The 57671-nt window shown below is 56.5% G+C and carries 45 protein-coding genes and 8 pseudogenes (1 of these 53 running past the window's edge); 22 read left to right on the forward strand and 31 right to left on the reverse strand.

Features of this window, described 5'->3' with window-relative positions; genetic code table 11:
* Positions 1-22: 22 nt before the first annotated feature.
* On the forward strand, positions 23-616 hold the full coding sequence (locus JNO11_RS17765) for a YhgN family NAAT transporter (protein ID WP_003853054.1): 594 nt from the start codon (positions 23-25) through the stop codon (positions 614-616).
* Positions 617-666: 50 nt separating this feature from the next.
* On the opposite strand, the gene gntU is transcribed toward JNO11_RS17765, so the two are convergent.
* The 4 genes and pseudogenes from gntU to JNO11_RS17785 all read right to left on the reverse strand — a co-directional run bounded on the left by gntU (position 667) and on the right by JNO11_RS17785 (position 4481).
* Positions 667-2007, reverse strand: coding sequence for a gluconate transporter (gntU, locus tag JNO11_RS17770; RefSeq protein WP_010253270.1), 1341 nt, complete (start codon positions 2005-2007; stop codon positions 667-669).
* Between the two features lie 2 nt (positions 2008-2009).
* A complete protein-coding gene (gntK, locus tag JNO11_RS17775) occupies positions 2010-2546 on the reverse strand; it encodes a gluconokinase (protein ID WP_010253272.1) in 537 nt (178 codons plus the stop codon).
* 140 nt (positions 2547-2686) lie between these two features.
* Positions 2687-3683, reverse strand: a pseudogene (gntR, locus tag JNO11_RS17780) (gluconate operon transcriptional repressor GntR).
* Between the two features lie 102 nt (positions 3684-3785).
* Entirely contained in the window at positions 3786-4481 is a 696-nt protein-coding gene (locus JNO11_RS17785) for a pirin family protein (RefSeq protein ID WP_263054808.1), read from the reverse strand.
* Between the two features lie 349 nt (positions 4482-4830).
* On the opposite strand from JNO11_RS17785, the gene JNO11_RS17790 reads away from it, so the two are divergent.
* Positions 4831-5325 carry a GNAT family N-acetyltransferase gene (locus JNO11_RS17790; RefSeq protein WP_325177544.1) on the forward strand — a complete coding sequence of 165 codons (495 nt, stop codon included), beginning with the start codon at positions 4831-4833 and terminating at the stop codon, positions 5323-5325.
* Positions 5326-5576: 251 nt separating this feature from the next.
* Here JNO11_RS17790 and ggt read toward each other — a convergent pair whose 3' ends face one another.
* Positions 5577-7328, reverse strand: coding sequence for a gamma-glutamyltransferase (gene ggt, locus JNO11_RS17795; RefSeq protein WP_061704360.1), 1752 nt, complete (start codon positions 7326-7328; stop codon positions 5577-5579).
* A gap of 206 nt (positions 7329-7534) precedes the next feature.
* Here ggt and JNO11_RS17800 point away from each other — a divergent pair, with 206 nt between their 5' ends.
* Positions 7535-7822, forward strand: coding sequence for a DUF2756 domain-containing protein (locus tag JNO11_RS17800; RefSeq protein ID WP_022624015.1), 288 nt, complete (start codon positions 7535-7537; stop codon positions 7820-7822).
* Here the strand turns inward: JNO11_RS17800 and ugpQ are convergent.
* The 10 genes and pseudogenes from ugpQ to JNO11_RS17850 form a co-directional block, all read right to left on the reverse strand.
* Complete coding sequence (gene ugpQ, locus JNO11_RS17805; protein ID WP_325177545.1) at positions 7819-8562, reverse strand: glycerophosphodiester phosphodiesterase; 744 nt, start codon at positions 8560-8562, stop codon at positions 7819-7821. The two genes, JNO11_RS17800 and ugpQ, sit on opposite strands and share 4 nt — an antisense overlap.
* Positions 8559-9633 (reverse strand): annotated as a pseudogene (locus JNO11_RS17810) (sn-glycerol-3-phosphate import ATP-binding protein UgpC). The gene ugpQ and the pseudogene JNO11_RS17810 overlap by 4 nt, the downstream one beginning before the upstream one ends.
* Before the next feature lies 1 nt (position 9634).
* The gene (gene ugpE / locus JNO11_RS17815) at positions 9635-10480 is read right to left on the reverse strand and encodes a sn-glycerol-3-phosphate ABC transporter permease UgpE (protein ID WP_010671530.1); all 846 of its coding nucleotides are present in this window, start codon (positions 10478-10480) and stop codon (positions 9635-9637) included.
* Positions 10477-11364, reverse strand: coding sequence for a sn-glycerol-3-phosphate ABC transporter permease UgpA (gene ugpA, locus JNO11_RS17820; protein ID WP_010253295.1), 888 nt, complete (start codon positions 11362-11364; stop codon positions 10477-10479). Before ugpA ends, ugpE begins: the two co-directional genes overlap by 4 nt.
* Positions 11365-11418: 54 nt before the next feature.
* A complete protein-coding gene (gene ugpB, locus JNO11_RS17825) occupies positions 11419-12735 on the reverse strand; it encodes a sn-glycerol-3-phosphate ABC transporter substrate-binding protein UgpB (RefSeq protein WP_325177546.1) in 1317 nt (438 codons plus the stop codon).
* Between the two features lie 622 nt (positions 12736-13357).
* Positions 13358-14073: pseudogene (gene livF, locus JNO11_RS17830) on the reverse strand (high-affinity branched-chain amino acid ABC transporter ATP-binding protein LivF).
* Between the two features lies 1 nt (position 14074).
* Positions 14075-14842 (reverse strand): high-affinity branched-chain amino acid ABC transporter ATP-binding protein LivG, encoded by a 768-nt coding sequence (gene livG, locus JNO11_RS17835; protein ID WP_010253302.1) that lies wholly within the window; start codon positions 14840-14842, stop codon positions 14075-14077.
* On the reverse strand, positions 14839-16110 hold the full coding sequence (locus JNO11_RS17840) for a high-affinity branched-chain amino acid ABC transporter permease LivM (RefSeq protein ID WP_325177547.1): 1272 nt from the start codon (positions 16108-16110) through the stop codon (positions 14839-14841). Before JNO11_RS17840 ends, livG begins: the two co-directional genes overlap by 4 nt.
* Positions 16107-17033, reverse strand: coding sequence for a high-affinity branched-chain amino acid ABC transporter permease LivH (gene livH / locus JNO11_RS17845; protein ID WP_009087789.1), 927 nt, complete (start codon positions 17031-17033; stop codon positions 16107-16109). Before livH ends, JNO11_RS17840 begins: the two co-directional genes overlap by 4 nt.
* A 134-nt stretch (positions 17034-17167) precedes the next feature.
* Positions 17168-18280: a branched-chain amino acid ABC transporter substrate-binding protein gene (locus tag JNO11_RS17850; protein WP_010253311.1), complete on the reverse strand. Its 1113-nt coding sequence runs from the start codon at positions 18278-18280 to the stop codon at positions 17168-17170.
* Positions 18281-18675: 395 nt separating this feature from the next.
* Here JNO11_RS17850 and panM point away from each other — a divergent pair, with 395 nt between their 5' ends.
* A complete protein-coding gene (panM, locus tag JNO11_RS17855) occupies positions 18676-19071 on the forward strand; it encodes an aspartate 1-decarboxylase autocleavage activator PanM (protein WP_010253313.1) in 396 nt (131 codons plus the stop codon).
* 60 nt (positions 19072-19131) lie between these two features.
* On the opposite strand, the gene rpoH is transcribed toward panM, so the two are convergent.
* The 4 genes and pseudogenes from rpoH to ftsY form a co-directional block, all read right to left on the reverse strand.
* On the reverse strand, positions 19132-19989 hold the full coding sequence (gene rpoH / locus JNO11_RS17860) for an RNA polymerase sigma factor RpoH (protein ID WP_010253314.1): 858 nt from the start codon (positions 19987-19989) through the stop codon (positions 19132-19134).
* A 240-nt stretch (positions 19990-20229) separates the two neighbouring features.
* Positions 20230-21213, reverse strand: a complete 984-nt coding sequence (gene ftsX / locus JNO11_RS17865) for a permease-like cell division protein FtsX (protein WP_010253316.1) — start codon at positions 21211-21213, stop codon at positions 20230-20232.
* A pseudogene (gene ftsE, locus JNO11_RS17870) lies at positions 21203-21872 on the reverse strand (cell division ATP-binding protein FtsE). The gene ftsX and the pseudogene ftsE overlap by 11 nt, the downstream one beginning before the upstream one ends.
* 5 nt (positions 21873-21877) lie before the next feature.
* Positions 21878-23569 (reverse strand): signal recognition particle-docking protein FtsY, encoded by a 1692-nt coding sequence (gene ftsY, locus JNO11_RS17875; protein ID WP_325177548.1) that lies wholly within the window; start codon positions 23567-23569, stop codon positions 21878-21880.
* 233 nt (positions 23570-23802) lie between these two features.
* Here ftsY and rsmD point away from each other — a divergent pair, with 233 nt between their 5' ends.
* Both rsmD and JNO11_RS17885 read left to right on the forward strand, forming a co-directional pair.
* Complete coding sequence (rsmD, locus tag JNO11_RS17880; RefSeq protein ID WP_010671526.1) at positions 23803-24402, forward strand: 16S rRNA (guanine(966)-N(2))-methyltransferase; 600 nt, start codon at positions 23803-23805, stop codon at positions 24400-24402.
* Positions 24392-24664, forward strand: a complete 273-nt coding sequence (locus JNO11_RS17885; protein ID WP_003852192.1) for a DUF1145 family protein — start codon at positions 24392-24394, stop codon at positions 24662-24664. Before rsmD ends, JNO11_RS17885 begins: the two co-directional genes overlap by 11 nt.
* A gap of 26 nt (positions 24665-24690) precedes the next feature.
* Here the strand turns inward: JNO11_RS17885 and JNO11_RS17890 are convergent, their stop codons facing one another.
* Complete coding sequence (locus tag JNO11_RS17890; protein ID WP_022624010.1) at positions 24691-25047, reverse strand: DUF2500 domain-containing protein; 357 nt, start codon at positions 25045-25047, stop codon at positions 24691-24693.
* Positions 25048-25192: 145 nt separating this feature from the next.
* On the opposite strand from JNO11_RS17890, the gene JNO11_RS17895 reads away from it, so the two are divergent.
* Together JNO11_RS17895 and JNO11_RS17900 are read left to right on the forward strand one after the other, a co-directional pair.
* Complete coding sequence (locus JNO11_RS17895) at positions 25193-25822, forward strand: lysoplasmalogenase (protein ID WP_325177549.1); 630 nt, start codon at positions 25193-25195, stop codon at positions 25820-25822.
* A 93-nt stretch (positions 25823-25915) separates the two neighbouring features.
* A pseudogene (locus JNO11_RS17900) lies at positions 25916-28209 on the forward strand (zinc/cadmium/mercury/lead-transporting ATPase).
* Positions 28210-28263: 54 nt separating this feature from the next.
* Here JNO11_RS17900 and tusA read toward each other — a convergent pair.
* A complete protein-coding gene (gene tusA, locus JNO11_RS17905) occupies positions 28264-28515 on the reverse strand; it encodes a sulfurtransferase TusA (protein ID WP_010253330.1) in 252 nt (83 codons plus the stop codon).
* Positions 28516-28719: 204 nt separating this feature from the next.
* On the opposite strand from tusA, the gene JNO11_RS17910 reads away from it, so the two are divergent.
* Both JNO11_RS17910 and JNO11_RS17915 read left to right on the forward strand, forming a co-directional pair.
* Entirely contained in the window at positions 28720-29385 is a 666-nt protein-coding gene (locus JNO11_RS17910; protein WP_325177550.1) for a 7-cyano-7-deazaguanine/7-aminomethyl-7-deazaguanine transporter, read from the forward strand.
* Between the two features lie 116 nt (positions 29386-29501).
* Positions 29502-30056, forward strand: a complete 555-nt coding sequence (locus tag JNO11_RS17915) for a DcrB family lipoprotein (RefSeq protein WP_010253333.1) — start codon at positions 29502-29504, stop codon at positions 30054-30056.
* A gap of 59 nt (positions 30057-30115) precedes the next feature.
* Here the strand turns inward: JNO11_RS17915 and iolE are convergent, their stop codons facing one another.
* From iolE to iolD, 3 genes are all read right to left on the reverse strand, one after another.
* A complete protein-coding gene (gene iolE, locus JNO11_RS17920) occupies positions 30116-31012 on the reverse strand; it encodes a myo-inosose-2 dehydratase (RefSeq protein ID WP_010253335.1) in 897 nt (298 codons plus the stop codon).
* Positions 31013-31059: 47 nt separating this feature from the next.
* On the reverse strand, positions 31060-32070 hold the full coding sequence (locus JNO11_RS17925) for a Gfo/Idh/MocA family oxidoreductase (RefSeq protein ID WP_033780961.1): 1011 nt from the start codon (positions 32068-32070) through the stop codon (positions 31060-31062).
* Between the two features lie 62 nt (positions 32071-32132).
* Complete coding sequence (gene iolD / locus JNO11_RS17930) at positions 32133-34073, reverse strand: 3D-(3,5/4)-trihydroxycyclohexane-1,2-dione acylhydrolase (decyclizing) (RefSeq protein ID WP_325177551.1); 1941 nt, start codon at positions 34071-34073, stop codon at positions 32133-32135.
* Positions 34074-34619: 546 nt separating this feature from the next.
* On the opposite strand from iolD, the pseudogene iolC reads away from it, so the two are divergent.
* Both iolC and JNO11_RS17940 read left to right on the forward strand, forming a co-directional pair.
* A pseudogene (gene iolC / locus JNO11_RS17935) lies at positions 34620-36534 on the forward strand (5-dehydro-2-deoxygluconokinase).
* A 440-nt stretch (positions 36535-36974) separates the two neighbouring features.
* The gene (locus tag JNO11_RS17940; protein WP_010253340.1) at positions 36975-37817 is read left to right on the forward strand and encodes a MurR/RpiR family transcriptional regulator; all 843 of its coding nucleotides are present in this window, start codon (positions 36975-36977) and stop codon (positions 37815-37817) included.
* 101 nt (positions 37818-37918) lie between these two features.
* Here the strand turns inward: JNO11_RS17940 and iolB are convergent, their stop codons facing one another.
* Complete coding sequence (gene iolB / locus JNO11_RS17945; RefSeq protein ID WP_122457548.1) at positions 37919-38737, reverse strand: 5-deoxy-glucuronate isomerase; 819 nt, start codon at positions 38735-38737, stop codon at positions 37919-37921.
* Between the two features lie 119 nt (positions 38738-38856).
* Complete coding sequence (locus JNO11_RS17950) at positions 38857-40362, reverse strand: CoA-acylating methylmalonate-semialdehyde dehydrogenase (RefSeq protein ID WP_010671520.1); 1506 nt, start codon at positions 40360-40362, stop codon at positions 38857-38859.
* 422 nt (positions 40363-40784) lie between these two features.
* Between JNO11_RS17950 and JNO11_RS17955 the strand changes: the two genes are divergently transcribed.
* Positions 40785-41600 (forward strand): TIM barrel protein, encoded by an 816-nt coding sequence (locus tag JNO11_RS17955; protein WP_033773072.1) that lies wholly within the window; start codon positions 40785-40787, stop codon positions 41598-41600.
* A gap of 84 nt (positions 41601-41684) precedes the next feature.
* On the opposite strand, the gene JNO11_RS17960 is transcribed toward JNO11_RS17955, so the two are convergent.
* The gene (locus JNO11_RS17960) at positions 41685-42908 is read right to left on the reverse strand and encodes an MFS transporter (RefSeq protein WP_325177552.1); all 1224 of its coding nucleotides are present in this window, start codon (positions 42906-42908) and stop codon (positions 41685-41687) included.
* Between the two features lie 300 nt (positions 42909-43208).
* On the opposite strand from JNO11_RS17960, the gene JNO11_RS17965 reads away from it, so the two are divergent.
* On the forward strand, positions 43209-44264 hold the full coding sequence (locus tag JNO11_RS17965; protein ID WP_010253354.1) for an AI-2E family transporter: 1056 nt from the start codon (positions 43209-43211) through the stop codon (positions 44262-44264).
* Here JNO11_RS17965 and JNO11_RS17970 read toward each other — a convergent pair.
* Positions 44253-44936, reverse strand: a complete 684-nt coding sequence (locus tag JNO11_RS17970) for a FadR/GntR family transcriptional regulator (protein ID WP_010253357.1) — start codon at positions 44934-44936, stop codon at positions 44253-44255. The genes JNO11_RS17965 and JNO11_RS17970 overlap by 12 nt on opposite strands.
* 149 nt (positions 44937-45085) lie before the next feature.
* On the opposite strand from JNO11_RS17970, the gene uxuA reads away from it, so the two are divergent.
* The 5 genes from uxuA to JNO11_RS17995 all read left to right on the forward strand — a co-directional run bounded on the left by uxuA (position 45086) and on the right by JNO11_RS17995 (position 52271).
* A complete protein-coding gene (gene uxuA / locus JNO11_RS17975) occupies positions 45086-46270 on the forward strand; it encodes a mannonate dehydratase (RefSeq protein WP_010253360.1) in 1185 nt (394 codons plus the stop codon).
* A gap of 287 nt (positions 46271-46557) precedes the next feature.
* Positions 46558-48165 (forward strand): EAL domain-containing protein, encoded by a 1608-nt coding sequence (locus JNO11_RS17980; protein WP_159227129.1) that lies wholly within the window; start codon positions 46558-46560, stop codon positions 48163-48165.
* 423 nt (positions 48166-48588) lie between these two features.
* Positions 48589-50094, forward strand: coding sequence for a glycine betaine/L-proline transporter ProP (gene proP / locus JNO11_RS17985; RefSeq protein ID WP_010253365.1), 1506 nt, complete (start codon positions 48589-48591; stop codon positions 50092-50094).
* A 127-nt stretch (positions 50095-50221) separates the two neighbouring features.
* Positions 50222-51199 carry a porphobilinogen synthase gene (gene hemB, locus JNO11_RS17990; RefSeq protein ID WP_010671515.1) on the forward strand — a complete coding sequence of 326 codons (978 nt, stop codon included), beginning with the start codon at positions 50222-50224 and terminating at the stop codon, positions 51197-51199.
* Between the two features lie 103 nt (positions 51200-51302).
* Positions 51303-52271: a sensor domain-containing diguanylate cyclase gene (locus JNO11_RS17995; RefSeq protein ID WP_061704369.1), complete on the forward strand. Its 969-nt coding sequence runs from the start codon at positions 51303-51305 to the stop codon at positions 52269-52271.
* Positions 52272-52297: 26 nt separating this feature from the next.
* Here the strand turns inward: JNO11_RS17995 and JNO11_RS18000 are convergent, their stop codons facing one another.
* A complete protein-coding gene (locus tag JNO11_RS18000) occupies positions 52298-53320 on the reverse strand; it encodes an alpha/beta hydrolase (RefSeq protein WP_010253371.1) in 1023 nt (340 codons plus the stop codon).
* Positions 53321-53668: 348 nt separating this feature from the next.
* Between JNO11_RS18000 and JNO11_RS18005 the strand changes: the two genes are divergently transcribed.
* Positions 53669-54169 carry a helix-turn-helix domain-containing protein gene (locus JNO11_RS18005; protein ID WP_033759080.1) on the forward strand — a complete coding sequence of 167 codons (501 nt, stop codon included), beginning with the start codon at positions 53669-53671 and terminating at the stop codon, positions 54167-54169.
* Here JNO11_RS18005 and JNO11_RS18010 read toward each other — a convergent pair.
* Positions 54170-54830, reverse strand: a pseudogene (locus JNO11_RS18010) (epoxyqueuosine reductase QueH).
* Between the two features lie 332 nt (positions 54831-55162).
* Between JNO11_RS18010 and JNO11_RS18015 the strand changes: the two are divergent.
* Positions 55163-56492: pseudogene (locus tag JNO11_RS18015) on the forward strand (sugar porter family MFS transporter).
* Between the two features lie 15 nt (positions 56493-56507).
* On the opposite strand, the gene JNO11_RS18020 reads toward JNO11_RS18015, so the two are convergent.
* Positions 56508-57185 (reverse strand): SDR family oxidoreductase, encoded by a 678-nt coding sequence (locus JNO11_RS18020; RefSeq protein ID WP_033780951.1) that lies wholly within the window; start codon positions 57183-57185, stop codon positions 56508-56510.
* Positions 57186-57413: 228 nt separating this feature from the next.
* On the opposite strand from JNO11_RS18020, the gene JNO11_RS18025 reads away from it, so the two are divergent.
* Positions 57414-57671 carry the start of a LacI family DNA-binding transcriptional regulator gene (locus tag JNO11_RS18025; protein WP_033773085.1) on the forward strand. 762 nt of this gene lie beyond the right edge of the window, so 258 of the gene's 1020 nt are visible here — the first part of the coding sequence; the start codon lies at positions 57414-57416; its stop codon lies off the right edge, out of view.

A 57671-nucleotide genomic window follows, 5' to 3' on the forward strand; every position in this document is an offset into this window, starting at 1 on the left:
TGAACAACATGGCGTAAAACCGATGACTGAAATGATTTCAGCGACAATATTATTGTTGTTAATTATGGATCCGCTGGGCAATCTGCCGATTTTTATGTCGGTTTTAAAGCATCTGGAGCCGAAACGGCGGCGAGTGGTGCTGATCCGTGAAATGTTGATTGCCCTGATCATCATGCTGCTGTTCCTGTTTACCGGTGAACGCATCCTGGCATTTTTGAATCTGCGTACTGAAACGGTGTCGATTTCCGGCGGGATAATCCTGTTTCTTATCGCCATTAAGATGATTTTCCCGTCGGCGGAAAGCAGCAGTTCTGGTTTACCGGCGGGTGAAGAGCCCTTCCTGGTGCCGCTGGCGATCCCACTGGTAGCCGGGCCATCGCTGCTGGCGACGCTGATGCTGCTGTCGCATCAATATCCGCATCAGATGTCGCACCTGGTCGGCGCGCTGCTGATCGCCTGGGGCGTGACGGTGGGTATTCTTCTGATGTCAGGTCTGTTCCTGCGTCTGCTGGGTGATAAAGGGGTCAATGCGCTGGAGCGGCTGATGGGATTGATTCTGATTATGCTGGCAACTCAGATGTTCCTGGACGGCATTCGGGCTTATCTGAAGCTGTAGGAGAGTATCTGCGCTTCCCATTAAGACAGGGAAGCGCAGAACCGACGTAATTAAGAGAGTAGTGTGAAGGCGATCATCCCCACCACCGCACCAACGGTACCGAGAATGGTTTCCATCAGCGTCCAGGTTTTCAGCGTTTCCGCTTCGCTGGCCCCGGTGAAGCGACCAAACAGCCAGAACCCGGCATCGTTCACATGGCTGATAATGATTGAGCCACCGCCGATGCAGATCGACAGCGCCGCCAGCTGAGCGCCGCTGTAGTGCAGCGGTTCAATCACCGGCATGATCAATCCGACCGTGGTCAGACAGGCGACTGTTGCCGATCCCTGAATCACCCGCACCGCACCTGACAGGATAAAGCAGGCCAGCGCAATCGGCAGTCCTGCGCCGGTCAGCGCATTGCCCAGCACCGGACCCACGCCGGAGTCCACCAGCACCTGCTTAAACACGCCGCCCGCGCCAATCACCAGCAGGATAATCCCGGCCGGTTGCAGCGCACTGCCGCACACCTGCATTACCCGCTCTTTATCCATACCCTGACGGTAAGCCAGGCCATAAATCGCCACCAGCAGCGCCAGCAGGATTGCGGTGAAAGGATGGCCGATAAATTCCAGCCACTCATACAGGGTGGTGCCTTCGGTCGTGAAGCGTGCGCCGATGGTTTTCAGGCCAACCAGCACCAGCGGAAACAGAATCAGTGAGAGGCTGAAGCCAAACGACGGCAGCTTGCTCTCATCGACATCCGGTTGATGATCTTCCGGCGGCGCGCTGAACGAGACGTGGTTGCCAATGAAGTTGCCAAACAGGGGCCCGGCAATCAGCATGCCCGGGATCGCCGCACAGAGACCCAGCAGGATCATCCAGCCAAAATCTGCGTGCATCTGCGAAGCCAGCAGCATCGGCGCCGGTCCGGGCAGCAGGAACGCCGCCGCTGCGGCCACACCGGCAAACAGCGGGATCACCAGCTTCACCAGATTGCCGCCGGTACGCCGTGCCACCGCAAAAGCGATGCTAATCAACAGCACGACTGCCACCTCAAAAAAGAGCGGCAGCGCGCAGATCAGACCGGCAATGCCCATCGCGTAATGGGCGCGGCTCTGACCAAAGGTTTTCAGCATCCGGATGGCGATCTGATCAACTGCGCCGGTTTCATGCAGGATTTTGCCGAACATCGCGCCCAGCGCGACCACAATCGCGAGGAAGCCAAGCGTGCCGCCCATCCCCTTCTGCATGGTTTCAGCGATCTGATTCAGTGGCATGCCGGAGAACAGCCCGGCACCGATGGACACTAACATCAATGCGACGAAGGCGTGCATACGGGCCTTCATCACCAGGAAAAGCAGCAGCAGGACGGAGCCTGCTGCGGTCAAAACGAGTGTTGCGGTATTCATCTCTAACCCTGGCTGATAGCGTCCTGGATAGTCGCAACCGTAGCCGCCACCACATCGTCCAGTGAATGCGCGATATCCACCACCAGTACATCCGGCTCATCGCTACCCGGCTCTTCCAGCGTCGCAAACTGCGTCACCAGCATCTGCGGCTTGAAGAAGTGGCCTTTACGCGCTTTCAGGCGGGCTTCGATGGTGTCGAAATCGCCCTTCAGGTAGACGAAACGCAGGTTGTCATTTCCCTGACGCAGGATGTCGCGATAACTTTTCTTCAGGGCTGAACAGACAATCACGGAAATTGCCTGGGTGCGCTGCATGGCAAACGCGGCGTCGTTCAGTGCCTGTAACCACGGCTGGCGATCGTTGTCATCCAGCGGATGACCATCGGCCATCTTCAGGATGTTGGCGCGTGGGTGGAGAAAATCACCGTCAAGAAAGGCTGTATTCAGCTGGTGAGAGACCTGATTGGCGACGGCAGACTTTCCGCTGCCTGAAACGCCCATCAGGATAAAAACGTGATGCGACGGGGATTGCGTTGTCATTTTTCTGCTCCGGCAGGTGAGAATTTGCCAATGTTACCGATAACAATATCGTTTCTCATTCTCCTGGCCGCTTAACAGCCTGGCAACCTTTTTACCAGGAAATGCATGAAAGTGTGAGCTGACTCATAAAAACGCCACAATCAGATGCTGCCACCTTCACTGATCTCAAAACCGACATCCAGCGGCTGGCAGGTGCTGGTTTCTCCGGCAATGCGCGCCAGCAGCAGCGCCGCGGCTTCGCGCCCCATGCGGTCGCGTGGCGTCAGCACTGTTGCAAGTTGTGGCGTGACAACCTGACTGATGTCATGGCCGTGGAAACCGGCTATCGCCATCTGAGAGGGCACCTGCAATCCCTGGCGCTGGCACTCAAACATCGCGCCGACCGCCAGATCGTCATTGGTACAGAACAGGCTATCTGTTTCGGGGTAAAGGCGCTGCGCCTCACGCAGCAGATCACAACCAGCGCTGAATGAAGAGGCATCTTCCATCATCACACTGCGTGGCGTCAGCCCCGCTTCGCGCATCGCGATTTCGTAACCGCGCTGCTTCTGCAGCGTACGTTCATCCAGGCGTGCGCCGAGGTAGACGGTATGACGATGACCTTTGCTGAGGATCGCCTGCGTCATCTGCCGGGCCGCTTCAACGTTATCAAAGCCTACCGCCATATCCAGGCAGGGCGTGACGCTGTCCATCACCTCAATCACCGGGATACCGGCCACTTCCAGCATGCGCAGCGTGCCTGGTGTATGGGTGCGTTCGGTGAGGATAACCCCATCAATGTTCCAGCCCAGCAGCGAGCGCAGTTGCAGCTCCTCTTTTTTGCGGGTTGTAACCAAAGTGGGCGACCAGCGTCTGATAGTTGGCTTCGTCGGTGACGGCTTCGATGCCGCGCAATACGTCAGCAAAAACCTGGTTTGTGAGTGACGGCAGCAGTACGCCAATGGCGCGGCTGGTGGCGTTAGAAAGCATATCGGGGGCGCGATTGGGGATATAACCCAGCTCATCCAGTGCCACCGCAATCTTATCCCGCAGGGCAACGGAGACCTGCTCTGGATTACGCAGGTAACGGCTGACGGTCATTTTAGTAATGCCGACGCGATCGGCAACGTCCTGTAATACCGGTCTTTTCTTCTTCATCGTAGCGCCTGGGATCGCCCTTAAAGCTAAAGTACGATGAGTCTATCACTTTTCTGTCACAAAATTGCCAACCGGGCGCGACGATGCGCGCCCGTTATCTGCTTAGACCGGTGGCAGCTCAAACAGCAGGACTTCTGCAGCCGAGCTGGCTTCAATGGTCAGCGCGCTTTCGTCCCAGATAGCCAGAGCATCGCTGGTGGTGATCGCGTTGCCGTTAACGGTAACATCACCTTTCACCACCTGAATCCAGATACGACGTCCCGCATCAATCGCGACATTGTCCTGTTCGCCGGCAGCCATTACCCAGCGCGATAAGGTCATGTCCTGAAAGACTTTCAGCGATCCTTCACGGGCATCCGGGCTTAACACCAGCTGACGTCCCTGCACATCCGGGAAGCGGCGCTGATCGTAGCGTGGTTCGATACCGGTACGCTCAGGAATGATCCAGATCTGATAAAGGTGCAGCGGCTCGCTTTCGCTGGCGTTGTACTCAGAGTGACGTACGCCGGTGCCGGCGCTCATAATCTGAAACTCCCCTGCCGGGATCTGCTCTTTGTTGCCCATGCTGTCCTGATGCTCAACCGTACCGGAGAGCACGTAGGTCAGGATTTCCATATCTTTGTGAGGATGGGTACCAAACCCCTGGCCGCCATCAATCACATCTTCATTGATGACCCGCAGCGCGGAGAAACCCATAAAGTTCGCATCGTGATAGCTGGCGAAAGAGAAAGTGTGCCAGCTATCCAGCCAGCCATGGTTTGCGTGACCGCGTTCTTCAGCTTTGCGTACATAAATCATGTTCAAATCTCCTCAATGTTTTTTATAGTCTGTCCCTGAGGCGGTCTGATTGATAGCTGAAAAACTTCACGCCTCTGTTCAAAATAGTTGAATGAGCATTGAGCAGTGACTGAAAAGCACTGAAGAAGGGCAGGCAAAAAAAAAGCCAGCGGATAAGCTGGCTAAATAATACTGGAAGCAATGTGAGCAATGTCGTGCTTTCTCAGGCTGTCGGGCGACCTCCCGAGAACGCATGACAATAATAATCATTATCATTCGCGTCTGTAAAGTCATTTTCACTTTTTTTACCCTGATTAACGCGGTGAATACCTTGATGTTTAAAGGGTTTTAATGGGCTAAAGGAGAAACCATGAATGAAATAGTTGTCCGCCACGTCACGCCTGAAGATGCTGCTGCGCTGCACAGGATTTACGGTCAGCCAGATACCCAGGCCAGCACACTTCATTTGCCCCACTCATCACTCCAGATGTGGCATACCCGTCTCGCGACGCCTCAGCCCCATGCGCATCTGCTGGCGGCCTGTATCGATGATGTCGTCGTCGGTCAGTGTGCGCTGCATGTGGAAGAGCGCGCCAGACGCCGTCATGTCGCCTCACTGGGTATGGGCGTGGATGAACGCTATCGTCAGCGTGGCGTCGGAACCGCACTCATGCGTGAAATGGTCGCGTTGTGCGAAAACTGGCTACAGGTGAGCCGAATGGAACTGACAGTATTCGTCGATAATGGCCCGGCTATCGCCCTTTATCAGCGTTTCGGTTTTGAGATTGAGGGAACGGCTAAAGGCTTCGCAATGCGGCACGGTGAACTGATCGACGCGCATTATATGGCGCGGGTTAAAGCCTGACGTGTGGAAGCAGAAAGAGCACCGAAGGCGCCCTTTCTGCTGATAAACACTGACAAGGTTCGCTGTCAGCTAGCGCCTGCGCAGGAAACAGGGTCAGATCGGAAAGACGCAAAAGCCGTCATCCATGACATGCTCGGCCCGCGCCGTCCTGGCGCGGGACGCTTTCCTATTCTGACCCAGTTCCCTGCGCGTTAAGCTTATTTATTGCTGTCAGATTCACCCGGGTTTGAGTTTGTCAGCAGTTTTAAATCTCAATAACCCGCACTCAAATCATCGATGCTGCGCGGATCGGAAGCGCCATAGAGCATGCCATCCGGCCCGATCATGATGCTCTGCGTACTGCCCATCGACGGAAGTACCTTCACATGCTGGCCTTTGGTTTCCAGCAGACGCAGCGTATCGGGGCTGAAGCCCTTCTCCACCCGCAGCTGATCCGGCAGCCACTGATGATGGAAGCGCGGCGCATTAGTGGCTTCCGCCACGTTCATCCCGAAATCGATGCTGTTAACCACCATCTGCAACACCGTGGTGATAATGCGGCTGCCGCCAGGACTGCCGGTCACCAGCCATGTTTTGCCCTCTTTGGCGACGATGGTCGGCGACATCGATGACAACGGACGTTTCGCCGGTTGCACCGCATTCGCTTCCCCGCCGACCAGTCCATAGACATTGGGCGTGCCGGGCTTGGCTGAGAAGTCATCCATCTCGTTATTCATCAGGATGCCGCTGTTGCCCGCCACAATTCCGCTGCCGAAATAGGTGTTAAGCGTATAAGTCACCGCGACCGCATTCCCCTGCTTATCCACCACCGAGAAATGGGTAGTCTGATTGCTTTCATAAGGTTCGAGCTTGCCCGGTTTGATCTCGCTGGAGGGCCGCGCCTTCGCCACATCGATCTGCTGCGCCAGGGTTTTGGCATAGGCTTTACTGGTCAGCGCCTGCCACGGCACCTTCACGAAATCGGGATCGCCGAGATATTCCGAACGGTCCGCGTAGGCATATTTCTCCGCTTCTGCCATCACCTGCATGGCATCAGCACTGCCAAAGCCCATCTTCGCCAGATCGAAATTCTCCAGGATATTCAGAATCTGCACGATGTGGATGCCACCGGATGACGGCGGCGGCATTGAGAAGACTTCATAGCCACGGTATGTCCCACTAATTGGCTTACGCTCGACCGCACGATAGGCCGCCAGGTCAGCTTTGTTGATCAGCCCGCCATGCTGCGCCATCTCTCCGGCGATCTCATCCGCGATTTCACCTTTGTAAAAGGCATCCGGCCCCTGACGGGCAATCAGTTGCAGGCTGTGAGCCAGGTTTTTCTGCACCAGCCTATCGCCCTTCTGCCACGGCGTACCGTCCGGTTTGTAGAAGATCGCTTTGCTGTTGGGATGGGTGATCAGCACTTCTTTGCCGTAGGTTTTCAGATCGTCCGCCAGCGCGTCGTTGACCGGAATACCGTCACGCGCCAGTTTGATCGCCGGTGCCAGCAGCGTGCTCAGCGGCAGAGTGCCATATTTCTGCGCAGCCAGCGCCAGTCCGGCCACGGTGCCCGGCGTGCCGGAGGCGAGATGTGATGTCAGCGACAGCTTGCTGTCAGCGTTGCCCTGCTTATCCAGGAACATGTCACGCGACGCGTGTCCCGGTGCCATTTCACGGAAATCGATAGCCGTGGCGCGGCCAGAGGCAGTGCGCAGCAGCATAAAACCACCGCCGCCGAGATTGCCCGCCTGCGGATGGGTCACGGCCAGCGCAAAGCCTACCGCCACCGCGGCATCCACCGCATTACCGCCCTGACGCAGGATCTCGACGCCAACCTGCGTCGCCATCGCATCCACTGACGCTACCATGCCGTGCTGCGCTTTTACCGGGTGAAAAGTGTCACTGTCCACACCGTAGGAGACCGGAGGAGCCTGCGTTGGCGCGGCGTTAGCGCCTGCCACTACGGTGAAACTCATCACCAGCGACCAGCTAAGCTGACGCACTGTTTGCTGCATTTTCATCCTGCCACCATCCCATATTGTTATTTACATTTTTTTATCATTTCTGCAAGTGCCTACAAATACAGCAAAATAACCGGGGTTAAGTCAAATCAGGAATAGATCGGAAAGTAAGGTCTGTGATATCAGGTAAACTTATGGCTACGACCCTGATATCGGTGTACGCCGTTGTGCACCCAAAACCCTGTCGCTTTAAGGAAGGAGGAGTGATGAAAAAGTGGATGATTATTCTGGCCGCTCTGCTGCCTTTCGCCAGTCAGGCGAACACGCTGAACAGCACTAACGATCCGAATAAACCTGGCTATAACCCCAGCCAGCAGCGGATGCAGTCGCAGATGCAGACCCAGCAGCAACAGCAACAGCTGAAGCTGCGCCAGGATCAGCAGCGTCAGACGCAGGACACGCAGCGTAAAATGCAGGAGCAGCGGAACAGCGCCCAGCAGCGGGTGATTACCACGCAGCCGGGCCAGCAGAATCAGAATCTAAACCAGAACTAATGAAAATCGGGGCCGATGATGTCGATGGCATCAGTACAGATGGCATCGACGCCCCATTTCAGCAATTCCCGCGCCCGATCCGGGCTGTTCACGGTATAAACCAGAATCTTCAGGCCTGCGGCTTTCAGTTCGGTGACCCGCTCAGCGGTCAGCACCTTATGATTAAGATGAATTGAGACGCACGCCAGCGCAGCAGTTTTCTCCTGCCACTGCGGGTTCCAGCTGTGCGACAGCAGGCCACGCGGCAACTGCGGCTCTGCCTTCATCGCGGCTTCCAGCGCCTCAAAAGAGAACGAAGAGAGCAACGGTGCGACCTGATCCTGCCACAGTATCGCGGCAGCCTGCGCCACGGCGCGTCCGGTTTCAGCGTCGCTGCCGGTGGTCGGTTTGATTTCGATGTTCGCCATCATCTGATGCTGACGGCAGCGTGCCGCCACCTGATCCAGCCGCGCCAGCTTTTCACCGGTAAATGCGTTGCCAAACCAGCTGCCCGCATCAAGCTGCGACAGCTTCTCCCAAGGCAGCTGACCCGCCACGCCCCAGCCGTTGCTGGTGCGATCGAGCGTGTCGTCATGCAGCAGGAAGATCTGCGCATCGGCCGATAATTTGGCATCAAATTCAATCATCTGATGACCATATTTCGCGCCGGTGTCGATCGCCACCAGCGTATTTTCCGGTGCCAGTTTACCGCCGCCGCGATGGGCGACGATGTGGGGATAGGGCCAGTGTTGTGTGCTCATTCCAGACGCTTTCCATGGGTTGAATCGAAGAAGTGTAACGCATCTGACGGCAGATGCAGCCACAGCGTACTGCCTGGCTGCGGACGTTCACTGTGGGCTAAGCGTACCACCAGTTGCGTGTCACCGATGCGGCCATGTGCCAGATTATCAGCCCCCCAGCATCTCCAGCGTATCGACCCGCAGCGGCACGCCGCCCTGCTCGCGGCTACTGAGCCGGATGTGCTCTGGCCGGATGCCCAGCACCACCGGTCGGTTAGCCCATTTCGCTTTTGTGTCGCTGAGCGGCAGGGCGTGCGAGGCGTCGAGGTCAAAGCGTGATCCATCGCTGCTGAACTGCCCTTTCAGCAGATTCATGGCGGGCGCGCCAATAAACGAGGCAACGAACTGGCTGGCGGGACGCTCATACACCTCGACCGGCGTGCCAAGCTGCTCGACCACCCCTTTGTTCATCACCATCACCCGCTGCGCCAGCGTCATCGCCTCCACCTGATCGTGGGTGACATAGAGGCTGGTGGTCTGTAAGCGGCGATGCAGCTGTTGCAGTTCCAGCCGCATCTGCACCCGCAGACGGGCATCAAGGTTGGAGAGCGGCTCATCAAACAGAAAAACTGCCGGTTCACGCACGATCGCGCGGCCCATCGCCACGCGCTGGCGCTGTCCGCCGGAGAGTTCGCGAGGCCGACGCATCAGCAGATGATCCAGCTCCAGACTGCGCGCCGCGTCGAGCACCCGCTGGCGGACCTGCTCTTTGCCCATGCCACGGATTTTCAGGCCATAGGCCATGTTCTCTTCCACTGACATATGGGGATAGAGCGCGTAGTTCTGGAACACCATTGCAATCCCGCGATCTTTTGGCTCTTCCTGAGTAACGCGCCGGTCGTCGATATAGATATCGCCGGAGCTGACGCGCTCCAGTCCGGCCACCATGCGCAGCAGGGTCGATTTACCGCAGCCGGATGGCCCGACCATCACCATAAATTCGCCGTCATTGATGGTGACATTCAGCGGCTGGATGATCTGATTTTTGCCATCGTAGGATTTAGTTACTGCCTGAAGGGTTACGCCTGCCATCTTATTTCTCACTCTCAACCAGACCGCGCACAAAGGCACGCTGCATGACTAACACCACCACCAGCGGTGGGATCAGGGTTAATAACATTGCCGCCATCACTTCATTCCACTGGGTCGGCGATCCGCTGGAGGAGATCATGCTTTTAATCCCCGCCACCGCCGTGCCGAGGCTGGCGTCATTGATGATCAGCAGCGGCCAGAGGTACTGGTTCCAGCCGTAAATAAAGGTGATCACAAACAGCGCCGCCAGATTGGTTTTCGACAGCGGCAGAACAATGTCGATAAAGAAGCGCATCGCGCTGGCACCGTCGATGCGTGCCGCCTCCACCAGCTCATCCGGCAGCGACATAAAGAACTGGCGGAACAGGAAGGTGGCGGTCGCCGAAGCCATCAGCGGCAGAGTTAATCCGCTGTAGCTGTCGAGCAGGTTGAGATCGGCAATCACCTGCACCGTCGGGAAGATACGCACCTCAACCGGCAGCATCAGGGTGATGAAGATCAGCCAGAAAAAGAGCGTGCGCAGCGGAAAACGAAACCAGACCAGCGCAAACGCCGACAGCATCGACACCGTGATTTTGCCGAAAGTGATGCCCAGCGCCATGATCATGCTGTTGAGCAGCATCAGGCCAAACGCCGGCCCGTTGCCGTTGACGCCATGCGTCCAGATGCGCGAGATGTTCTCCCACAGGTGCGTGCCGGGCACCAGCGTCATCGGCACCTGATAGACCGCTTCGTTATCCAGCGTCGCCGCCACAAAGGCAACATAGAGCGGAAACAGGATGGTGAGCACGCCCAGCACCAGCACGATGTGGCTGAAGAGATCCAGCCCGCGTCGATTCTCAATCATTGGTATTGCACCTTACGTTCAACAAAGCGGAACTGGAGCACCGTCAGCCCGATGACCAGCAGCATCAGCACCACCGACTGCGCAGCGGACGAGGAGAGATCCAGACCGGTAAAGCCTTCGCGATAGATTTTGTAGATTAGCGTGGTGGTCGCCTGCACCGGCCCGCCGCCGGTGGCGGCATCGATCACCGGGAAGGTATCGAAGAAGGCGTAGATCAGATTCACCACCAGCAGGAAGAAGCTGACCGGCGTAATCAGCGGCAGCGAGAGGTTGAAGAAGCGACGCACCGGTCCGGCACCGTCAATGGCGGCGGCTTCCACCAGCGATTTGGGGATCGATTGCAGCGCAGCGAAGAAGAACAGGAAGTTGTAGCTCATCTGCTGCCAGATTGATGCCAGCACAATCAGGAACATCGCCTGACCGCTGTTTTGCGCGTAGTTCCAGTTGTAGCCGATGTGGTTCAGCAGATAGCTGAACAGGCCAAGGCCCGGATTAAACAGGAACATCCACAGTACCGCGGCCACGACAGGCGCAACGGCGTAGGGCAGCAGCAACAGCGTCTGATAGAGACGGCGCAGCCGCACCACATAATCCACCAGCGCCGCCAGCAGCAGCGAAAAGACCATGCCGAACACCGTGACCATGCCGCTGAATTTTATGGTGGTCCAGAACGAATCCAGATAGTAAGGATCGGCAAACAGGCGTCTGAAGTTTTCCAGCCCGACAAAGCTGCTGGAGATGCCAAAGGGATCGAGGCTTTGCAGCGAGTACCACAGCGCTTCACCGGCAGGCCAGAGAAAGAAGATGGCGGTAATCAGCAGTTGCGGCAGCACCAGAAGATAGGGCAACAGACTGGTGCGAAAGACCGGACGAGATGAAGACATGGTGCACCTGGCGTCAGAGAGAGGGGCCAGCCTGAGCTGGCCCGCAAGGAGAGATTACTTCACCTGCTGCTGGAAGCGGCGCAGCAACTCGTTACCGCGTTTCACTGCGTTATCCATCGCGTTCTGCGGCGACTGCTTGCCGGTCCAGACGCTTTCCAGCTCTTCGTCGACCACGGTACGAATCTGCGGCATGTTGCCCAGACGCATGCCTTTGGTGAACGGCAGTGGCGGCTTGTTCATCATCTGACGGGTAGCGATATCCGCACCCGGATTCTTATCGTAGAAGCCCTGCTGTTTAGTCAGCTCGTAGGCGGCGGTGGTAATCGGCAGATAGCCGGTTTTCTGGTGCCATTCCGCGGCGATTTCCGGTTTAGCGAGGAACTGCATAAACTCAGCCACGCCTTTGTAGGTTGTCGCATCTTTGCCTTTCATCACCCACAGGCTGGCACCACCGATCAGGGCGTTCTGCGGCGCATTCGGCACGGTCTCGTCATACGGCATCATGCCAACACCGAAGTTGAATTTGGCGTAATGACGGATATCAGCCAGCGAACCCGATGAGGCGGTGGTGATGCCGCAGTCGCCGTTGTAGAACTTGGCGGTGGACTCATCTTTGCGGCCAAAATAGGTGAAGTCCCCTTTCTTGTTCATCGCTTCCAGCAGCTCGATATGACGAACCAGTACCGGCTTGTTGAACTCCAGCACGGCGTCGAGTCCGTCAAACCCGTTGTTTTTGGTCGCTACCGGCAGAGCGTGCCAGGCGCTGAAGTTTTCAATCTGGATCCAGCCCTGCCAGCCGCTGGCGTAGCCACAGCTCATGCCCGATTTGCGCAGTGCGGCGGCATCCGTCGCCAGCTCCTGCCAGGTTTTTGGTGGCTGATCCGGGTTCAGACCCGCTTTTTTAAAGGCGTCTTTGTTGTAGTAGAGCACTGGCGTCGAGCTGTTGAACGGCTGAGAGATCAGCTGACCTTTGCTGTCGCTGTAGTAGCCCGCCACCGTTGGCACGAACTGCTTTTCATCAAAGGGGATACCGGCGTCTTTGAAGACCTGATGCACCGGCACAATCGCCTGCGAGGCCATCATGGTCGCCGTACCGACTTCATAAACCTGCAGCACCGCAGGGGCTTTGCCGCTGCGCACTGCCGCAATCCCTGCTGCCAGGCTCTGCTCGTAGTTACCTTTGTAGGTCGGAACAATTTTGTAATCGGGATGCGTCTGGTTAAAACGCTGTGCCAGCGAATCCACTTCTTTGCCTAGCTCGCCTTCCATAGAGTGCCAGAAAGGGATCTCAGTGGCGGCCATGGCATGGCTGCTGAGCGTCAGACCGAGCAGCACGCTCATCAGGCTACGACGAAAGGTAACGACGGACATAGAATTTTCCTGTGCAGGTAAATACGCGTGAAATCACGGATTTCTGTTTCGCGAAGTAACATGACACGGGGAAATGAAGGATTAATAACAGAAAGATGACAGCCGGGTGACAGACTGAATAGCGGAAAAGGCAGAGCGACTAACTGCAGCTGAGCTTGTTGACAAAGTCTGGCTTGGTTGCTGTAAGACTGAGCCCTGCACAGAGAACACGGTCAGATCGGAAAGACGCAAAATCCGTCATCCATGACATGCTCGGCCCGCGCCGTCCATGGCGCGGGACGCTTTCCTCCTCTGCCCGTGTTCCCTGTGCGTTGAGTTTGTTCGTTGCAGCCAAATTCACCCTGATTTGGGTTTTCAGCAATCTGAGCGGCTATACACCATTACAAAGTCGAGTTTATTTACATAAATTGTAACGGATACTGGCAATGACAGCACTTGTCCCTGCTTTTTAAGGGCAAACTCAAAGCCCGTTGGCGGCAACACCCACACAGATGCTCAAGGCCGTCGGCGGCGCAGGCAGTTCGGCACCGGCCAGCGCACAGTAACCGGAGCGTATATACATACGTGAGGATTACGAGCACTGCCCGGTGTCGAAATGGCAAGTAAGCCAGGCCGTGCCCCATCAGGCACCTAAGTAAGCACTGCGGACGGCTTCGTTGGAAAGGAGTGCTGCACCTGTGTCTTCGAGCACCACATGCCCGTTCTCCAGCACATAGCCCCTATCCGCCAGCTTCAGCGCCTGATTCGCATTCTGCTCCACCAGGAAAATCGTCATCCCCCTCGCTGCGCAGCTGCTCAATGGTGTCGAAGATCTGCTGAATAATGATCGGTGCCAGTCCCAGCGACGGTTCGTCCAGCAACAGCAGGCGCGGCTGGCTCATCAGCGCACGGCCAATCGCCAGCATCTGCTGTTCGCCGCCCGACATCGTCCCGGCGCGCTGGATTTTACGCTCCTCCAGCCGCGGGAAGAGTTCATAAACGCGCTTGATCCGCGTCAGGTAGTCCGGACGGCTGGCAAAAAAAGCCCCCCATCGCCAGGTTCTCTTCTACCGTCATGCGCGAAAAGACCCGTCGGCCTTCCGGCACGATGGCGATCGCTTCACGCATAATGCGTGAGGTTTGCCAGTCGGTAATGGTTTTACCATCAAAGGTAATGGTGCCCTGCGTCGCGCGCGGTTCGCCGCACAGCGTGCCCAACAGCGTGGTTTTCCCGGCACCGTTAGCGCCAATCAGGGTGACGATTTCGCCCTGATTGATATAGAGGCTGACGTTGTGCAGCGCCTGAATTTTGCCGTAGTGGGCGCTGACGTTCTCAATGGTTAACATCGCATTTGCCATCTCAGGCCTCTCCTAAATAGGCACGAATGACATCCGGGTTATTACGAATCTCTTCCGGCGTTCCGTTAGCCAGCGGCGTTCCCTGATTGACCACATAAATACGGTCAGAAATCCCCATCACCAGCTTCATATCATGTTCAATCAGCAGCACCGACACCTTGTGTTCACCACGCAGCTCCGCAATCAGCGCGTCCAGCTCGTGCGTCTCTTTGGGATTAAGGCCCGCCGCCGGTTCATCCAGCATCAGGATTTCCGGGCGTGTCACCATACAGCGCGCAATCTCCAGCCGACGCTGCTGACCATAGGCCAGATTGCCCGCCTGACGGTTAGCCAGATCCAGCAGCCCCACCCGCTCCAGCCAGGTCGCCGCACGATCCAGCGCCTCGCTCTCACTGCGGCGAAACGCCGGGGTTTTCAGCAGACCGGAAAATACGCCGCTTTTCAGATGCTGATGCTGCGCCACCAGCAGGTTCTCAATGACCGTCATCTCACGGAACAGACGCACGTGCTGGAACGTCCGCACGATGCCCATCCGCGCAATCTTCTGGCCCGGCAACCCTTCAAGATGCTGCTCACGCAATGTGATCGTCCCGCCGGTTGGCTTGTAAAAGCCGGTCAGGCAGTTGAACACGGTGGTTTTACCGGCACCGTTGGGGCCAATCAGCGAAACGATCTCCTGCGGACGCAGCTCCAGCGCCACATTGTTCACGGCTAACAGACCGCCGAAGCGCATCATCAGGCCTTCAACGGCTAATAAAGGCTGAATCATGCCTGCTCTCCTTGTTTACCGGTTCTGAGCTTCAGATGCGGACGCTTCATCGGCAACAGGCCCTGCGGACGCCAGATCATCATCAGCACCATCAGGCCACCCAGCACCAGCATGCTGTACTCATTGAGATCGCGCATCAGCTCGCGTGACACCACCAGCAGAATGGCGGCCAGAATCACCGCAAACTGCGACCCCATCCCGCCCAGCACCACAATCGCCAGCACAAAGGCGGATTCGACAAAGGTAAAGGATTCCGGGCTGACAAAGCCCTGACGCGCCGCGAACAGGCTGCCGGCAAAACCGGCAAACGCGGCACTGATGGTAAAGGCGGTCAGCTTGATGCGGGTCGGGCTGAGGCCCAGTGAACGGCAGGCAATCTCATCCTCACGCAGGGCTTCCCAGGCTCGGCCCAGCGGCATCCGCAGCAGCCGGTTGATCACAAACAACGTCAGCACCACCAGCAGCAGCGCCACCAGGTAGAGGAAGATAATGCGGTCGCTGGGATCGTACTTCAGCCCAAAGAAGTTATGGAAGGTATCCCAGCCGCCTTCCCGCGGCGTACGACCAAACTCCAGACCAAACAGCGTCGGTTTCGGGATCTGGCTGATGCCGTTCGGCCCGCCGGTCAGGGCGGTATTGTTCAGCAGCAGAATACGCACGATCTCACCGAAGCCCAGCGTCACTATCGCCAGATAGTCGCCGCGCAGTCGCAGCACCGGGAAGCCCAGCAGCAGACCAAACAGCGCGGCAACTATGCCGGAGAGCGGCAGGCACTGCCAGAAGCCGAGACCGTAATAGTGGTTCAGCAGCGCAAAGGTGTAGGCACCGATGGCGTAAAAGCCGCCATAACCCAGCACCAGCAGGCCAGAGAGGCCGACCACCACGTTTAAGCCCAGACCGAGCATCACGTAGATCAGCGTCATGGTGGCGATATCGACGGTGCCGCGTGACACCAGGAATGGCCAGGCAACGGCGGCGATAATCAGCACCGCCATCACCAGTTTCTGCTTCGGCGTCGAGCCATCCAGACCCGGTAACACCAGCGCCGGACCCGAGATTTTCTTCAGGCCGCTTTGCCATACCGGACGCAGCAGCGGAAACAGAAACACCACCGCACAGCCTGTGGCGATCCAGTTCCAGCGCACGCTACCGGCGTTCTGCACCACCAGATTAGTGCCGTCCAGATTCAGGCGCAGCCCCATAAAGAAGGTGGCGAGCACCAGCAGCATCACCGAGGAGATCAGGGCATTGATAAAGGAAGTCTTCATACTTTTTCGACCTCCGGGCGGCCCAGAATCCCGGTCGGCATCACCAGCAGCACCACAATCAGCAGGGCAAACGAGACCACATCTTTATATTCCGTACTGAGATAGGCCGAGGTCAGCGCCTCGGCGATGCCCAGCACCAGGCCGCCAATCATCGCGCCCGGAATACTGCCAATCCCGCCCAGCACGGCGGCGGTGAACGCCTTCATGCCTGCCATAAAGCCGATGAAGGGGTTGATTGAACCGTAGAACTGTCCCAGCAATACGCCCGCCACCGCGGCCATCGCGGCACCGATAACAAAGGTCAGCGAGATCACGCGGTCCGTGTTTATCCCCAGCAGGCTGGCCATTTTCAGGTCTTCTGCGCAGGCGCGGCAGGCGCGGCCCATGCGTGAATAGCGGATAAAGGTGGTCAGCGCCAGCATCGCCAGGAACGTCACCACCCAGATCACTATCTGCATGGTGGAGATGGTAGCGGCAAAGCCGTTGCTCTCGCCTACCGTCCACTGTCCGGTAATCAGACTCGGCAGCGCCAGGTCACGTGAACCCTGCGTCAGGCTGACGTAGTTTTGCAGGAATATCGACATCCCGATGGCGGAGATCAGCGCAATCAGGCGCTTGGACGAGCGCACAGGCCGGTAGGCGACGCGCTCGATGCTCCAGCCGTAGGCGCTGGAGATAATTACCGCCATCACAAAGCCGGCCGCAATCATCAGCCAGGTGGTGTCGATGCCCATCATCATCAGGGCGGCAATCACGATAAAGGAGACATAGCTACCGATCATGTAGACCTCGCCGTGGGCGAAGTTGATCATGCCGATAATGCCGTAAACCATGGTGTAACCGATGGCGATCAGCGCGTAGGTGCTGCCCAGGGTCACACCGTTAAACATCTGCTGAATAAAATAGAGAAACTGCTCGGACATACCTTGACCCTTACTTAACCGATCATGGGCGATCGGGGTACAAAAAACGCCTGGCAGACCCGCACCAGGCGTTCGTGTCGCTGGTCAGGGGAAACCGGTTAACCGGCCTCCCGCTCACCACAAAACAGCCTGGTTTACTTCACTGCGGTCGAGGTGCCATCGGCATGCCATTTAAAGACGCCGAATTCAAAGCCCTTAAGGTCACCCTTCTCATCCCAGTTCAGGTTGCCCATGACGGTTGGCACCGCGGCACCTTCCTTGAGGTTTTTCACGATAGCGTCCGGCTCAGCGCTCTTGCTGCGCTCCATGCCGGTTGCCAGCGACTGCAGTGCGGCATAGGTGGTCCAGACGAACGGTCCGGTCGGATCCAGTTTCTTCGCTTTCAGCGCTTCAACGATCGGTTTGTTGGTTTCAACCTGGTCGTAGCGTTTTGGCAGGGTCACCAGCATGCCTTCAGAAGCGGCACCGGCGATGTTCGACAGCGAGGCGTTACCCACGCCTTCCGGTCCCATAAACTGGGTTTTCAGGCCCGCAGCACGTGCCTGACGCACGATCTGACCCATTTCCGGGTAGTAACCGCCGAAATAGACGAAATCGACGTTCTCTTTCTTGAAGCGCGCGACCAGCGTAGAGAAATCTTTATCGCCAGCGGTGATACCTTCAAACATCACGATATTAGCGCCCTGCTTTTTCAGGCTCTCCTGTACGGAGCGCGCCAGGCCTTCGCCATACTGCTGTTTGTCATGCACCACGGCGATGCGCTGCGGTTTAAGCTCGCTCATCACATATTTCGCGGCGGTCGGACCCTGATCGGAGTCGAGACCGGTGGTGCGCATAATCAGTTTATAGCCGCGGGAAGTCAGGTCAGGGGCGGTCGCCGCCGGGGTAATCATCAGCACGCCTTCATCTTCATAGATGTCAGAAGCGGGCTGGGTGGATGAAGAGCAGAGATGGCCGATCACGTAGCGGATGCCGTCGTTAATCACCTTGTTCGCTACCGCAACTGCCTGTTTCGGGTCACAGGCGTCGTCATATTTCACCGCAACCAGTTTGTTGCCGTTAACACCGCCTTTGGCGTTGATATCTTCAATTGCCTGAGTCGCACCGGCGAACTGCATGTCGCCGTACTGCGCCACCGGGCCAGACATTGCGCCAACAATCGCCACTTTGATATCTTCAGCCAGCGCCGCATGGCTCATCGCCAGTGCTACACATCCCGCCAGTAATGCGCGACCTTTCATTTTCATCCTGACTACCCCATTTGTTTTGTCGTGTATGTTGTGAGTGTTTGTGCTGTCAGATAAAGTCGAAAACTGATTAAGCATGAATGAGTTAGCGTACTTTTCTGACATTTTTTATTAATAAGGCTTTATTTTTCAGGTTATTAAACAGGAAGTTTCTTCTGTAAATCAACTGACATATTCAGAATTGACTGAGTGAAACAGCATAATACACTGGAGGCAACGGCCGGTTTTTCACCGCTTTGCCAGCGCGTTATGCTGGATTGATCGCACGCTCTCCCTGTTTACAACTATCATCCTGGCATCCCGACCATCTTTTGACCTGTTTTATTGATGAAAATGTGGTAGCACTCTGGTTGTACATTTTCGCTGCACTTTCCCCTGTTACAGAGGTTTTTGTTATGAAGCTCACTATCCAGCGTTTAACCACGCTGACCGCGCAGGACCGCATCGATCTTGGCAAAGTCTGGCCGGATCTGGAGATTGAACAACTGGAGCAGCAGCTGGATGAGCGCCATCGTCTCTATGCTGCCCGTTTTAACGACCGGCTACTGGCGGGTTTGCAGCTGGAAATCGCCGGGATCCACGGCAAAGTTCACCGGCTGTCGGTGCGCGATGTCACGCGCCGACGCGGAGTGGGGCAATATTTACTGGAGGAGACGATCAGGCAGAATGGGTCGATAGCGGACTGGTGGATTGCCGATGATGGCAGTGACGATCAGCAGGTGCGGGCAGCCTTTATGCAGGCGTGTGGCTTCAGGGCGCAGAGTGACGGCTGGATAATGGCGGTAGAATAGTCAGGCGCAGAAAAACAAAAAAGGGCGACATAAAGTCGCCCCTTAAGATGTCGAAGTGCGTTACGCTTCGATCGCCATACGCAGTTTCTTCATGGCGTTCTTTTCCAGCTGCCGGACACGTTCGGCTGACACGCCGTACTGATCGGCCAGCTCCTGCAGCGTGGTTTTATTGTCTTCGTCCAGCCAGCGGGCGCGAATGATGTGCTGACTACGCTCATCCAGACCTTCCATCGCATAGCTCAGCTTGTCAGCCGCGTGCGCATCCCAGTTATCCTCTTCAATGCCGTCAGCAAAGTCAGAGGTTTTATCCTGAAGATAAAGCACGGGTGCCATAGAGCGGCCTTCGCTGCTCTCGTCGTCGGCAGACATATCAAAGGTCATATCCTGCGCGGCCATACGCGATTCCATTTCACGCACATCTTTGCTGCTTACGCCCAGCTCACGCGCAACCATCTCGACTTCGTCCTGATTGAACCAGCCCAGACGCTGCTTGGTTTTACGCAGGTTAAAGAACAGCTTACGCTGTGCTTTGGTGGTCGCGACTTTCACGATACGCCAGTTACGCAGCACGTATTCGTGAATCTCCGCTTTAATCCAGTGCACGGCAAACGAAACCAGACGCACGCCCACTTCTGGGTTGAAGCGACGTACCGCTTTCATCAGGCCGATATTGCCTTCCTGGACCAGGTCAGCCTGTGGCAGACCGTAGCCGGAGTAATTACGAGCGATATGAACTACAAAGCGTAGGTGAGACAGGATCAGCGTCTTTGCCGCATCCAGATCGCCCTGGTAATGCAGCCGTTCAGCCAACGCTTTTTCCTCTTCTGCCGAGAGCATCGGCCAGGTATTCGCAGCCCGGACGTAAGACTCCAGGTTGCCAAGAGGAGCAATAGCTAAAGTTTGCATTTCTTTGGTCATTCAAACCCTCACAAATTCAGTGGAATTGCCGCACATTTCCCTGCGCAGACGATACATTACGTCAACGTCGCGCGAAATCCGAAAGCAATCTGTGCTACTTAGAGTGGTAAAGTTATCCACAAGTTCAATTATAGCGGTGAATATTTTACACACAGATGACAGGAAGGGAAGAGGGGAAATATCCTCTGCACCCACCATCGGTAGCAGAGGACCATTATAACAAAAAAATGTTGCAGGCGTTTACTGCGGCGTAAATCGACGTAAATGTTGTACCGTTGCCAGCCACGCAGCCACCCAGCCGATGATTGCCGCAATCAGTAACAGCAGCAGCGCCTCATCCCACGAGAAGCCTTCCAGCGAGAAGGTGGTACCAAATACGGTTGCCACACTGGCAACAACGGATTGCAGACGCAGCACCAGCACTTCCGACAGCAGCAGCGACAGCACCGCCCCGCTGAAGCCCAGCAGCGCCCCGCCATAGAGGAACGGACGCAGGATAAAGCCGTCAGTGGCACCAATCAGCTTCTGCACGTTAATGGTGTCGCGTCGGGCAAAGATGCTGAGCCGGACGCTGTTACCGATCACCAGGAACACTGCCACGATCATCAGCACACCAATCATTGAGGCGATCTGCCCCACCAGCCCGGTCAGCGCCGCCAGCCGCGCAAACCAGCTATCATCCATCCGCACTTCATCCACGCCCTGCACTTTAGTTACCCGATCGCGCAGGCTTTGCATGGTGTCTGAGTTCTGGAAATTGAGCTTAGGCGTGATGATGGCCACCGCAGGCAGCGGATTCTGCTCCAGCATATCCATTGCGCCGCCAAAGCCTGACCAGTTGCGGAACTCGTTCAGCGCCTCTTCCCGCGTCAGGTAGTTGACGTTATCCACGCCTTCGACCTGCTTGAGCTGCGCCACCACGTTTTCTGCCGCCGTGTCATCCAGCGTTTTTGAGAGATAAACGGTTAACTGCGGCGCCGGATACCACTGCGTTGCCGCCTGGCTGACGTTTTTCCACACCATGTAGCAGACGCTGGGCAGCGTCAGTGAAATGGCGATGACCATCACCGTCAGCAGGGTGGCCAGCGGCTGACGCCACATATCAGAAAGCGTGCCGCGCAGCGCATAGCGCCACTGCTCCTGCCAGCCGCCTTTCAGCGCTTTGCTCTTCGACTGCTGCTTCGCTTTCGGCGCAGCCGGACGTTTAATGCGTTTATTGACCATCGTGGCCTCCGTGCAGACGTCCCTGATTCAGCGTCATCATCCGGTAGTTGCGTCGGGCAATCAGACCGCTGTCATGCGTCGCCATCAGGACGGTGACGCCGACGCGGTTGAACTCTTCGAACAGGCGCAGAATATCTTCTGACAGCGCGTCGTCAAGGTTACCGGTCGGTTCATCGGCCAGCAGCACGGCTGGCTTGTTCACCACCGCACGGGCGATGCCCACACGCTGCTGTTCACCGCCAGAAAGCTGAATCGGATAACTTTTCGCTTTGTCGAGCAGACCCACTTTATCCAGTGCCGCCGAAACGCGACGACGAATGTCTTCGCCGCTGGCACCGGAGATAATCAGCGGGATCGCCACATTTTCATAAACCGAACGATCCATCAGCAGGTGGTGATCCTGGAAAATCATGCCGATCTGACGACGCAGGAAAGGCACCTCGCTGTTACGCAGGCGGGAAATGTCATGGCCGCTGAACCAGATTTTTCCGGCACTCGGGCGCTCAATGCCACAAATCAGCTTCAGCAAGGTACTTTTACCGGCACCGGAGTGGCCGGTCAGAAACGCCATTTCGCCGGGACGCAGACGGAAATCTACCCCCCTGCAGCGCCTGACGTCCGCCGAGATATGCCTTACTGACCTCTTCAAAGCGAATCATCCTAATTAGTCCTCTCGGGCAAACAGTGCCTCAATAAAATCTTCCGCCTTAAACGGCCGTAAATCTTCAATGCCTTCACCGACGCCAATGTAGCGAATCGGAATACCGAACTGATCGGCCACCGAGAAGATCACGCCGCCTTTAGCGGTGCCATCCAGCTTGGTGAGCGCAATCCCGGTCACGCCAACGGCTTCATTAAACAGTCGGGCCTGGCTGACCGCATTCTGTCCGGTGCTGGCATCCAGCGTCAGCATCACTTCGTGTGGCGCTGAATCATCCAGTTTTTTCATCACGCGGGTGATTTTTTTCAGCTCTTCCATCAGGTGCGATTTGTTCTGCAGACGACCCGCGGTATCGGCAATCAGCACGTCAACGCCACGGGATTTCGCCGCCTGAATAGCATCGAAGATCACCGAAGCGGAATCTGCACCGGTGTGCTGAGCAATCACCGGAATGTTATTGCGCTGGCCCCACACCTGCAGCTGCTCAACAGCCGCGGCGCGGAAGGTATCACCAGCCGCTAACATCACGGATTTGCCTTCAGCCTGATACTGGCGCGCCAGTTTACCGATGGTGGTGGTTTTACCTACACCATTGACGCCAACCATCAGGATCACAAACGGCGTTTTGCCTGAGACGTCCAGTGGCGCATCCACTTTCGCCAGAATCGAGGCCATCTCCGCTTTCAGCAGACCGTAGAGCGCTTCCGCATCACGCAGCTGCTTGCGGTTTGCCTGCTGGGTCAGATGCGTGATGATGCGGCGAGTGGTATCCACACCCACATCCGCAATCAGCAGCTGCTCTTCCAGCTCGTCAAACAGCTCATCATCAATCTTTTTGCCACGGAACAGGCTGATAAAACCGGAACCGAGGTTCTGACGGGTTTTCACCAGGCTGCGCTTCAGGCGGGCAAAGAAGCCCTCTTTGCTGGGACGCTCCTGCTCCTGCACGATGAGTGGCGCGGCGGCCAGCGGGAGATCGCTGACGGTATCGGATAATGTCTCTGCCGGTTCCGCGTCGGTGACTTCGGCTTCGCCCAGTGCCAGTGCGGTCAGCTCTTCTTCGGTGAGCGGTGCTTCCGTTTCGCTGTCCGATATTTCAACGATCGCAGCTTCGTCCGGCGTCAGCGCTTCATCGCTTAACGGCGCTTCGGCTTCGCTGTGCGGGGTTTCAACGATCCCGGCGTCATCCAGCGCCAGCGCGGTCAGCTCTTCTTCGCTTAATGGCGCGTTCGCTTCGCTGTCCGGGGTTTCAACGATCGGGGCGTCGCCCAGTGCCAGGGCGGTCAGCTCTTCTTCGCTTAACGGCGCATCGGCGGGTTCCGCATCAACGGCTGGTTTTACCACGTCGTCGGCGTCAATAACCGGCGTCGCGTCATGTTCAGGTGCGGTGATTTCCAGTAGCGCTTCAGGATCGGCCTCAATCGGCGCAGCTTCATCCAGCACCATGGGTGCTGACTCGTGCGGCGCTGCCGCGGTGACTTCCGCCTCACGCTGCTGCCCGGCCACCGTTTCGGTGATAACGACAGTCTCTTCCGCTTGCGCTTCAGCCTGGCTTAATGCCGGGGCGTCCTGTTCTGCCTGCTGCTCTGCGGGTTCTGCGACCTCTTGTGTCTGCTCCTCCGCTACAGGTTGTTTCTCTTCCTCTTTGCCAAATCCCAGCCAGGAAAAAAAGCCACGTTTTTTCTCTTTTGCCATTGTGTGACGACACTCCTCGATGGCTTTGTCCCGGTCGCGCGTGGTTTCCAGGGGTAAATCAATGAAAGTTGGTCAGCGCCAGACCGGCGTAAACCGCAGAATAATGCATGACTTCAGCAACTCAGTAGTCTAACACTTTCCAGCCAGCTCACCACAGCACCCTTTTTTTAACGTTTCTTCTCACCGATTCGCCCGTTAAACTACGCAACAAATTATGACGAGTTGTGAGCAAGATGAATAAAAACCCCCGCAGTACAGGCGGTGCCGGGCAGATTCGCATCATTGGCGGCCAGTGGCGCGGACGCAAGTTACCGGTGCCAGACAGCGCCGGACTGCGCCCGACCACCGATCGGGTACGTGAGACGCTGTTTAACTGGCTGGCCCCGGTGCTGCCAGAGGCGCGCTGCCTCGACTGCTTTGCCGGTAGCGGCGCATTAGGACTGGAAGCCCTGTCGCGTTACGCGGGATCGGCGACGCTGCTGGAGCTGGAACGGCCGGTGGCGCAGCAGCTGACAAAAAATCTGCAGACGTTGCGCGCCAGTAATGGCACCGTGATTCAGACCAATGCGTTAAACTGGCTGGCACAGCCAGGTGAACCGTTCGATGTGGTGTTTATCGATCCGCCGTTTCGTCAGGGATTGCTGGAACAGACGTTACAGCTGCTGGAGCAGAATCACTGGCTGGCCGATCAGGCGCTGATTTACGTCGAAAGTGAAGTGGAAAATGGCGCACCGCCGGTGCCGCCGGAGTGGGATCTTTATCGCGAGAAAATAGCCGGACAAGTGGCTTATCGTTTGTATCAACGTCAACAGGAGACGCAGGATGTTACTTAATTTGGGGCGTCTGTTGATGCTATGCGTGTGGGGATTTTTACTGGCTAACCTGGTTCATCCCTACCCGAAACCGCTGACTTATTTTATCAACGTTGCGCTGATTTTCATGATCCTGATGCATGGCCTGCAGCTGGTGTTACTGCGCACCACGCAGACCAAAGATGCGCCGCCGATTGACCGCGTCACCCAGGCCAAAGTGTTTCTGTTCGGTGTGTTCGAACTGGTCGCCTGGCAGAAGAAAAACTTCCCACGCAAGAAATAATTCCGGGCGGGCGCACTGCCCGCCGGTTACTGCCGGGGTGTGAAGCTGATAAAGCGCGTGCCCTGCATCTTCAGTTCACCTCTGGCGCCCTTGTCCAGCTGATGATATTCCGCCTCTTTAAGCTGCACTTTGATGTCGCTGGCACCGTTAAGCGGGTGAAACAGCACCTCGTAGCGCATCTCTTCCCCGGCGATCACTTCCCGCTGCCGTGAACGGCGATTGGGTGCAGGAAATTCACGTTTGGTTTTGACCTCAGCCTGCAGAGAACGCTCGGGTGAAGCGTCATTCACCGCCACTTCCCGGCGTTGCTTAATGAACTGACGGGTCGCCAGCACGGCGATAATCGCCAGAACGATGATAAAGATTAGCGGCGGTTTGCTCATAGCGATCTGGTGCCTGCAGGATGATTAATCAGGCGGCAAAGCATACAACCAGAGTTGCCTGATTGTCACATCTCAGAGGCTTAACCTAAACTGGAAGGGATATTTTGGGATCTTTCACCATTTTGAACAAAAAAAGGGAGAAACAATGCTCTGGTCTTTCCTCGCTGTACTTTTCTCCGGCTGGCTCTATGTCGACGCCACCTATCGCGGCCCGCAATGGCAACGCTGGTTATTTAAGCCGGTCACGCTGCTGCTGCTTGTCGGGCTGGCCTGGCAGGCACCGGTGCTGCAGACTACGGACTACCTGATTCTGGCCGGTCTGGTCGCGACGCTGGTCGGTGATGCGTTAACGCTGCTGCCGCGTCAGCAGATGCTCTATGCCATCGGGGCTTTCTTCCTGTCGCACCTGCTTTATACCCTCTGCTTCGCCGCCAGCATGACCATGACCTTCTTCTGGCCGATTCCGCTGACGCTGCTCATCATCGGTGCCGCCCTGATTGGCATCATCTGGAGCCGACTGGAAGATCTGCGCTGGCCTGTCTGCACCTTTATCGGCATGACGCTGGTGATGACCTGGATAGCGACCGAGCAGTACTTCTTCCGCCCGACCGATTACAGCTTCTCGATCATGGTGGGTGCCGGTCTGCTGCTGCTGGCAAACGCCGTCTGGTTTATCTCACACTATCGTCGCCGCTTTACCGCCGACAGCGCGATTGTCGCCGCCTGCTACTTCACCGGTCACTTTATGATCGTGCGCTCGTTGTGGGTCGTCTGAAAAAATAGCCTTGACTCTGGAGTTCACTCCAGAGTGTAGGATAAGGGATGGGCTGCGTTGCTCATCCCACTATCCTTACACTCTGGAGGTCATATGCATCAACATCACGCCTGTGGCTGCGGCAAACCCCGTGCCAGTCACGCCGCAGCAAAACCGCTGTGCCAGGTTCGCCAGGCCCGCCCCCCTCTCCCTTTCTATCCACGCCGCGACGCCTGTACCTGCGGAGACGGCAGGTTGTTGCTGTGACAGTCACTGCAGCCCTGGCAACGACGCCGACGCCGCTGAGGAAAGTGACCGGCGAGGTGTCGACAGTTATCCCTTTAGCTGGCAGGTCAGCGGCATGGATTGCCCGTCGTGTGCCCGCACCATTGAAACCGCTGTCCGTCAGGTAAGTGGCGTGACCGACGCCCGTGTCTTGTTCAGCAGCGAGAAACTGGTGGTCAACGCTGACCAGGACGTACAAAACGCCGTTGAACAGGCGGTGAAAAAAGCCGGCTTCCAGCTCGCAACCCCATCAGCCACGTCGGCCACATCCCCCCGCTACGCCGGGCTGGCAGCATAACCGGATGCTGATTTTGCTGGCACTGCTGGTGCTTGCCAGCAGCATTCTCAGCCAGTTCGCGCCCGCCTGGGGCGATCGGCTGTTTGTGCTGACCACGCTGGTCGGCCTGGTCCCGGTGGCGCGCGGCGCCTGGCAGCGTCTGCGCAGCGGATCGCCTTTTACTATTGAGACATTAATGACGCTGGCGTCAGCTGGCGCACTGATTATTGGCGCACACGCTGAAGCCGCGATGGTGCTGGTGCTGTTTCAACTGGGCGAACAGCTGGAAAGCTATGCCGCTTCCAGGGCGCGCAGCGGCGTTACCAGCCTGATGGCGTTGCGGCCTGAATCGGCGATCCGCCTTGAACAGGGCAAACGTACTGAGGTACCGCTCGCAGCGCTGCAACCCGGCGATGTGATTGAAGTCGCGGCGGGCAGCCGCTTGCCGGTCGATGGCAGCTTAATCAGCCCGCTTGCCAGTTTCGATGAGAGCGCGCTGACCGGTGAATCGCTGCCGGTAACGCGGGCCAGCGGCGAAAAAATTCTTGCCGGTGCCACCAGCGTTGACCGGCTGGTGATGCTGGAAGTGGTGTCGAAGCCGGGTGAAAGCGCGATCGACCGTATCCTGCAGCTGATTGAAGAAGCGGAAACGCATCGTGCGCCGGTCGAACGCTTTATCGACCAGTTCAGCCGTATTTACACGCCGCTGGTCATGCTGCTGTCGCTGCTGGTGATGGTGGTGCCGCCACTGCTCGGCGCAGGCGACTGGCAGCCTTGGATCTACAAAGGGCTGACACTGTTGTTGATTGGCTGCCCCTGTGCGCTGGTGATCTCCACGCCTGCCGCCATTACCTCCGGGCTGGCTGCGGCGGCGCGACAGGGCGCACTGATCAAAGGCGGTGCGGCGCTGGAGCGGCTGAGTTCGGTGCGCAGAATGGCGTTTGATAAAACCGGTACTCTGACGCTGGGCAAGCCACAGCTGACGCAGATCCTGCGCTTTGGTACGGCCAGCGAGTCAGAGATGCTGGCGCTGAGCGCCGCTGCGGAACAGGGTGCCACCCATCCGCTGGCCAGCGCTATCGTGGCGGCCGCGCAGGCGCGTGATCTGGTGATTCCTGACGCGCAGGATCAGCAGGTGCAGGCGGGACGCGGCATCAGCGCGAAAGTCGCTGGCCAGCAGATTCAGCTGCTGACGCCCGGCCATGCACCCGGTCTGACGCCGCAGCAAAATGCGCAGATAGCGCAACAGGAAGCTGAAGGTGAAACCCTGGTGGTGCTGATGCGCGATGGCGAAGCGCTCGGTGCGCTGGCTCTGCGCGATCAGCTGCGCGACGACGCCGTCGAGGCGTTAAAGGCGCTGAAAAAGCTGGGTATTGAGAGCCTGATGCTGACCGGCGACAATCCGCGCGCTGCGGCGACCATTGCCCGCCAGCTCGATATTGATTATCGCGCCAGTCTGCTGCCCGCCGATAAAGTCGCGGCGATCCGTGAACTGAGTCAGCAACAGCCGCTGGCGATGGTCGGGGATGGCATTAACGACGCGCCAGCAATGAAAGCGGCAACGCTGGGCATTGCGATGGGCAGCGGCACCGATGTGGCGCTGGAAGCGGCCGATGCTGCCCTGACGCGTAATCAGCTCAGCAATCTGGCTCCGATGATTGCGCTGGCACGCCGGACACGGCGTATCATCCGCCAGAATATCGGTATTGCGCTGGGGCTGAAGGCGATCTTCCTGGTCACAACCCTGCTGGGTCTGACCGGACTCTGGCTGGCGGTGCTGGCGGATTCGGGTGCGACCGCGCTGGTCACCGCCAACGCGCTGCGGTTACTGCGTCGCCGCGCCTGAGCAGGCGGCTTCTGATCTGAAGAGTGAGGTTAACGGCGGCCTGTACGGCTGTCGTCAACCCGCCATGCCTTTGCGGATCAGAAACTGATAGGGCAGCGTGTCGGTTTGCTGCGCCAGCAAGCCATGTTCCATAAAGCGGCAGAAGCCGGGAATATCGCGCGTGGTGGCCGGATCATCGGCGATGATCAGCAACGTCTCGCCATCCTGCAGGCTGCGTACGGTTTTGCGCACCATCATCACCGGCTCCGGGCAACGCAGGCCACGGGCATCCAGCTGATGGTCGGCAGAGGAAAAAGCATCGCTCATAATCAACTCGGTTCAGGTAAGGGGCGCTCATTCTAGCGCGTGCTGGCGGTGAAGCAAGGCGATAACGATTGCGCTAAAATTAACCATTGCATAAAAAGCACAACGCGGTAAGATGCCGCCGCTTTTTGCTCATAAAACTGCCAGGCGCTGCCCGAACGGCGTCCCGCAATGGGTTCCCTCACCCCAACATTAAAAAGGTTGAATATGCTCGCATTTTCTTCGCGTCAGCGCATGCATGCGCTTTTCTGGTTATCGCTGTTTCACCTGCTGGTGATCACTTCAAGTAACTATCTGGTTCAGTTGCCTATTTCAGTGTTTGGTTTCCACACCACCTGGGGTGCATTCAGCTTCCCGTTTATCTTCCTGGCGACCGATCTCACCGTGCGTATTTTTGGCGCACCGCTGGCCCGACGCATTATTCTGGCCGTGATGATCCCGGCACTGTTTATCTCTTACAGTGTCTCGGCGCTGTTCTATCAGGGTGAATGGCAGGGCTGGCAGGCACTGGAAGTGATGAATCTGTTTGTTGCCCGTATCGCCTGCGCCAGCTTTATGGCTTACGCGCTGGGTCAGATCCTCGACGTTCACGTGTTCAACCGTCTGCGTCGCCTGCCACAGTGGTGGATTGCGCCGGGCTGCGCCATGTTCCTGGGGAATATCAGCGATACGCTGGCCTTCTTCTTTATCGCCTTCTATAAAAGCCCCGATGCGTTTATGGCGCAGCACTGGGTTGAGATTGCCCTGGTGGATTACAGCTTCAAAGTGCTGATCTGCATGATTTTCTTCCTGCCCGCCTACGGCGTGCTGCTCAACGCGGCGCTGAAACGTCTGGCTGAACGCCAGACCGCCCGCCAGGTCAATTTCGGCTAAGCGCCCATACGGTTTCCACTACTATCCGCTAAGATCTTCTGACAATCATCAGGTTGCGTTTGCAACCTGATTCCTGTTGTATTAATGCCTGACTGGAAACTTAAAAAGGGATTCTGATGCGCAACCTGGTGAAATATGTAGGAATGGGTTTACTGGTACTCGGCTTAGCAGCCTGTGACCAGAAGAAAGATGAAGCGGCGAATGACAACGGCGTCAGCGCCAGTCAGTCGGCGCAAACCGTCACGCTGATGGATGGCAAACTGAGCTTCTCGCTGCCACCAGGCATGTCCGATAAAAGCGGTAAACTGGGTTCGCAGACCACTAACATGCACGTTTATGCGGATGAAACCGGTGCCCGCGCCATTATTGTGATTGCCGGTGACCCGACCAATGATGGTCTGGATGTGCTGTCGCAGCGTATGGAACAGCAGCAGCGTAATCGCGATCCGCAGTTGCAGGTGGTGTCGAACAAATCTGTGACGCTGAAAGATCAGCCCGCGCAGCAGCTGGATACGGTGATCTCTGCCAACAACCAGACCTCATGGTCTTCAGTGGTTCTGGCGAAAGTGGATGGCAAACTGGTGACGCTGCAGATTACACTGCCAGGTGATAATCAGCAGCAGGCGCAGAGCGATGCTGACAACATCGTGAAAAGCATTACGCTGAAGTAAAACAAAAGGCTGGCTTCCCTGCACGGCGGGGAAGCCAGCCTTCGGTCAGAAGGGCTTTTTTATAAACCTGCATTCTCGCGAATATATTTCCGCGCTTTCACCGCATATTCAAACGGATTGGCCAGTGCCGGATCCTGCTCCGCTTCAACCACCATCCAGCCTTTATAGCCGTAATCATCCAGGATTTTGAACACCGGTCTGAAGTCGATCACGCCATCGCCCGGTACGGTAAAGGTGCCCTTTTTCACTCCTTCCAGGAACGAGAGATGGTTCTCACGCACCTCGGCGACCACCTCATCACGCACATCCTTAAGATGAACGTGGAAGATGCGCGGCAGATATTTCTCCAGTACCGCCAGCATCTTCTGCTGGGAGCCTTCGGAGTAGTAGACGTGGCCGGTGTCATAGAGCAAACCGACCTGCTCGTCGGTCATCTCCATAAATCGGTCAATCTCTTCAGTGGTCTGAATACCGGTGCCCATGTGGTGATGCAGCGTCACGCGCATCCCCTTCTCCGCCGCGATGCGGGCCAGTTCGTTGTAGCCTTCCGCGGTTAACTGCCACTCTTCATCGCTGAAAATGGCTTTCTCTTCAAACACCGCAAGCCCGGTGCCCTGAATACTTTTACTCTGTTCAGAACAGCCAATCACCCGCGCGCCCATCGCATGCAGGAAGTTCATATGCTCGATGAACTGTTCGATAGTTTTCTGTTTGTCGCCGTTGGCGAAAAAGGTGCTGAACCAGGCGTTGCAGATCTCGATGCCGCGAATGTCGAGCATCGGTTTCAGGATCGCCGGATCGCGGGGATATTTGCTGCCCACTTCACTGCCGGTAAAGCCAGCCAGCGCCATCTCACTGACGGTCTGCTGGAAGGTATTCTCACTGCCGAGATCCGGCATGTCATCGTTGGTCCAGCCGATCGGGGCGATCGCCAGTTTTACATTCTCTTTGTTCATTATCTTATTCCCAGGCGGAGAGCGGCCATGCCGCATAGACAGCTAAATCAGTTATAGAAAGCAGGACGCGGCGGCATCTCTACCGGCTCAATCGCACCACTGTTCTGCGCTTTAATGCAGGCATCGGCGGCGACTGAGGCGGCAAAGCCATCCCAGGCAGAAGGACCGGTCAACTGGCCCGCTTTGATGTCGTTGATAAACGCCTGCAGCTCAACGTCATACGCTTCGATAAAGCGATCTTTCCAGTCCACCAGAATGGTATTCGACAGGCGGGCCTCTTTGCGCAGCTGCACCGAAGAGGGCTCTGGCAGGCGCGCAATCCCCTCTTCACCCACCACTTCACACTGGATGTCATAGCCGTAAGCGCAGTTAACGAAGATCTCGACGTCAATGCGAACCCCTTTCTGGGTTTCAAACAGCACGATCTGCGGATCTTTCAGCTGACTGTGTGACTTCGAGGTGACGCGCGGGAAGACCACCTGCACCGTTTTATAGTCATCGTTTGTCAGCCAGCGCAGCACATCCAGCTCGTGGATCAGGGTGTTGGTGATCGCCATCGGCGTGGTGTAGTTCTCCGGCACGGTCGGGTTGCGGTGCGCGCAGTGCAGCATCAGCGGCTCACCGATATCGCCATCGGTGATCACTTTTTTCAGTGCACGGTAGCCCGCATCGTAAGGACGCATAAAGCCGACCTGCACCAGGCGTTTACCTGCCTGAATCTCTGCATCCACGACCCGGCGGCAGCCCTCGGCGCTCATCGCCAGCGGCTTCTCACAGAACACCGGTTTACCGGCGGCAATCGCCGCTAAGGTGAACTCTTCATGGGTCGGATCCCATGAGGTGACCAGCACCGCATCAACATTCGGAGACTGAATCACGTCGTGTCCATTTTCGAATACCTCCGCCTCAATATTCAGGCGTTGCAGTGCGGCACGCGCGCCTTCGACATTAATGTCAGAGACGGCAACCACCTGTGCACCCTGCAGCACATGGCTGCAGCGACGAATATGTTCCTGACCAATTGCACCTGTACCGATGACGCCAAGTTTCAAAGTCATAATTACACCTGTGTAGGGTTCGTACGGAGAAGAGCAAAACGGGCCGTGGCACGGCCCTGAAATTAATATTTTCGCGCCTGATCCAGATGGCTGTTGAGCTTATCCGCCACCGCCTGAGAACGTTCGGTCTTCGAGGCCTGCGCCACGCCGACGTGCCACCAGCTGAAATATTTGTGGATCATGGTTTTTGGCAGCACTTTGATGTCGATAAGGGTGGAAACCGTCTGCATGCGGGCATCTTCCAGCGCCGCCTTGAGCTGCTCCAGCGTGGTCACACGATAGGTTTTGCAGCCATAACCGGCGGCAATAGCGGCGAAATCGACCGGGATAAAGCCGCCGTCCAGCTTGCCGCCTTCCGCATTACGGAACCGGAACTCAGTAGTAAAGCTGTCCATGCCGTGTTCCATCTGCAGGTTATTGATGCAGCCGTTGGTCATGTTATCCAGCAGCACTACGTTGATCTTCGCCCCTTCCTGAATCGAGGTGACCAGCTCTGAGTGCAGCATCATAAAGGAGCCATCACCGACCAGCGCATAGACCTCGCGCTGCGGCTGCGCCAGCTTCACACCCAGCGCGGCATTCACTTCATAACCCATGCAGGAGTAGCCATATTCAACGTGATAGGCGTTGTAATCTTTGGTGCGCCAGACGCGCTGCAGGTCGCCCGGCAGACTGCCCGCCGCTGCCACTACCACTGCGTCTTTTGGCAGTTGCTCATTTAAGGTGCCGAGCACGCTGCTTTGCGTCAGTAGCGACTGGGTCAGGCGGTTAAACTCAGCGAACACCGCTTCACGGTCGAGATGATCCGCAATCTCCGGCACAAAGTCGCCATCGTGATATTCCACCTGGTAGACGCGCTGCGTCTCTTTCAGCAGCTGGCTCTGCGCCTGCTCAATCTGATTGCCCCAGTCGTTGCTGTAGTGCTGAGAGGCCAGCCCGGCGGTGAGCGCGGTCAGCCCTTCGCGGGCATCAGCCAGCAGCTGCACGCCATCGAGCTTGTAGCTGTCAAAGTTGCTGACGTTGATGTTCAGGAAGCTGACATCGGGATGCTGGAAAATCCATTTCGACGCGGTGGTGAAGTCGGTGTAGCGGGTGCCGATGCCGATCACTAAATCGGCCTCTTTCGCCAGCAGGTTAGCCGCCAGACAGCCGGTTTCGCCCACGCCGCCGACATTCAGCGGATGGTCAGAGACCAGCGTGCCTTTGCCCGCCTGCGTTTCCGCAAAGGGAATCTGATAGCGCTCGGCAAACTGGCGCAGCGCCTCGCCCGCTTCGGAGTATTTCACTCCGCCGCCGCAGATAATCATCGGCTTGCGCTTACGGTTAATCAGCGTCAGGGCATCTGCCAGCTGCGCCGCCACCGGCAGGCGGCGATCCAGACGGTGCACCCGTTTCTGGAAGAAGTAGTCCGGGTAATCCCAGGCTTCGCCCTGCACATCCTGCGGCAGCGACAGCGTGACCGCGCCGGTTTCTGCCGGATCGGTCAGTACACGCATGGCGTTGATACAGGCGGACATCAGCTGTTCCGGGCGGCTGACGCGATCCCAGTATTTGCTGACGGCGCGGAAGGCATCGTTGGTGCTGATGCTGAGATCGTAGCTCTGCTCAATCTGTTGCAGCACCGGATCGGGCTGACGGGTGGCGAAGACGTCGCCTGGCAGCAGCAGCAGAGGAATGCGGTTGGCGGTCGCGGTCGCCGCGGCGGTGATCATATTGGCCGCACCAGGCCCCACAGACGAACTGCAGGCGATAATCTGGCGGCGCAGCGACTGGCGCGCAAAGCCGGTGGCAGCATGAGCCATACCCTGCTCATTACGGCCCTGGTAGACCACCAGATCGCCGCTATCCTGTTCCAGCGCCTGGCCCAGCCCCAGCACGTTGCCATGTCCGAAAATGGCGAAGATGCCTTTTACGAACTTCGTCTCAACGCCATCGACATCAATGAATTGATTATCAAGAAATTTAACCAGCGCCTGTGCCGTGGTCAGTCTGATAGTGCCCATATTCTTCCTTACATGCTGGTGGACCCCGACTTCCGCGACAGCACGCCAGGCGTTGTCATCGGCGGAAAAGGCGACCTGAATAACTGAAACGTGAGGCGATTATAAACAAATATATTTTTCATAAAACACGATTACAGAAGAAACATTTCATTTTGCGAGTGAGATCAAATTTAATGACGGCAACAGGTCTGGCGGGCGATTACAGTGGGGAAATCTGGAACGTTTAACAGAGAGTGGTGCCTGATGAAAAAATTCATTTCAATGCAGCAGCTTGCCTGACTGGCGTGCGGATTCCTGCGATCCCCTTCACAACCCTGACATACCGCACATCACGCTGGCAGAGTTCGCGCAGGCGGGCGGCAATCAGGAGTTTTACCTGGTTCACAAAATTGCGATGGATATTTCATTTCGTATTGAATATGGAATTTTTATTCCTCATACTCCCCCTCATAGCCAGTCAGACACCTACAGACCCGGAAGCAGAGCGTAACTGGTGTCGGTCTTTACGCCCGCCAGCGCTGCTAATCACAGAAGGAAACCACAGGTATGAGTACACAACAGAAACCGCTTGATGTGATTTGTATCGGGCGCATCGCCGTTGATTTTTATGGCCAGCAAATCGGGGCGCGACTGGAAGATGTCACCTCCTTTGCTAAATATCTGGGCGGCTCGTCAGGCAATGTCGCCTATGGCACCGCGATTCAGGGGCTGAAATCGGCGATGCTGGCGCGGGTGGGAGATGAGCATAATGGTCGCTTTCTGCGTGAAGAGTTGCAGCGCGTAGGCTGTAACACCGATGCGCTAATCACCGATCCGCAGCGTCTGACCGGACTGGTGATCCTCGGCATCAAAGATGAAGAGACTTTTCCGCTGATTTTCTACCGCGATAACTGCGCCGATATGGGTCTGGTTCCGGACGATATCGACGAAGCCTTTATTACCTCTGCGCGCGCCGTGGCGGTTACCGGCACCCACTTATCCCATCCTCAGACCCGCGAAGCGGTGCTGAAAGCGCTGGATATCGCCCGCCGCAACGGCCTGCGTACGGCGCTGGATATCGATTATCGTCCGGTGTTGTGGGGACTGACCTCTCTGGGCGACGGTGAAACGCGTTTCATTGAGTCGTCACAGGTCACGCAGCAGTTACAGGAAGTGGTGCACTATTTCGATTTGATCGTCGGCACCGAAGAAGAGTTTCATATTGCCGGTGGCAGCACCGATACACTGACCGCGCTGAAAAACGTGCGTCAGGCGAGTCAGGCGACGCTGGTCTGCAAACGTGGTCCGCTGGGTTGCGTGGTGTTTGAAGGTGAGATCCCGGATAGCTGGGAACAGACTGAGCTGCACACGGGCGTACGCGTCGAGGTTCTCAACGTGCTGGGCGCGGGCGATGCCTTTATGTCTGGCCTGCTGCGCGGCTGGCTGAATGATGAGGGCTGGACTCAGGCGTGCCGTTACGCCAACGCCTGTGGAGCGCTGGTGGTATCACGCCACGGTTGCGCACCCGCCATGCCAACCAAAGCGGAGCTGGATGATTTCCTGAGTCGCGACAAAGAGGTGAAGCGTCCCGATCTCGACAGCCGTCTGAACCATCTGCACCGCGTGACTACCCGCAAGCAGCAGTGGCCGGAGCTGAATGTCTTCGCCTTTGACCACCGCAAACAGCTGGCGGATATGGCGCAGGAAGCGGGCGTGGACGAGAGCCGCATTCCGGAACTGAAACTGCTGCTGCTGGAAGCTGCTCAGCAGGCTGCCAGAGAGGCAGGATTAGAGAATAAAAGCGGGATTCTGGCGGATACAACTTACGGTCAGAAGGCGCTGAACGCCATTACCGGTAAGAACTGGTGGATTGGCCGCCCGATTGAGCTGCCGAGCTCGCGTCCGCTGCGCCTGGAGCATGGCAACATCGGCTCGCAGCTGATCGACTGGCCTGCCGAACACGTGGTGAAATGTCTGGTCTTCTATCATCCGCATGACAGTGCTGAACTGCGTAAAGAGCAGGATGAGCTGGTGCTCGACGTCTGGAACGGCTGTAACAAAAGCGGTCATGAGCTGCTGCTGGAAGTGATTCTGCCTGACAACAACCCGGATAAGAATGAAACGTATTACTTTGATATGTTGAGCCATTTCTACAGTCTGGGCATCCAGCCTGACTGGTGGAAACTGCCACCGCTGTCGGCGGAAAGCTGGCAGGCGATCAGCGGTCTGATTGAGCAGCAGGATCCCCACTGTCGCGGCATTCTGTTACTCGGTCTGGATGCGCCCGAAGAGAAGCTTAAAGCGGGCTTCACCGCGGCGGCCAAAGCGCCCTGGGTGAAAGGTTTTGCGGTAGGCCGCACTATCTTTGGTCAGCCTTCCCGCCAGTGGTTACAGGGGGGAGCTGGACGATCAGGCGCTGATTGAGACGGTTAAAGGCAACTATCTGCGACTGATTGAGTACTGGCGCGCTGCCCGCGCCTGATTTGCAGCTCTGTCAAAAAGCCGCTTTTAGACCGTGCAGTCACAGGGAACACGGTCAGATCGGAAAGACGCGAAAGCTGCCATCCATGGCATGCTCGGCCCGCACCATCCTTGGTGCGGGACGCTTTCCTCTTCTGACCGTGTTCACTGCTCGTTTAGCTAATGTGTTGCTGCCAGACCCGATTTTTCAGCAATCTGCAGCCATTCCAATCTGAATGGTGAAAGACTGCATACTTCCATCCCTGCTGGCATTTCATCCCGGCTTTCATCCTGACATTGCCCGCGAAAAGTCATGCATCGGGCGCTAAAGCTAATCTGTGAACCATTTCATAAAGCCATGAAATAAACCGCGTCGTTGACGCAAAGAAATGAAATTTTCCATCCATCTGATACTATAGCGCTCATTATGCAGCCATTATTCTAATTATACGGGCAGAAGTGATGAACAATAATCCCACCCAACTTTCTCTCTTGCAGGACGATATTCGTCGCCGCTACGAAACGCTGAGCAAGCGTCTTAAACAGGTTGCGCGCTACATCCTTGATAACAGTAACAGTATTGCTTTCGATACCGTCGCCTCAATTGCTCAGCAGGCCGATGTGCCACCGTCGACGCTGATCCGCTTTGCGAATGCTTTTGGCTTCAGCGGCTTCAACGAAATGAAACAGGTTTTTCGTCAGCACCTGATGGAGGAGACGGTCAACTATACTGAGCGCGCTCGCCTGTTTCGTCAGACCTCCACGGACGACAGCGCCAGTGCGCCTGAAAGTCCGGCGGAAATCCTCAACGTCTTTACCATGGTTAACAGCCAGGCGCTGCAGCAGCTGGCGATGCAGGTTAATCCTGAGCAGCTGAACAAAGCGGTGAAGCTGCTGAATGAGGCTGAGAATATCTATGTTATCGGCCTGCGTCGCTCTTTCAGCGTCGCCTCCTACCTGGTCTACGCGCTGCGTCATCTTGAGCGCCGCGCTTTCCTGATTGATGGCCTGGGCGGGATGTTTACCGAGCAGCTCAGCCTGGTCAACCCGAAAGATGTGGTGATTGCGATCAGCTACTCGCCTTATGCACGTGAAGCGGTCGAGGTGGTTGAAATGGGTGCCAAACGCGGTGCGCATCAGATTGCCATTACCGACAGTCAGGTCAGTCCGCTGGCCGCCTTCAGCGATGTCTGCTTTGTAGTACGTGAAGCGCAGGTCGATGGCTTCCGTTCGCAGGTCGCTTCACTCTGCCTGGCACAGACGCTGGCGGTTTCGCTGGCACTGAACAACGCAAAGACCAGCTGAGTTCCACACACAAAAAAAGGGCAGCGCGACAGGCTGCCCTTTTTTTACTGATATGAATGCGGGTTATAAACCGTGATTGCTGTTTATTTTTCAGCGATGACTTACGCTTTCCGCGGATAGCTGTCGCTGTTCACCCAGGCGTGATCTTTCTCCCAGGTAAATTTCCACAGCCGCACCGGCCCCGCCATCACGTTCAGATAGTAGTTATTGTATCCCGCCAGCGTCGCTACCGGATGATAGCCGCGCGGTACCATCACCACGTCGCGATTATAGGGTGCCATACAGACATCCAGGGAACGGTCGTCGGTGTAGACGCGCTGCATGGCAAAGCCAGGTTCCGGATCGAAACGGTGATAGTAGGTCTCTTCCAGGTAGGTTTCGTTTTCACTCTCCTCCTGGTCGTGCTTGTGGCTGGGATAAGAGCTGGTATCGCCCTCGTTGGTATAGACTTCCACCACCAGCAGGCTATCAGCCGGCTCATTGTCAGGCAGGATATTGTGAACCAGGCGCTGGTTGCGCCCTTTTCCGCGATGCTCAACACCAACATCGGCTGGTGCAATCAGGCGCGCAAGCAGATTCCCCTGACCGGGCGCATTACAGACCGCCAGCTCAAGATCGCTGTCAGCGTAAACCTCTACTTCATCATCATGCGGCACATAAACGGAATAAGGCGGTACGCGCTCAAAAGGCGACATGCGCTGACCGATACCGGGAAAATCAGCATGGCGGGTTTTTACGGAGGCCAGCCCGGCCACCAGCACCAGACACAGCTCTTTGTCACCACTGCTGAGACGCAGGGTTTCCCCTTTCTTCAGCAAATAGGCATCAAATCCCACATAACGCCAGCCGGCGCGCTCAGGCGTCACATGCTGAATACGACCCTGCGCGTCAGGGGCTTGTGCTTTCGACAGTAAAGACATCCTGATACTCCTCTCTGTCACGATTGACGCTGCGGTGGGCTCGCGGGCGCGGTGCCAGCGAACAAAGCGACCGGCAGATTATCCTGCCGGTCGCGCACCGGGATCAGCGTTGAAATGAATCAGCCTAAGGTTGGCATACTGAATTCAGACACAGTCTGCTGACCGGATGGCCAGCGTACGGTGGCCGTTTTCATGCGGGTATAGAAACGCACGCCATCCGGCCCATGGACATTGAGCGCGCCAAACACTGAACGTTTCCAGCCGCCGAAGCTGTGGAATGCCATCGGTACCGGAACCGGCACGTTGACACCGACCATACCTGCTTCAACGTTCTGCACAAACTCACGTGCGGTGTGACCGTTGCTGGTGAAAATCGCGCTGCCGTTGCCGAATTCATGGCTGTTAACCAGTTGCAGCGCACTGTCGTAGTCCGGCGCGCGCATGATGCTCAGCACCGGCCCGAAAATCTCTTCACGCCAGATCACCATCTCAGAGGTGACATGATCAAACAGCGTGCCGCCGACGTAGTAACCTTCGGCGTGACCTGCAACCTGCACGTTACGACCATCGACCACCAGCTTCGCGCCTTCCTGCTCGCCTTTGTCGATGTAGCCCAGCACTTTCTTCTGGTGCGCCGCCGAAACGACCGGTCCCATCTCATTTTCATCAGCGCCCTGATTAATGCCAGGGCCGATACGCAGCGCGTTCACCAGCGGAGTCAGACGGGCGATCAACTTGTCGGCGGTATCATCGCCCACGGCGACCACAACTGGCAGCGCCATGCAGCGTTCACCAGCAGAGCCAAACGCACCACCCATAATGGCGTTGACGGTGGCATCCAGGTCGGCATCCGGCATAACGATAGCGTGGTTTTTCGCCGCGCCAAACGCCTGTACCCGCTTGCCGTGGGCGCTGGCGGTTTTATAGATATGCTCAGCCACGCCAGAAGAACCGACGAAGCTCACCGCGGCAATACGCGGATCTTTATAGAGCTGCTCAGCATCTTCATTGGAACTGTGCACCACGTTGAATACGCCATCGGGCAGGCCCGCTTCGGTCAGCAGTTCAGCCATACGCACTGCCGCGGAAGGATCCAGAGCCGGTGGCTTCAGCACAAAGGTGTTACCGCAGGCCAGGGCTATCGGGAACATCCACAGCGGTACCATCGCCGGGAAGTTAAACGGCGTAATGCCCGCCACGACGCCGACCGGTTGCATCAGCGAGTAGCTGTCAACGCCGCTACCGACGTTCGGGGAATATTCGCCTTTGAGCAGATGGGGGATCCCGCAGGCAAACTCAATCACTTCGATGCCACGCGTCAGTTCACCCAGCGCATCAGACCAGACTTTGCCGTGCTCAGAGACAATCAGCGCCGCCAGCTCATCACGGTGCTTCTCCATAAGGGCTTTAAAGTTGAACAGAACGCGGGCGCGACGCAGCGGCGAGGTTTTCGACCAGGCAGCAAAAGCGTCATGCGCGACACCAATCGCCTGGGCCACTTCATCAGCGGTACTTTGCGTCAGTTCACGTACCACTTTGCCGGTTGCCGGATCGTAAACAGGAATAGTTTCGTTGCTGGCGCTGAAAGTGGTTTTACCGCCAATAAAGTTACCTATGATTGTCATGATGTTGCCTCTTTAGATGGTTAAGTTCCCTGCAGACGGACCATGCGACCTGCCACACTGCCTGACCAGGCAAACCTGAAAGCGTGCTATGAAGCTATTACAGTGGAACAAATTTTTCAAATGGTTCTTTTTTGGAAAATTTGATTTTAGCGGCACAGATCGCATTTTTCCCGCTACTTAGTCTCTCGCGGCATCACGATGACGGGAGGCCACTAATAGCTGCCAGCCTTAGCGTAGCAGGGTAATAGCCGGGGAGTGGTTTGGGCGTTTTACTGCGAAGTCGATCCAGCCTTTATGCATCGGGCTGAAACGGAATATGAAATTAATGCGAGGCTGATCTAATAATTTGCGTTTCATTATTCACTATTAATGAAATAAATGTTCTCTTTGGTCGCATCATCCTCCTGTCCCGGAGTCAGCGCATGGCCATCGATCCAACCCGTTTCTGTATCAACCGCAAAATTGCGCCCCGGCTCTCGCTGGAGGCATTTTTTCAGCTGGTTCAGCGTCTGGGGCTGAGCAAGGTTGAACTGCGTAATGACATGCCGGGCGGCAGCGTCACTGACGATCTCAGCACCGATCAGCTGCGCGCTCTGACCGACAGGTATCATATTGATATCATCACCATTAATGCGCTCTATCCGTTTAACCGCATTGATGACGCGCTACTGGCCCGGGCCGAAGCACTGTTACAGACAGCACAACAGATTGGTGCAAAGGCGCTGGTCATGTGTCCGCTGAATGAGGGAATTGCCGTGTCACCTCAGCAAACCCAGGCGGCGATGCAGCAGCTGGCCCCGCGCTTTGCCCACTATGGCATTCAGGGTCTGGTGGAGCCACTGGGTTTTCCGGTCAGCTCGCTGCGTTCGGCGGTACAAGCGCAGCAATTGATCGCCGCGACGGACGTGCCCTTTAAGTTATTGCTGGATACCTTTCACCATCATCTCTATGAGCAGGCTGAGCAGGAGTTTCCAGCCGGCATTGATGTTAACCAGATCGGTCTGGTGCACCTTTCGGGCGTGGAAGATCGCCGTCCGACCGCCGAACTGACCGATGAAGAACGCATCATGTTGAGTGATAACGATGTACTGAAGAGCGTGGTGCAGGTGAAGCGGCTGGAGATGCTTGGCTATAAGGGCGTTTATGCCTTTGAGCCTTTCTCCAGTCAGCTCAGCAACTGGACCCCTGCGGAGGTTGAACGCCAGATCCGCAACAGTATTGAACTGCTGCAAGCCTGAATCCTGTTCTGCGCTTTGCGCGCACCATTAATCGGTTTATCTGTGTCTGAAAAGACGTTCTGGCCCGCTGCTGGGCCATTTTTTTTATCCTGAAGAATCGTCTGCTGCCGGCAACACCGCCTGACGCCGCTGCATGCGCAGCGTGCAGAAAAAAGCGACGCAGACCAGCAGCGCCGTGAGCAGGTAGACGCGTGAGACACCCGCATAAGTCATGATGAATCCGGCAAGTGGCCCGGTTATCCCCAGCGACAGATCCATAAAGGCGGTGTAGGTCGCCAGCGCGCTGCCCTGATTCTGCTGCGGCACCACTTTTACCGCCACCACGCCCAGCGCCGGGAATACCAGCGAGAACCCGGCACCGGTCAGAAATGCGCCTGCTTTTGCCATCCAGGGATCACCCGCTGCGGCCACCAGAAACAGTCCGGCGGCTTCAACCGCCAGGCAGATGCTGGCGACCCGCAGACCGCCGTGGCGGTTAATCGCATTCGGGAACAGCAGGCGCGCGCCGACGAAAGCGCCGCTGAACAGGGAGAGCGCAAAGGCGGCCCCTTCCCAGCCTTTATCCTGATAGAACAGGGTAATAAAGGTGGCGATGACGCCGAAACCCGCCGAACCCATCGCCAGAATCGCACCAAAACCGGCGATTTTCCCCAGCACCGCACGAAACGGCAGGGGTCTGGCCCGGCTGGCTTTTACGGCCGGACGCGGCACCGCGCAGATGATGCCTACCACGCAGATAGCAACAATGACCAGCGACAGCCACAGCAGGCCACCCGCCCGGAATATCACCACGCCGAGCGGCGCGCCAATCGCCATCGCGCCATAAGTGACGATGCCGTTCCAGGAGATAACCCGGCCAATGTGCAGCGAACCCACCCGCGCCACCCCCCACAACGAGGTGCCGGTGCCGGTAAAACTCTGGCCCACGCCCAGAATCAAGCGGCCCACGCAGAGCAGCGTCAGGCTTAACAGCGGTGATTCGATGAGCGCCGCTAGCAAAATACATAACCCGCTGATCAGACAGCCCACCAGTCCGGTCACCACCACTTTCTTTGGCCCCCAGAGATCGGCGTAGCGTCCGGCGTGTGGGCGGCTCAGCAGCGTCGCCACATATTGCAGGCTGATCACCAGGCCCGCCCAGAATGCGCTGAAGCCCAGCTGGTCATGCACCCATCCTGGCAATACCGCCAGCGGCAGACCGATAGTGAGATAGCTGGCAAAGTTGTAGGCCACGATAGAGAGGATCAGCAGAGAGATGTGCAGGTTTCCGGATGGGATGTTCGGTTCCGCGGCAGGCTGTTCAGGCATGAGTCCTCGCGCTCGTATTTGGCTGAATGATAAGGTTTATCCTTTAACTATACCCGCTTTCGCCACTGGCGCATCTTAATGACACGGCTATCGGGCGGCTGCCCCTGCCCGGACGTGCAGCAGAAAGCCGGGTAAAAACCGGAACAATGGGGAGTTGCTGCTATGCCGCGATAGCTGAGTGCTGTGGCGCTGATTACATCACCCACCTGCCACCGCGCTTTACCGTTTCTCTGATAAATCAGATTGTTAATTTTGTTTCAGCTACACTTTCAACAGCCAAATTACGTTATGAGAGAGAGAATGAGCGAGCTGCAACGGGAAAAGATCGGGCAAAATATTCTGATAAAACTGGCGATGCTGGTCATTATCCTCGCCGGGGTTCGGGCAGCGTCCGATATTCTGGTTCCGCTGCTGCTGGCGGCGTTCTTTGCCATTGTGCTGAATCCGCTGGTGACGATGCTGATGCGGCGTGGCTTCCGCCGTGGACTGGCGATTGGACTGGTGATCACGGTGATCTTCTGTGCTCTCGTGCTGCTGGGTGCCATTATTGCCAGCTCAATGAGCGAGTTTTCCGATCTCTATCCGCAACTGCGCGCCACCATGGAGCAGAAAATGACGGTGCTGCAACATCTGGCGGCGGGCTTTCATCTTAATATTTCAACCGATGCGCTGGTACAGCGTTTCGATCCTAATACCATGATGAACCTGGCTACCGTGGCACTGAGCGGCTTTTCCGGCGCGATGACCAATACCGTGCTGCTGGTGCTGACCGTGGTCTTTATGCTGTTTGAGGTCCATCACCTGCCCTATAAAATGCGCAACGCGCTGGTGAATCCGAAAATCCGCATCGCCGGATTGCATAAAGCGCTGAAAGGCGTCACGCACTATCTGGCGCTGAAAACCCTGGTGAGTCTGATAACCGGCATCGCGGTCTGGCTGAGTCTCTATCTGCTGGATGTGAAGTTTGCGCTGTTATGGGGTGTCGTAGCGTTTATCCTCAACTTTATTCCCAATATCGGCCCGATTATCGCCGGTATCCCGCCCTTCCTGCAGGCGTTGTTACTGAACAGCCTGTTTGATGCCGCGATGGTGGCGGCGCTGTTTACCGCGATTCATATGGTGTTTGGCAATATGCTGGAGCCGCGCCTGATGGGGCGCGGTCTTGGCTTATCGACACTGGTGGTGTTTCTGTCGCTGGTGTTCTGGGGCTGGCTGCTCGGTCCGGTCGGCATGCTGCTCTCGGTGCCGCTCACCAGCATTACTAAAATTCTGATGGAAACCACGCCAGGCGGCAGCCGTCTGGCGATTATGCTGGGCACCGGACGACCTAAGCGGGCGCGGGCATTAACCAAGTAGCCGCTGCTGCACGTGCTGGAGATGGCTCTCCATCGCCTGACGGGCTGCTGCTTCATCGCCCGCCACAATCGCATTGGCGATCTGCTGATGGTCAGCGTTCATCTCCTGCGCGAAGCTGTTATCGGCATAATGGCGCTCCAGTCGCTGCACATGCGGGCTGTGGCGCCGGTTCCATAACTGCTCCAGCAGGTCGCGTAATACATCATTGCCGCTCATCTCACTGATCAGCAGATGGAAGCGCTTGTCCTGCTCCAGAAAGGCCGCGTCGTTTTCATTGTACTGCTGCAGTTCAGCGGTCAGCGCCAGCAGTGCCGCCCGCTGAACGGTGGTGCCGTTACGTGCGGCAAATCCCGCCAGCATCCCCTCAAAAGCTTCACGCGCCTGCAACAGATCCTGCAGACTGCAGGTTTCGCTCTCCTGCGGAACCGCGGCCTGCGGCAGCGGCTGGGCGACGTAAACGCCGTTGCCAGTGCGGATATCGACCCAGCCGGTCATCTCCAGCGCAATCAATGCTTCACGCACTGATGAACGACTGACACCCAGCTGTTTTGCCAGCTCACGCTCCGGTGGCAGCAACCCTCCTGCCACAAAGTCACCGCGCGTGATACCGGCCATGATGACGTTGGCGATCTGACGGTACAGGCGCTCGGTTTTTATTACTGGCAGCGTCATCACCCTCTCCTCTGATTGCACGTAAAAGCGATCTCTTCACCGATGCAGTTTGTCATGCTGCGATCCGGATCACGGCCCTGTTTTGTCCACTATCATACTCTTGGCCCAGCGGCCTGACCACTGGGCCACATCACAGTTGAGGAGTAAAAATGGAACATACATGGCGATGGTACGGCCCCAACGACCCGGTCTCACTGGATGATGCGCGTCAGGCGGGCGCGACCGGCATTGTGACGGCGCTGCACCATATCCCTAACGGCGAGGTGTGGCCGGTTGAGGAGATTAAAGCGCGTCAGGCACTGCTGGCGGAAAAAGGTCTGGTCTGGTCGGTGGTGGAGAGTATCCCGGTCCATGAGGCGATTAAAACCCAGCGTGGTGACTACCTTCGTTATATCGCCAATTATCAGCAGTCGATACGCAATCTGGCCGCCTGCGGCATTGATACCGTCTGCTACAACTTCATGCCGGTGCTGGACTGGACGCGAACCGACCTCGCCTGGACGCTGCCGGATGGCGCAAAAGCGCTGCGCTTCGACGCCGACGCTTTCGCGGCCTTCGAGCTTTATCTGTTGCAGCGTCCGGGGGCCGAGCAGGATTACAGCGCTGCCGAGCAGCAGGCCGCCGCTCAGCGCTTTGCCGCCATGAGCGCAGAAGAGAAAAGCACCCTGGTGCGCAATATTATCGCCGGTCTGCCTGGCGCCGAAGAGGGTTACACCCTGGAGCAGTTTCAGGCGCAGCTGACGCAGTATGACGGCATCGACAAAGCGAAACTGCGCGAGCATATGGCGACCTTCCTGCGCGCCATTGTGCCGGTTGCGGAGGAAACGGGCGTTAAACTGGCGGTGCATCCGGATGACCCACCACGTCCTATTCTGGGCCTGCCACGCATTATTTCTACCCAGGAAGATATGCAGTGGCTGAAAGAAACCGTGGACAGTCTGCACAACGGTTTCTGTTTCTGTACCGGCTCCTATGGCGTGCGTGCCGACAATGCGCTGGTTGAGATGGCGGAAACCTATGCCGACCGCATTAACTTTATCCATCTGCGCGCCACGAAACGCGAGGCAAACCCGGCCAGCTTCCATGAAGCGGCGCATCTGGCGGGCGACGTCGATATGGTCGGCGTGATCAAGGTTATTCTGGCGGAAGAGCAGCGCCGCCGTCGGGCGGGCAACCTGCGGGCGATTCCCATGCGTCCCGATCACGGCCATCAGATGCTGGACGACCTGCATAAGCGCACCAATCCCGGTTATTCCGCCATTGGCCGCCTGAAAGGCCTTGCCGAACTGCGCGGCGTTGAAGTAGCGCTGAAACAGATCTATTTTGCCGATTAAGTAAAACGTCCTGCCCTGCGCCCGCCCTGTGACGGGCCAGGGTCTCTCCTGGCCACTGCGGCGGATCGGCCTTTTACCCTGCCTGCCTCCCGTTTTCACCTGATTGTTTTGCTGCATCGCAACGAAAACCAAACAACCTGTCAAAAAATGCAATGTCTGGTCGATAATTGACCTTAGTCAGTTCTCCTGATCGCAAAAACGCTAATCTGCACCGCCCGGAGAGATGCTATGCTGCGCCACTGATCAGCACCTCCGCATAACACCAATAATACTCAGAGGATTCAGCGGTGCCGCTACTGAAACGAAAACGCGACTACGCCAGGCTGGTGATTATTATTTCCGGCGTGCTGCCTCTGATTATTGGCATTTTTTTCACCGCCCTGGATGCGCGCCACACCGTGTATCAGCAGCAGGTCACCGCGGCGAATACGCTGTTATCTCAGGCTGAAAGAATGAGCGACAGCGCCTGGGATATGATTACCGTGCTGCGCCAGTTTCATCATCAGCCCTGCAGCCAGATTGAAAACCAGTTGCAGCGCATTGGCTCGCTCAACCCCTATTTTCGCGCGATCGGTAAAATGGAGCAGGATCACATCGCCTGCTCGTCGGTGTATGGTTCACGCCCAGGCCTGCTGAAAGAGATGATCATGCGCGACGCGCCGGTTACCGGAAAAGCCTGGTGGAGTCTGTCCATTGCCGGGACATCGGGCGTACCGAATCGTCCGGCCGTGATTTTTATGCGCGATCTGCCCGATGGCGAGGGATTCTGGGCAGTGATTGATGGCCAGTATCTGATCGATTTTATGCGCGCGATCAGCAGCAGCCATCTCTATCATTTCAGCATGACGTTCAGCGGCGGCGCGCCGATCTCGTTTGGCGATCCACACATCGCCGCGTCCAGCTGGTTTGAACCCATGATTTATCAGGCTATCTCCCATCGCTATCCGCTCTCTGTCACCCTCATTGCCTCACCCTCTGAACTGATCTCGGCCTGGCGTCAGGTGATGTTTATCATCATGCCGATGGCCGCTATCTTCTCTATTCTGCTGATGATGCTGATGGCGAACTGGCTGAAACGGCGTATTTCATGGCGCGATGAGATTCGCCGGGCCATCACCAGCGGCCAGTTCAGGGCGCACTATCAGCCGGTCTATGACAACCGGCTGCAACGCTGCAGCGGCGCTGAAGCCCTGCTGCGCTGGACAACGCCCGACGGGAAAGGCGTGCGGCCAGATATTTTTATCGGCGCAGCAGAAGCGGAAGGCATGATTGTGCCGCTGACCCGCCATCTGCTCGATTTAATTGCAGAGGATGTGCAGGCGTGGCAGGTTGAGCCCCATTTCCACCTGGCCATTAACGTGGCGGCGGATCATCTGCAGCATCCTGACTTTGTCGACGATATGCTGCAGTTTGCCGAACGGATCAAAGATAAGCAGTTTTTGATTACCCTGGAGCTGACCGAGCGCAGCCTGATCAAAGATGGCGCTGAGGTGGCACGCAAGCTGGAGCAGTTACGTGGTTGCGGCATGAAGGTCGCGATTGATGATTTTGGTACCGGACACTGTTCGCTGAGCTATTTACAGACCTTCACGATAGATTATCTGAAAATCGATCGCGGCTTTATCAACGCGATTGAATCCCTGGAAGGCAGAACGCCGGTGCTGGACGCCATTATCCAGCTCAGCCATGAGCTTGAGCTGGAAGTGCTGGGAGAAGGCGTTGAGACCGCGTTACAGTTCAGCTATCTGCAACGGCGCGGCGTGGTCTTTATCCAGGGCTATTATTATGCCCGCCCGATGGACAACACGGCGCTGGTTGCCTGGCTGACCGATCGGGGCGAACAGCCGATTGAACGGGAGCTGGCTCTTCAGACCCGGCAGGAACCCGACGTCTGAACCAGAGCAGATGGCAGCTGAACCGCCAGTCGAGCCACATTCACTCATCTTTCTGCTCTCCGCCCTGTGATGCAAAGCGGATAGCCGCTTCCGGTGCCAGCGTGGCCCGTATCTTCCCTTCTTTGCCCCTGATTCGCTGAAAAAAACGGCGGTCGTCACGCTCAGTGATAATTTTTTTGCGGTTGCAAACAGCTCTATTTGTTGTAAAAACAGGCCGGATGTAGCCCAAACATGACAGATATCACACAAAAACGGTATACTCTGTCGCTGTTCGCAATAATCACAACAGTAATTATTGTGTCTGCCGGCGCATAAACAGTGCTTATTTACGGCTATGCTTAAATTTCTCAACGCAGCGGTCTGAACGACTCACACCCGGCTCGCGCCGTTGAGGACTTTCGTGTTCCAATACAGGGTAATTCTATGAAATTGCGTAGGAAGCGTGTAAAACCAATTGGGATCGATGATGTGACTATCATCGATGATACCCGTTTACGTAAAGCCATCACCGCGGCCTCTCTGGGCAACGCGATGGAGTGGTTCGACTTCGGTGTTTACGGCTTTGTGGCCTATGCGCTGGGTAAGGTCTTTTTCCCGGACGTTTCACCAGGCGTTCAGATGATTGCGGCGCTCGCCACTTTCTCTGTTCCTTTCCTGATTCGCCCGCTGGGTGGACTGTTCTTCGGTATGCTGGGCGACAAATATGGTCGTCAGAAAATCCTCTCCATCACCATCATCATCATGTCGGTCAGTACTTTCTGTATCGGCCTGATACCGTCCTACGCCTCCATCGGCATCTGGGCACCTATTCTGCTGCTGTTAGCGAAGATGGCTCAGGGCTTCTCGGTGGGCGGTGAATATACCGGTGCCTCAATCTTTGTGGCCGAATATTCGCCTGACCGTAAACGCGGCTTTATGGGAAGCTGGCTCGACTTTGGTTCGATTGCGGGCTTCGTGCTCGGTGCGGGCCTGGTGGTGCTGATTTCCTCCATTATCGGAGAAGAGAGTTTCCTTGAGTGGGGCTGGCGTCTGCCGTTCTTCGTCGCGCTGCCGCTGGGAATTATCGGTCTTTACCTGCGTCATGCGCTGGAAGAGACCCCGGCATTCCAGCAGCACGTGGACAAACTGGAACAGGGCGACCGCGAAGGCCTGCAGGATGGTCCACAGGTATCGTTTAAAGAGATTGCGACCAAACACTGGCGCAGCCTGCTCTCCTGTGTCGGCCTGGTTATCGCCACTAACGTCACCTACTACATGTTGCTGACGTACATGCCGAGCTACCTGTCACATAACCTGCACTACAGCGAAGACCACGGTGTGATGATTATCATCGCCATCATGATCGGTATGCTGTTTGTCCAGCCTATGATCGGCATGATGAGTGACCGTTTCGGCCGTCGTCCGTTTGTCATCATCGGCAGTATCGCCCTGATGATCTTCGCGATTCCTGCCTTTATGATGATCAACAGTGGCGTACTGGGACTGATTTTTGGTGGTCTGCTGCTGCTGGCGGTAATCCTCAACGCCTTTACTGGCGTGATGGCCTCTTCACTGCCTGCGATGTTCCCAACGCACATCCGCTACAGTGCGCTGGCGAGTGCGTTTAACATCTCGGTACTGGTTGCCGGTCTGACGCCAACGCTGGCCGCCTGGCTGGTAGAAACGACCAATAACCTCTACATGCCAGCCTACTATCTGATGGTGGTGGCAGTGATTGGTCTGATTACCGGTCTGTACATGAAAGAAACTGCCAACAAGCCCCTGAAAGGCGCGACACCGGCGGCTTCTGATATGGAAGAAGCGCGCGAAATCCTGCAGGAACATCACGATAACATCGAGCACAAAATCGAAGATATCGACGAAGAGATCTCCCGTCTGGAAGCGAAACGTAAAAACCTGGTGCAGCAGCATCCGGATATCAACGAGTAATCGTTCTGCTCTCCCGCCGCCCGGCGGGAGAGTTCTTTTCCCCCTCTCTTACCGCACACAAACCTTCATCCCTCGCGGGCAAAGGGAGTAAACTGTTGTCACTTTTTTCACCTGCGTAAGAATGAAAATGTCTGATTATTCCCTTATCCAGCGCCCAAGAAGATTGCGCGCCAGCGCCTCAATGCGTGAAATGTTCCAGGAGTCCTCACTGAGCCTGAACGATCTGGCTCTGCCCATCTTTGTTGAAGAAGAAGTCGACGATTACAAAGCGATTCAGGCGATGCCTGGCGTGATGCGTATTCCGGAAAAACGTCTCGCCTATGAAATTGAGCGCATCGCCAAAGCGGGTATCCGCTCGGTGATGACCTTCGGTATTTCGCACCACACCGATGCCACCGGCAGCGATGCCTGGAACGAGAACGGTCTGGTGGCACGTATGTCCCGCATCTGCAAAGATACCGTGCCAGAAATGATCGTGATGTCTGACACCTGCTTCTGTGAATACACCAGCCACGGCCACTGTGGCGTGTTGTGTGATCACGGCGTCGATAACGATGCAACCCTGGAAAACCTGGGTAAGCAGGCCGTCGTTGCCGCCGCAGCCGGTGCGGATTTCATCGCCCCGTCAGCGGCGATGGATGGTCAGGTTGAGGCGATTCGCCGGGCACTGGACGCGGCGGGCTTCACTCAGACCGCCATCATGTCCTACTCCACCAAATTCGCCTCCTCGTTTTACGGCCCGTTCCGTGAAGCGGCCGGAACGGCGCTGAAAGGCGACCGTAAAACCTACCAGATGAACCCGATGAACCGCCGTGAAGCGATCCGTGAATCGCTGCTCGACGCGGCGCAGGGCGCGGATTCACTGATGGTGAAACCGGCAGGTGCTTATCTGGATATCCTGCGCGATATCCGTGAACGTACCGAATTGCCGCTGGCGGCTTATCAGGTGAGTGGTGAATACGCGATGATCAAGTTTGCCGCTCAGGCTGGTGCCATTGATGAACGCAATGTGGTGCTGGAAAGCCTGGGTGCGATTAAACGCGCCGGTGCAGACCTGATTTTCAGCTATTTCGCCCTTGATCTCGCCGAACAAAAAGTGCTCTGATCCCCTCCTTATAAAGAGCGTGATGGCTATGTCACGCTCTTCTTCTTCGCCGTAAGGCAAACACCAGAACCTGGCTTGAGCTAAAAAAATAAAGGGCTCTGTGATGAAAGCACCTGAAATCGCTGCCGACGAGGCACAACGTTTATCGCAGTTGCGTGCGCTGAACATAATGAACACCCCAGCGGAAGAACGATTTGATCGTTTAACCCGTCTGGCGCGCCGCCTGTATGACGTTCCTATCGCGTTAGTCAGCCTGCTGGAAGCTGACCATCAGTGGTTTAAATCCGCTCAGGGCTATGAACCCGCAGGATCGCCCCGCGACATCTCCTTTTGCGGTCATGCCATCCTACAGGATGAGATCATGATCGTTGAAGATGCCACAGAAGATGAACGTTTTTATGATAATCCGCTGGTTACCGGCGAACCGCACATCCGCTTTTATGCCGGCTGTCCGCTGCGGGCACCGGGCGGCGCTAAAATGGGTACCCTCTGTATCATTGGTCGTGAACCGCGTCAGTTTAATGAAGAGGATCAGGCCACGATGCGCGACCTGGCCGCCATGGCCGAAGCGGAACTGGTCGCCTTTCAGACTGCCACCTGTGATGAACTGACGCAGATCACCAATCGTCGCGGCTTTATGACGCTGGGACAGATGGTGCTGAACGAGTGCCGGCTGAAAAACCGGCCCGCCTGCCTGACCTTTCTCGATCTCGACAAATTTAAGCAGATTAATGACTCGCTGGGCCACCGCGAAGGCGACCGGGCGCTGATGGACTTTGCCGATGCGATGAAAGTGGTGTTCAAGCATTCGGATCTGTTTGCCCGTCTGGGCGGCGATGAGTTTGTGGTGCTGTTTAATGGTCTGCAGCAGCAGCAGAGCGAAGCGCTGCTCCTGCAGTTTGACCGTTATCTGCAACAGCAATCAGTCAGTCTGAACCGCCGTTACCGCCTGCAATTCTCGTCCGGCGTCGTGGAGTTTGACGCGGCGCATCCGCAATCGCTGGAGCAGTTGTTGCACGACAGCGATGAGCAGATGTACCTCAGTAAAAAGCAGAAACGCGTGGCGATCTAAGGTCAGGCGCCGCAGCGCCTGACGGTTCAGGGACGCGCCAGATCGTCGAGCAGCGTCTGGTTAAATTTTGCCGGTTCTTCCATTTGCGGCGCGTGTCCCATACCGGGGAATTCGATTAAGCGCGCCCCCGGAATGCGTTTTGCGACCTCTTTCCCCAGTACCGCGTAATCACCCAGCCGGGCTTTCACCTCTGCCGGGGCGATATCACTGCCGATGGCAGTCGTGTCAGAGGTGCCGATCATCAGCGTGGTGGGCACTTTCAGATCGCCGAATTCATAAAATACGGGCTGAGTGAAGATCATGTCGTAGATTAAGGCGGAGTTCCACGCCACCTTCTGGTGCCCTGGCCCACTGTTGAGTCCGGCCAGCATATCAACCCACTTGTCATATTCGGGTTTCCAGCGACCGACATAGTAGGTCTGCTGCTCATACTTCTTAATGCCCTCTGCGCTGAGTTTGAGTTCGCGCTGATACCACTGATCCACGGATCGCCACGGTGCGCCTTTGGCTTTCCAGTCCTCCAGCCCGATCGGGTTAACCAGCACCAGCTTCTGTGTCTGTTCCGGGTACATCAGCGCATAACGTGTTGCCAGCATCCCGCCAGTGGAGTGACCCATAATCACCGCCTTCTTCACACCCAGCCGGGTGAGCAACTGATGGGTGTTATCTGCCAGCTGCTGAAAACTGTACTGGTAACTGGCTGGTTTGGTCGAGCTGCAGAAGCCAATCTGGTCGGGCGCGATAACGCGATATCCCTGCTGACTGAGTGCGCGAATGGTCTCTTCCCAGGTCGCGCCACAGAAGTTTTTACCGTGCATCAGCACCACGGTTTCGCCGTTGGCCCGTTGCGCCGGTTTCACATCCATATAGCCCATACTCAGCGATTGCTGCTGGGATTTAAAATCAAAATGCTGCAACGGATAGGGGTATTGAAATCCTTCCAGCTGTTCGCCATACACACCAGCGGCACTGGCAGGTGCATGAGCAAATAACGCCAGCGAGGTGAGCAAGGCGGCAAGCGGTTTTTTCAGCGCGTATGTCGGGCTCATCCGGGGGGGTTCTCCAGGTTAAAGGTGAGCCGTAAGCCTGGCATGTCGCAGCCAAAAATCTATTGATGTGCCGTGCTATAGCCGTGATTACAGAGATTCCGGCAAGGTAAACCGTGAGTCTGGCTGCGGACTCACGGCTCGTTTTGATTAACGTCCCGCGGAACCACTTATTCATTCACCTACAATTACCAACAGATTAATCACAATTCATCTTTTTTTATTAATAACACCCCCCTCAAATGAATATCTTCAGAGATAACGATTAAAATCCTGAAAAATCTTTACGCAAAGAATAAGCACATTAAGATAAATATTTTAGAATCTTCTTAAATCAAACAGGGGGGTTCTATGAACGAAAATAAATATAACGAAAGCGTGATCGTCTCTATCACTGAGTGGATTAATAATAATCTGGATCAGCGTTTAAGCGTTGATGATATTGCAGAAAAGGCGGGTTACTCTAAGTGGTATTTACAGAAACTTTTTGCCCGTTATCATAATGAAACCCTGGCGCGATATATTCGTAAGAAAAAGCTTAACGCCAGTGTTCATGATTTAAAAAACAGCCGCACGCCCATCATCAGCCTGGCGCTGAAATACCATTTTGAAAGCCAGCAATCTTTTACCCGATCTTTTAAGCAGATTATGGGTTGCACGCCGAGCGTCTGCCGTAAACGTCTGATGAAGGACGAGGCAAAGCAGCAGCTGGACGACGTTGATGATCCCTGTGCGTTGTGCAGTTACGGTCGGGCGGAAAGCATAAAGCAGAGCTGTGGCGTAACAGTCCGGCCTGTTACGCGCTCAGCGCGTGGATATGCGCCATCAGACGCTTTCCGCGAAATAGGTTAATCAGGATTCATCCGGCTGATAATATTGCACACCAATCTTAATACGCTCACGTCCCTGGGTGACGCGATGACGATTGGTGTCGCGCAGTGAATAGACACAGCCACAATATTCCTGCTGATAGAAACTCTCGCGCTTGCTGATTTCAATCATGCGCGATGACCCACCACCTTTACGCCAGTTAAAATCCCAGTACATCAGATCCGGATACGCCGCCGCTGCGCGGACTCCGCAGCTGTTAATCTGCTTCATATCTTTCCAGCGCGAAATACCCAGGCAACTGGTCATCACCGGAAAGCCGTTCTCATGGGCATAGAGTGCCGTACGTTCAAAGCGCATATCAAAGCACATGGTGCAGCGTTCACCCCGTTCCGGTGACCACTCCAGGCCGCGCGCCCGCTCAAACCAGTTATCCCGGTCATAGTCCGCATCAATAAACGGCACACCAAATTTTTCGGCAAAGCGAATATTCTCCTCTTTACGCAGCTCATACTCTTTGAGCGGATGAATATTCGGGTTGTAGAAATAGATCGTGTATTCAATGCCGGATGCCAGCATCGCTTCCATCACCTCACCCGAGCAGGGTGCGCAACAGGAGTGCAGCAGGACTTTTTTTATGGCCGCCCGGCAGAGGCAGCGGCTGACGCTGGAAAGGTTCAGACATAAGCACCTTCAATCAATAGCAGTAAAGCGGCAGTGTAATGCCGCAGGCGGGCAGTTGCAAAACCTGACCTGACGCGCCCTGTTTTGCGTAATCGTGCCCCGGCCGCGGTTTCCCTCTCCTGAACCAACCCGCTGATCTCTGATGCTTTCTTATCGCAGCAATGCTGTGTGGCACCGGTGATAGCCGGAAGTGTGATCGCCCCCACACTGGCATCGACTATGTTTACATAACATTAACAATATTGACACAGAAACCCCGCAAGGAGACTCGCATGGTCGCGGCAAAAAAAATTGGGAAATCAACAGAACCGCTTTACCTGGTTCGTCTGTTTTATGGCTGCGCTGTCCGGCCTGCTGTTTGGTCTGGATATCGGCGTCATTGCAGGTGCCTTGCCGTTTCTGGCGAAGGATTTGCAGATCACTAACCATCAGCAGGAGTGGGTAGTGAGTTCGATGATGTTTGGCGCGGCGCTGGGCGCACTAGCGGCGGGCTGGATGTCATCAAAGCTGGGACGCAAGAAAAGTATGCTGGCGGGGGGCGACGCTGTTTGTCATTGGCTCGCTGTGGTCAGCCTTCTCACCGGATGTGGAGTCGCTGGTCTGTGCCCGCGTGATGCTGGGTCTGGCGGTGGGAATCGCCTCTTACACCGCGCCACTCTATCTGGCGGAGATTGCGCCTGAACGTATTCGTGGCTCAATGATTTCGATGTACCAGCTGATGCTGACCACCGGCATTGTCGTGGCCTATCTCTCCGACACCGCGTTCAGCTACAGCGGTAACTGGCGCGGGATGCTCGGCGTGATCGCCATTCCGGCGGTGATCCTGTTTATCGGCGTGCTGTTTCTGCCCAACAGTCCGCGCTGGCTGGCGGCGCACGGACGCTTTAACGAGGCGCAGCGGGTGCTGGATCGGCTGCGTAACAGCAGCGAACAGGCCCGGGAGGAGCTGGAAGAGATCCGGGAAAGCCTGCAGGTGAAGCAGCGCGGCTGGTCGCTGTTCCGTTCTAATGGCAATTTCCGCCGCGCGGTGTGGCTGGGTATGCTGCTACAGGTTATGCAGCAGTTTACCGGCATGAATGTGGTGATGTATTACGCGCCTAAAATCTTCAACATCGCCGGCTTCTCCAGCACCAGTGAGCAGATGTGGGGCACGGTGATTGTCGGGCTGGTTAATATGCTGGCCACGCTGATTGCGATCTTCTTTGTCGATCGCTGGGGTCGCAAGCCGATGCTCACCACCAGTTTTCTGGTGATGGCGGTTGGCATGGGCGTGCTGGGAACGCTGTTGCACATCGGCGTTGAGACAGATTTCCGCAAATACTTTGCTGTCGCGATGCTGCTGATGTTTATCGTCGGCTTTGCGATGGCGGCCGGGCCGGTGATCTGGCTGCTCTGTTCAGAGATTCAGCCGCTGAAAGGGCGTGATTTCGGCATTACCGCCTCCACCACCACTAACTGGGTCGGCAATATGATTGTTGGCGCCACCTTCCTGACCATGCTGGATCAACTGGGTAATGCCAACACCTTCTGGTTCTACGGCGCGCTCAACCTGGTGTTTATCGTGCTGACGCTGATGCTGGTACCGGAGACCAAACATGTGACGCTGGAGCACATTGAACGCAATCTGATGAAGGGTAAAGCGCTGCGTGACATCGGGGCGTAACCGCCCCGCTTCAGCCTACCACTGCAGTTGCTGGCCGGCGTAATCGACATAGTGATGACCACCGCGACCGCGCCACTGGATCAGCTGCTGGACGATACCGGCGGCACTCTCTTCTGCCGTCAGGGGCGCACTCTCGCCGCCCATATCCGTTTTCACCCAGCCGGGATGCAGCGTCAACAGCGTCCCGCTCTGCGCTTCCACTGCCGGAGTCAGCGTGCGGCTCAGCATATTCAGTGCGGCTTTGCTGGCCGAGTAAATCGGCATCTGCGCCTCCGGATTTTCATTCAGGCTGCCGAGCTGAGATGAGGTCAGCGCCAGCACGCCTTCCTGTTTCAGCAGCGGCAACAGGATCTCTGCGCTGCGAACAGGGGCTATCGCATTGGTCAGGAACAGTTGCGCCAGCGCCTGATCGTCACTCTGCGACACTTTCTGGTGCGCAGGCCCGGAAATCCCGGCGTTAATCAGAATCGCATCGAACGACTTGCCACTGAGCTGACTGGCAAACTGCTGAACCGCTGATGAGTGGGTCATATCCAGCGAATGCCAGTGAATGTCTGGCCGGTTACCCTGCTCCGGGATGCCACTACGATGCGTGGCCGTGACCTGCCAGCCCTCATCGGCAAAGGCCTGCGCCACCGCCAGACCGATACCGCGTGAAGCACCAATAATCAGAACCTCTTTTTGCTGAGCCATATTCATTCCTCGTTGATTGTCTCGTCACAAGCTTAACGGTAAATCTGCCCAGGCAGCGGCCAGTTGTGCTTTTTAGCCAGACGACCGCACTGCAGGTAAAACCCCACGGCGTAGCGCTGTTGATGGTTTTCCATCATTAAATCGCTTTATCTTTTACTTTTAACCGGTTAGAAGAGATAAACAGTCTGGCAGGCAGCAGTCAATTTGCCATTTTCGCATGGAGTCTGAATGAAAAAGCTCACCTTAGAGGTGGTGGCAAAAATGGCAGGCGTCGGGATTGCGACGGTCGATCGGGTGCTGAATGAGCGCGGCGGCGTCTCCCTGGAGACCAGCCGCAAAGTCCTGAAAGCCGCACGCGAAGTGGGGCTGAAGCGTCTGCTGCCAGAGGAGTACCAGCATCCGTGGCAGATAGAAGTGTTCCTCAGCAATAACGGCTCATCCTTTTTTCAGCAGCTCACCACCCATTTCAGCGAGGTCGCCAGTCAG

This window comes from Pantoea sp. 1B4 (genome assembly GCF_016925765.1).
In the GTDB taxonomy this organism is placed as follows: domain Bacteria; phylum Pseudomonadota; class Gammaproteobacteria; order Enterobacterales; family Enterobacteriaceae; genus Pantoea; species Pantoea agglomerans.

Excerpts from the sequence above, each read along its gene's own strand:
- JNO11_RS17765 (WP_003853054.1), top strand. The coding sequence starts at position 23 with ATGACTGAAATGATTTCAGCGACAATATTATTGTTGTTAATTATGGAT.
- gntU (WP_010253270.1), bottom strand. The coding sequence starts at position 2,007 with ATGAATACCGCAACACTCGTTTTGACCGCAGCAGGCTCCGTCCTGCTG.
- gntK (WP_010253272.1), bottom strand. The coding sequence starts at position 2,546 with ATGACAACGCAATCCCCGTCGCATCACGTTTTTATCCTGATGGGCGTT.
- JNO11_RS17785 (WP_263054808.1), bottom strand. The coding sequence starts at position 4,481 with ATGATTTATGTACGCAAAGCTGAAGAACGCGGTCACGCAAACCATGGC.
- JNO11_RS17790 (WP_325177544.1), top strand. The coding sequence starts at position 4,831 with ATGAATGAAATAGTTGTCCGCCACGTCACGCCTGAAGATGCTGCTGCG.
- ggt (WP_061704360.1), bottom strand. The coding sequence starts at position 7,328 with ATGAAAATGCAGCAAACAGTGCGTCAGCTTAGCTGGTCGCTGGTGATG.
- JNO11_RS17800 (WP_022624015.1), top strand. The coding sequence starts at position 7,535 with ATGAAAAAGTGGATGATTATTCTGGCCGCTCTGCTGCCTTTCGCCAGT.
- ugpQ (WP_325177545.1), bottom strand. The coding sequence starts at position 8,562 with ATGAGCACACAACACTGGCCCTATCCCCACATCGTCGCCCATCGCGGC.
- ugpE (WP_010671530.1), bottom strand. The coding sequence starts at position 10,480 with ATGATTGAGAATCGACGCGGGCTGGATCTCTTCAGCCACATCGTGCTG.
- ugpA (WP_010253295.1), bottom strand. The coding sequence starts at position 11,364 with ATGTCTTCATCTCGTCCGGTCTTTCGCACCAGTCTGTTGCCCTATCTT.
- ugpB (WP_325177546.1), bottom strand. The coding sequence starts at position 12,735 with ATGTCCGTCGTTACCTTTCGTCGTAGCCTGATGAGCGTGCTGCTCGGT.
- livG (WP_010253302.1), bottom strand. The coding sequence starts at position 14,842 with ATGATTCAGCCTTTATTAGCCGTTGAAGGCCTGATGATGCGCTTCGGC.
- JNO11_RS17840 (WP_325177547.1), bottom strand. The coding sequence starts at position 16,110 with ATGAAGACTTCCTTTATCAATGCCCTGATCTCCTCGGTGATGCTGCTG.
- livH (WP_009087789.1), bottom strand. The coding sequence starts at position 17,033 with ATGTCCGAGCAGTTTCTCTATTTTATTCAGCAGATGTTTAACGGTGTG.
- JNO11_RS17850 (WP_010253311.1), bottom strand. The coding sequence starts at position 18,280 with ATGAAAATGAAAGGTCGCGCATTACTGGCGGGATGTGTAGCACTGGCG.
- panM (WP_010253313.1), top strand. The coding sequence starts at position 18,676 with ATGAAGCTCACTATCCAGCGTTTAACCACGCTGACCGCGCAGGACCGC.
- rpoH (WP_010253314.1), bottom strand. The coding sequence starts at position 19,989 with ATGACCAAAGAAATGCAAACTTTAGCTATTGCTCCTCTTGGCAACCTG.
- ftsX (WP_010253316.1), bottom strand. The coding sequence starts at position 21,213 with ATGGTCAATAAACGCATTAAACGTCCGGCTGCGCCGAAAGCGAAGCAG.
- ftsY (WP_325177548.1), bottom strand. The coding sequence starts at position 23,569 with ATGGCAAAAGAGAAAAAACGTGGCTTTTTTTCCTGGCTGGGATTTGGC.
- rsmD (WP_010671526.1), top strand. The coding sequence starts at position 23,803 with ATGAATAAAAACCCCCGCAGTACAGGCGGTGCCGGGCAGATTCGCATC.
- JNO11_RS17885 (WP_003852192.1), top strand. The coding sequence starts at position 24,392 with ATGTTACTTAATTTGGGGCGTCTGTTGATGCTATGCGTGTGGGGATTT.
- JNO11_RS17890 (WP_022624010.1), bottom strand. The coding sequence starts at position 25,047 with ATGAGCAAACCGCCGCTAATCTTTATCATCGTTCTGGCGATTATCGCC.
- JNO11_RS17895 (WP_325177549.1), top strand. The coding sequence starts at position 25,193 with ATGCTCTGGTCTTTCCTCGCTGTACTTTTCTCCGGCTGGCTCTATGTC.
- tusA (WP_010253330.1), bottom strand. The coding sequence starts at position 28,515 with ATGAGCGATGCTTTTTCCTCTGCCGACCATCAGCTGGATGCCCGTGGC.
- JNO11_RS17910 (WP_325177550.1), top strand. The coding sequence starts at position 28,720 with ATGCTCGCATTTTCTTCGCGTCAGCGCATGCATGCGCTTTTCTGGTTA.
- JNO11_RS17915 (WP_010253333.1), top strand. The coding sequence starts at position 29,502 with ATGCGCAACCTGGTGAAATATGTAGGAATGGGTTTACTGGTACTCGGC.
- iolE (WP_010253335.1), bottom strand. The coding sequence starts at position 31,012 with ATGAACAAAGAGAATGTAAAACTGGCGATCGCCCCGATCGGCTGGACC.
- JNO11_RS17925 (WP_033780961.1), bottom strand. The coding sequence starts at position 32,070 with ATGACTTTGAAACTTGGCGTCATCGGTACAGGTGCAATTGGTCAGGAA.
- iolD (WP_325177551.1), bottom strand. The coding sequence starts at position 34,073 with ATGGGCACTATCAGACTGACCACGGCACAGGCGCTGGTTAAATTTCTT.
- JNO11_RS17940 (WP_010253340.1), top strand. The coding sequence starts at position 36,975 with ATGAACAATAATCCCACCCAACTTTCTCTCTTGCAGGACGATATTCGT.
- iolB (WP_122457548.1), bottom strand. The coding sequence starts at position 38,737 with ATGTCTTTACTGTCGAAAGCACAAGCCCCTGACGCGCAGGGTCGTATT.
- JNO11_RS17950 (WP_010671520.1), bottom strand. The coding sequence starts at position 40,362 with ATGACAATCATAGGTAACTTTATTGGCGGTAAAACCACTTTCAGCGCC.
- JNO11_RS17955 (WP_033773072.1), top strand. The coding sequence starts at position 40,785 with ATGGCCATCGATCCAACCCGTTTCTGTATCAACCGCAAAATTGCGCCC.
- JNO11_RS17960 (WP_325177552.1), bottom strand. The coding sequence starts at position 42,908 with ATGCCTGAACAGCCTGCCGCGGAACCGAACATCCCATCCGGAAACCTG.
- JNO11_RS17965 (WP_010253354.1), top strand. The coding sequence starts at position 43,209 with ATGAGCGAGCTGCAACGGGAAAAGATCGGGCAAAATATTCTGATAAAA.
- JNO11_RS17970 (WP_010253357.1), bottom strand. The coding sequence starts at position 44,936 with ATGACGCTGCCAGTAATAAAAACCGAGCGCCTGTACCGTCAGATCGCC.
- uxuA (WP_010253360.1), top strand. The coding sequence starts at position 45,086 with ATGGAACATACATGGCGATGGTACGGCCCCAACGACCCGGTCTCACTG.
- proP (WP_010253365.1), top strand. The coding sequence starts at position 48,589 with ATGAAATTGCGTAGGAAGCGTGTAAAACCAATTGGGATCGATGATGTG.
- hemB (WP_010671515.1), top strand. The coding sequence starts at position 50,222 with ATGTCTGATTATTCCCTTATCCAGCGCCCAAGAAGATTGCGCGCCAGC.
- JNO11_RS17995 (WP_061704369.1), top strand. The coding sequence starts at position 51,303 with ATGAAAGCACCTGAAATCGCTGCCGACGAGGCACAACGTTTATCGCAG.
- JNO11_RS18000 (WP_010253371.1), bottom strand. The coding sequence starts at position 53,320 with ATGAGCCCGACATACGCGCTGAAAAAACCGCTTGCCGCCTTGCTCACC.
- JNO11_RS18005 (WP_033759080.1), top strand. The coding sequence starts at position 53,669 with ATGAACGAAAATAAATATAACGAAAGCGTGATCGTCTCTATCACTGAG.
- JNO11_RS18020 (WP_033780951.1), bottom strand. The coding sequence starts at position 57,185 with ATGGCTCAGCAAAAAGAGGTTCTGATTATTGGTGCTTCACGCGGTATC.